At 75.3% G+C, this 50,581-nt stretch carries 42 protein-coding genes and 1 pseudogene (1 of these 43 running past the window's edge); 22 read left to right on the top strand and 21 right to left on the bottom strand.

The window, feature by feature from the left end; all coding sequences use genetic code 11:
- Positions 1-344: 344 nt before the first annotated feature.
- Together ACH4B3_RS07525 and ACH4B3_RS07520 are read left to right on the top strand one after the other, a co-directional pair.
- Positions 345-752, top strand: coding sequence for a YciI family protein (locus ACH4B3_RS07525; protein WP_398461812.1), 408 nt, complete (start codon positions 345-347; stop codon positions 750-752).
- An 8-nt stretch (positions 753-760) separates the two neighbouring features.
- Positions 761-2,044, top strand: coding sequence for an RNA polymerase sigma factor (locus ACH4B3_RS07520; RefSeq protein WP_398462311.1), 1,284 nt, complete (start codon positions 761-763; stop codon positions 2,042-2,044).
- Positions 2,045-2,068: 24 nt separating this feature from the next.
- Here the strand turns inward: ACH4B3_RS07520 and ACH4B3_RS07515 are convergent, their stop codons facing one another.
- The 5 genes from ACH4B3_RS07515 to ACH4B3_RS07495 form a co-directional block, all read right to left on the bottom strand.
- Complete coding sequence (locus ACH4B3_RS07515) at positions 2,069-2,710, bottom strand: TIGR03086 family metal-binding protein (RefSeq protein WP_398461811.1); 642 nt, start codon at positions 2,708-2,710, stop codon at positions 2,069-2,071.
- Between the two features lie 97 nt (positions 2,711-2,807).
- Positions 2,808-3,539, bottom strand: a complete 732-nt coding sequence (locus ACH4B3_RS07510) for a 3'-5' exonuclease (protein ID WP_398461810.1) — start codon at positions 3,537-3,539, stop codon at positions 2,808-2,810.
- Positions 3,540-3,620: 81 nt separating this feature from the next.
- Entirely contained in the window at positions 3,621-4,553 is a 933-nt protein-coding gene (locus tag ACH4B3_RS07505) for a hypothetical protein (protein WP_398461809.1), read from the bottom strand.
- 486 nt (positions 4,554-5,039) lie between these two features.
- Entirely contained in the window at positions 5,040-5,504 is a 465-nt protein-coding gene (locus tag ACH4B3_RS07500; protein ID WP_398461808.1) for a hypothetical protein, read from the bottom strand.
- The gene (locus tag ACH4B3_RS07495) at positions 5,498-6,091 is read right to left on the bottom strand and encodes a TIGR03086 family metal-binding protein (protein WP_398461807.1); all 594 of its coding nucleotides are present in this window, start codon (positions 6,089-6,091) and stop codon (positions 5,498-5,500) included. Before ACH4B3_RS07495 ends, ACH4B3_RS07500 begins: the two co-directional genes overlap by 7 nt.
- A 94-nt stretch (positions 6,092-6,185) precedes the next feature.
- Between ACH4B3_RS07495 and ACH4B3_RS07490 the strand changes: the two genes are divergently transcribed.
- Positions 6,186-7,646 (top strand): PLP-dependent aminotransferase family protein, encoded by a 1,461-nt coding sequence (locus ACH4B3_RS07490; RefSeq protein ID WP_398461806.1) that lies wholly within the window; start codon positions 6,186-6,188, stop codon positions 7,644-7,646.
- 99 nt (positions 7,647-7,745) lie between these two features.
- On the opposite strand, the gene ACH4B3_RS07485 is transcribed toward ACH4B3_RS07490, so the two are convergent.
- Positions 7,746-8,324, bottom strand: coding sequence for a helix-turn-helix domain-containing protein (locus ACH4B3_RS07485; protein WP_398462310.1), 579 nt, complete (start codon positions 8,322-8,324; stop codon positions 7,746-7,748).
- A gap of 103 nt (positions 8,325-8,427) precedes the next feature.
- Here ACH4B3_RS07485 and ACH4B3_RS07480 point away from each other — a divergent pair, with 103 nt between their 5' ends.
- Positions 8,428-9,849 carry an MFS transporter gene (locus ACH4B3_RS07480; RefSeq protein WP_398461805.1) on the top strand — a complete coding sequence of 474 codons (1,422 nt, stop codon included), beginning with the start codon at positions 8,428-8,430 and terminating at the stop codon, positions 9,847-9,849.
- A 127-nt stretch (positions 9,850-9,976) separates the two neighbouring features.
- Here ACH4B3_RS07480 and ACH4B3_RS07475 read toward each other — a convergent pair whose 3' ends face one another.
- The 3 genes from ACH4B3_RS07475 to ACH4B3_RS07465 all read right to left on the bottom strand — a co-directional run bounded on the left by ACH4B3_RS07475 (position 9,977) and on the right by ACH4B3_RS07465 (position 13,551).
- Entirely contained in the window at positions 9,977-11,218 is a 1,242-nt protein-coding gene (locus ACH4B3_RS07475; protein WP_398461804.1) for an SAV2148 family HEPN domain-containing protein, read from the bottom strand.
- Positions 11,219-11,306: 88 nt separating this feature from the next.
- On the bottom strand, positions 11,307-12,662 hold the full coding sequence (locus ACH4B3_RS07470) for a copper amine oxidase (protein ID WP_398461803.1): 1,356 nt from the start codon (positions 12,660-12,662) through the stop codon (positions 11,307-11,309).
- Between the two features lie 85 nt (positions 12,663-12,747).
- Positions 12,748-13,551, bottom strand: coding sequence for a Tat pathway signal sequence domain protein (locus tag ACH4B3_RS07465; RefSeq protein WP_398461802.1), 804 nt, complete (start codon positions 13,549-13,551; stop codon positions 12,748-12,750).
- Positions 13,552-13,791: 240 nt separating this feature from the next.
- Here ACH4B3_RS07465 and glgX point away from each other — a divergent pair, with 240 nt between their 5' ends.
- The 4 genes from glgX (at position 13,792) to ACH4B3_RS07445 (ending at position 20,436) form a co-directional block, all read left to right on the top strand.
- A complete protein-coding gene (gene glgX / locus ACH4B3_RS07460) occupies positions 13,792-15,921 on the top strand; it encodes a glycogen debranching protein GlgX (protein ID WP_398461801.1) in 2,130 nt (709 codons plus the stop codon).
- Between the two features lie 501 nt (positions 15,922-16,422).
- Positions 16,423-18,987: a malto-oligosyltrehalose synthase gene (gene treY, locus ACH4B3_RS07455; RefSeq protein WP_398461800.1), complete on the top strand. Its 2,565-nt coding sequence runs from the start codon at positions 16,423-16,425 to the stop codon at positions 18,985-18,987.
- Positions 18,988-19,124: 137 nt separating this feature from the next.
- Positions 19,125-20,036 (top strand): sigma-70 family RNA polymerase sigma factor, encoded by a 912-nt coding sequence (locus ACH4B3_RS07450; RefSeq protein ID WP_398461799.1) that lies wholly within the window; start codon positions 19,125-19,127, stop codon positions 20,034-20,036.
- 130 nt (positions 20,037-20,166) lie between these two features.
- Complete coding sequence (locus tag ACH4B3_RS07445) at positions 20,167-20,436, top strand: hypothetical protein (protein ID WP_398461798.1); 270 nt, start codon at positions 20,167-20,169, stop codon at positions 20,434-20,436.
- A gap of 54 nt (positions 20,437-20,490) precedes the next feature.
- Here the strand turns inward: ACH4B3_RS07445 and ACH4B3_RS07440 are convergent, their stop codons facing one another.
- Positions 20,491-21,390 (bottom strand): LysR family transcriptional regulator, encoded by a 900-nt coding sequence (locus ACH4B3_RS07440; protein WP_398461797.1) that lies wholly within the window; start codon positions 21,388-21,390, stop codon positions 20,491-20,493.
- Between the two features lie 110 nt (positions 21,391-21,500).
- Here ACH4B3_RS07440 and lpdA point away from each other — a divergent pair, with 110 nt between their 5' ends.
- The 4 genes from lpdA to ACH4B3_RS07420 all read left to right on the top strand — a co-directional run bounded on the left by lpdA (position 21,501) and on the right by ACH4B3_RS07420 (position 26,431).
- A complete protein-coding gene (gene lpdA / locus ACH4B3_RS07435; RefSeq protein ID WP_398461796.1) occupies positions 21,501-22,970 on the top strand; it encodes a dihydrolipoyl dehydrogenase in 1,470 nt (489 codons plus the stop codon).
- Between the two features lie 244 nt (positions 22,971-23,214).
- Positions 23,215-24,123: a GNAT family N-acetyltransferase gene (locus ACH4B3_RS07430; RefSeq protein ID WP_398461795.1), complete on the top strand. Its 909-nt coding sequence runs from the start codon at positions 23,215-23,217 to the stop codon at positions 24,121-24,123.
- A gap of 145 nt (positions 24,124-24,268) precedes the next feature.
- Positions 24,269-26,059: a malto-oligosyltrehalose trehalohydrolase gene (gene treZ, locus ACH4B3_RS07425; protein ID WP_398461794.1), complete on the top strand. Its 1,791-nt coding sequence runs from the start codon at positions 24,269-24,271 to the stop codon at positions 26,057-26,059.
- Between the two features lie 78 nt (positions 26,060-26,137).
- Positions 26,138-26,431: a hypothetical protein gene (locus ACH4B3_RS07420; RefSeq protein WP_398461793.1), complete on the top strand. Its 294-nt coding sequence runs from the start codon at positions 26,138-26,140 to the stop codon at positions 26,429-26,431.
- 78 nt (positions 26,432-26,509) lie between these two features.
- On the opposite strand, the gene msrB is transcribed toward ACH4B3_RS07420, so the two are convergent.
- The 4 genes from msrB to ACH4B3_RS07400 all read right to left on the bottom strand — a co-directional run bounded on the left by msrB (position 26,510) and on the right by ACH4B3_RS07400 (position 30,006).
- Positions 26,510-26,917 (bottom strand): peptide-methionine (R)-S-oxide reductase MsrB, encoded by a 408-nt coding sequence (gene msrB, locus ACH4B3_RS07415; RefSeq protein ID WP_398461792.1) that lies wholly within the window; start codon positions 26,915-26,917, stop codon positions 26,510-26,512.
- A 14-nt stretch (positions 26,918-26,931) separates the two neighbouring features.
- Positions 26,932-28,350 carry a UDP-N-acetylmuramate--L-alanine ligase gene (gene murC / locus ACH4B3_RS07410; protein WP_398461791.1) on the bottom strand — a complete coding sequence of 473 codons (1,419 nt, stop codon included), beginning with the start codon at positions 28,348-28,350 and terminating at the stop codon, positions 26,932-26,934.
- A 249-nt stretch (positions 28,351-28,599) separates the two neighbouring features.
- Entirely contained in the window at positions 28,600-29,076 is a 477-nt protein-coding gene (locus ACH4B3_RS07405; protein ID WP_398462309.1) for an indole-3-glycerol phosphate synthase, read from the bottom strand.
- 141 nt (positions 29,077-29,217) lie between these two features.
- Complete coding sequence (locus ACH4B3_RS07400; RefSeq protein WP_398461790.1) at positions 29,218-30,006, bottom strand: pyrimidine reductase family protein; 789 nt, start codon at positions 30,004-30,006, stop codon at positions 29,218-29,220.
- A gap of 68 nt (positions 30,007-30,074) precedes the next feature.
- On the opposite strand from ACH4B3_RS07400, the gene zapE reads away from it, so the two are divergent.
- Complete coding sequence (zapE, locus tag ACH4B3_RS07395; protein ID WP_398461789.1) at positions 30,075-31,175, top strand: cell division protein ZapE; 1,101 nt, start codon at positions 30,075-30,077, stop codon at positions 31,173-31,175.
- Positions 31,176-31,242: 67 nt separating this feature from the next.
- On the top strand, positions 31,243-32,622 hold the full coding sequence (locus ACH4B3_RS07390) for an alkaline phosphatase PhoX (protein WP_398461788.1): 1,380 nt from the start codon (positions 31,243-31,245) through the stop codon (positions 32,620-32,622).
- 47 nt (positions 32,623-32,669) lie between these two features.
- Here the strand turns inward: ACH4B3_RS07390 and ACH4B3_RS07385 are convergent, their stop codons facing one another.
- Together ACH4B3_RS07385 and ACH4B3_RS07380 are read right to left on the bottom strand one after the other, a co-directional pair.
- Complete coding sequence (locus ACH4B3_RS07385; RefSeq protein ID WP_398461787.1) at positions 32,670-33,338, bottom strand: ABC transporter; 669 nt, start codon at positions 33,336-33,338, stop codon at positions 32,670-32,672.
- 479 nt (positions 33,339-33,817) lie between these two features.
- Positions 33,818-34,456, bottom strand: a pseudogene (locus ACH4B3_RS07380) (ATP-binding cassette domain-containing protein); the annotation flags it as partial.
- A 174-nt stretch (positions 34,457-34,630) separates the two neighbouring features.
- On the opposite strand from ACH4B3_RS07380, the gene ACH4B3_RS07375 reads away from it, so the two are divergent.
- Positions 34,631-35,410, top strand: a complete 780-nt coding sequence (locus ACH4B3_RS07375; protein WP_398461786.1) for an aminoacyl-tRNA hydrolase — start codon at positions 34,631-34,633, stop codon at positions 35,408-35,410.
- Between the two features lie 208 nt (positions 35,411-35,618).
- Here ACH4B3_RS07375 and ACH4B3_RS07370 read toward each other — a convergent pair whose 3' ends face one another.
- The 3 genes from ACH4B3_RS07370 to ACH4B3_RS07360 form a co-directional block, all read right to left on the bottom strand.
- Positions 35,619-36,545, bottom strand: a complete 927-nt coding sequence (locus tag ACH4B3_RS07370) for a class I SAM-dependent methyltransferase (RefSeq protein ID WP_398461785.1) — start codon at positions 36,543-36,545, stop codon at positions 35,619-35,621.
- Between the two features lie 212 nt (positions 36,546-36,757).
- Positions 36,758-37,885 carry a chemotaxis protein gene (locus tag ACH4B3_RS07365; RefSeq protein ID WP_398461784.1) on the bottom strand — a complete coding sequence of 376 codons (1,128 nt, stop codon included), beginning with the start codon at positions 37,883-37,885 and terminating at the stop codon, positions 36,758-36,760.
- A 132-nt stretch (positions 37,886-38,017) separates the two neighbouring features.
- Positions 38,018-39,013 (bottom strand): LysR family transcriptional regulator, encoded by a 996-nt coding sequence (locus ACH4B3_RS07360; RefSeq protein WP_398461783.1) that lies wholly within the window; start codon positions 39,011-39,013, stop codon positions 38,018-38,020.
- A 138-nt stretch (positions 39,014-39,151) separates the two neighbouring features.
- Between ACH4B3_RS07360 and ACH4B3_RS07355 the strand changes: the two genes are divergently transcribed.
- Both ACH4B3_RS07355 and ACH4B3_RS07350 read left to right on the top strand, forming a co-directional pair.
- The gene (locus tag ACH4B3_RS07355) at positions 39,152-40,186 is read left to right on the top strand and encodes an L-tyrosine/L-tryptophan isonitrile synthase family protein (RefSeq protein ID WP_398461782.1); all 1,035 of its coding nucleotides are present in this window, start codon (positions 39,152-39,154) and stop codon (positions 40,184-40,186) included.
- Positions 40,187-40,400: 214 nt separating this feature from the next.
- The gene (locus tag ACH4B3_RS07350) at positions 40,401-41,687 is read left to right on the top strand and encodes a hypothetical protein (RefSeq protein WP_398461781.1); all 1,287 of its coding nucleotides are present in this window, start codon (positions 40,401-40,403) and stop codon (positions 41,685-41,687) included.
- A gap of 76 nt (positions 41,688-41,763) precedes the next feature.
- Here ACH4B3_RS07350 and ACH4B3_RS07345 read toward each other — a convergent pair whose 3' ends face one another.
- Together ACH4B3_RS07345 and ACH4B3_RS07340 are read right to left on the bottom strand one after the other, a co-directional pair.
- Positions 41,764-43,872 (bottom strand): transglycosylase domain-containing protein, encoded by a 2,109-nt coding sequence (locus ACH4B3_RS07345; RefSeq protein WP_398461780.1) that lies wholly within the window; start codon positions 43,870-43,872, stop codon positions 41,764-41,766.
- 251 nt (positions 43,873-44,123) lie between these two features.
- Entirely contained in the window at positions 44,124-45,068 is a 945-nt protein-coding gene (locus tag ACH4B3_RS07340; RefSeq protein WP_398461779.1) for an NADP-dependent oxidoreductase, read from the bottom strand.
- A 126-nt stretch (positions 45,069-45,194) separates the two neighbouring features.
- On the opposite strand from ACH4B3_RS07340, the gene ACH4B3_RS07335 reads away from it, so the two are divergent.
- The 5 genes from ACH4B3_RS07335 to ACH4B3_RS07315 all read left to right on the top strand — a co-directional run.
- Positions 45,195-45,623, top strand: a complete 429-nt coding sequence (locus ACH4B3_RS07335; RefSeq protein WP_398461778.1) for a winged helix-turn-helix transcriptional regulator — start codon at positions 45,195-45,197, stop codon at positions 45,621-45,623.
- Between the two features lie 68 nt (positions 45,624-45,691).
- The gene (locus tag ACH4B3_RS07330; RefSeq protein WP_398461777.1) at positions 45,692-47,227 is read left to right on the top strand and encodes a DUF692 domain-containing protein; all 1,536 of its coding nucleotides are present in this window, start codon (positions 45,692-45,694) and stop codon (positions 47,225-47,227) included.
- 5 nt (positions 47,228-47,232) lie between these two features.
- A complete protein-coding gene (locus tag ACH4B3_RS07325; RefSeq protein WP_398461776.1) occupies positions 47,233-48,273 on the top strand; it encodes a TIGR04222 domain-containing membrane protein in 1,041 nt (346 codons plus the stop codon).
- A 289-nt stretch (positions 48,274-48,562) separates the two neighbouring features.
- A complete protein-coding gene (locus ACH4B3_RS07320) occupies positions 48,563-49,348 on the top strand; it encodes a TIGR04222 domain-containing membrane protein (protein WP_398461775.1) in 786 nt (261 codons plus the stop codon).
- 176 nt (positions 49,349-49,524) lie between these two features.
- A protein-coding gene (locus ACH4B3_RS07315; RefSeq protein WP_398461774.1) for an alpha/beta hydrolase crosses the window boundary here: on the top strand, positions 49,525-50,581 show its 5' portion. It continues 569 nt past the right edge of the window; 1,057 of the gene's 1,626 nt are visible here — the first part of the coding sequence; it begins with the start codon at positions 49,525-49,527; the stop codon falls past the right edge of the window.

Below are 50,581 nucleotides of genomic sequence, written 5' to 3'. Positions count from 1 at the left end.
GGGCGGCGTGCCGGGGCAGGGGCTGTCACGGACCCGGGGCCCACTCCGGCCCAATCCCGGCGGGCCCGCGGCAGAGCGGACGACGGTGGGCTCCCCCACCGCCCTCCGGCCGTCCGCTCCGGCGATGGTCGTGCCGTCGTGCGTCGCTGTCGCCGTCGAGGGGGCGCGCCGGGGCTCCGGCGAGTCCGTTCTGGTCGCGCCCCACCCCTCCTGACCTGCGCGTCGGCGGACCGGGGGCGCTCCCGGAAAAAACTTCGGCCGATGATGTCGAGAACCCGTGCCTGGCTCCGTCCCCGCAGTGAACGCGACCACAATGGGTCGCACCACCATCGAGGAGACCCACCATGGCCAAGTACTTGCTGCTCAAGCACTACCGCGGCGCTCCGGCTCCGGTCAACGACGTGCCCATGGACCAGTGGACACCGGAGGAGATCTCGGCGCACGTGGGGTACATGAACGACTTCGCGGCGCGGCTGGAGAAGACCGGCGAGTTCGTCGACGGGCAGGCGCTCGCCCCCGAGGGGGCATGGGTCCGCTACGACGGTGAGGGGCGGCCGCCGGTCACCGACGGACCGTTCGCCGAGACCAAGGACCTCATCGCCGGCTGGATGATCATCGACGTCGACAGCTACGAGCGCGCCGTCGAACTCGCCGGTGAGCTGTCGGCCGCCCCCGGGGCGGGCGGCAGGCCGATCCACGAGTGGCTCGAGGTGCGCCCGTTCCTGACCGCGCCGCCCACCATCACGGAGTGACCTCATCGATGGACGAGACCCTGCTGAGGAGCCTGACGCCGAGCGTGCTGTCGATCCTCGTCCGCCGCGGAGCCGACTTCGCGGCGGCCGAGGACGCCGTTCAGGAGGCGCTGGTCGAGGCGCTCCGCGTCTGGCCCGCCGGCCCTTCCCCGGGCTCCCGGCCCGGCTCGGGCGGGGAGGGCCCGGGCGGGGAGGGCTCGGGCGGGGCGGAGGCCATTCGCGATCCCAAGGGCTGGCTGACCACCGTGGCCTGGCGCAAGTTCCTCGACGCGAGCCGGGCGGACGCCGCCCGCCGCCGGCGCGAGGACCTCACGGGTGAGGAGCCGGCGCCGGGGCCGGTGTCCGCGGTGGACGACACGCTCCGGCTGTACTTCCTGTGCGCCCACCCGTCCCTGACCCCGTCGTCCGCGGTCGCGCTCACCCTGCGCGCCGTCGGCGGGCTGACCACCCGCCAGATCGCCCAGGCCTACCTGGTACCCGAGGCGACCATGGCGCAGCGCATCAGCCGGGCCAAGCGCACCGTGGCCGGCGTTGGGGTATCCCCTGGTCGAGCGGAGCCGAGAGCTCGGGGAAGGTTCGACCGGCCCGGCGACGTCGCCACCGTGCTGCGCGTGCTCTACCTCGTCTTCAACGAGGGCTACTCCGGCGACGTCGACCTCGCCACCGAGGCGATCCGGCTCACCCGGCAACTCGCCGCCGTGATCGACCACCCCGAGGTGTCCGGGCTGCTCGCGCTCATGCTGCTCCACCACGCCCGGCGCGCGAGCCGGACCGCGCCCGACGGCAGCCTGGTCCCGCTCGCCGAACAGGACCGCGGCCGGTGGGACACCGGGGCGATCGCCGAGGGCGTCGAGATCCTGCAGGCGGCCCTCGCCCGCGACCGGCTGGGCGAGTTCCAGGCCCAGGCCGCCATCGCGGCACTCCACGCCGACGCGCCCACCGCCGAGGAGACCGACTGGGGGCAGATCGTCGAGTGGTACGACGAGCTCGCGCGCCTGACCGACAGCCCGGTCGTCCGGCTCAACCGCGCGGTGGCCGTCGGCGAAGCCGACGGACCGCGCGCCGGGCTGGCTGCGCTCGCGGCGCTGGACGACTCCTCCGCAAGCCCTTCCGGCAGGGGGCACCCCATGCCCCGCCACGCCGCGGTGGCGGCGTACCTCCACGAGCGTGCCGGCGACCTGGCGACGGCGGCACGGCTGTACGCCGAGGCGGCCCGCAGGGCGCCCAGTCTCGCCGAGCGCGACCACCTGACCCGCCAGGCCGCCCGGCTCAACGCCCTCCGGGGCCGCTGAGACCGGGCGGCCGCCGCCGCGCGGTCAGGGCGTCCAGGACGGGTCGCGGCCGCTGAGGCCCAGTGCCCGGTCGAAGAGCGGGGCGTCCGGTGGCACGTCCACCTTCGGGCCGAACAGTCCTTCGGTGCCCTCGTCGCTCGCGGACTCGGCGAGCACCCGGAAGATCGCCCGCACGCTCGCCGGGTCGGGCTGGTACGGCTGCCCGGTCGCCCGCGCCAGGTCCCAGCCGTGCAGGACCAGTTCGTCCAGTCCGAAGACGGCGATCACCGAAGCGGGCAGCGTCACCCCGCCCACCTCGGTGACGCCCTCGAAGGCGCCCGGCTCGCGCCAGGCGGCCACCAGGGCGTCCAGTCGCCGGGGCAGCTCCTCGCGCCATGCCGGGTCCAGCGCCTCGGCCGAGACCGGCCCGGGGCCGGTCGCCCCCGGCTCCCTCGGCCCGGGCGGCGCGGTCTTCCCGGCGGCGTGCCGAAAGGCCGTCGTCAGCCCCATGAAGTGGTCCAGCAGCGCCCCGACGGTGTACTTCTCGCACGGGGTACGGGCGGCCAGCTGGTCGTCGGTGATGCCGGCCAGTACGGCGGCCACCCGCTCGGCGGCGGGGGCCAGGTCCACCCGGTCGGTGCCGGCCGGGGTGGCGGCCGGCCGGTCGGTGCGGTCGTCGTCGCTCACAGTGCTCTCCTTCGACGGTGGTTCTCTCCCGTAAGACTCGCCGTCGGGGGAGAACTCATCGCCAGGCGCGCCGACCGGCACCGGCCCAGGGCGGGGTTCAGGCCCGCGCGCCCGCCACCGTCGGGCTTTCCCGCAGCGGCCAGCTGCCGTCCACCACCGCGTCCGGGGTGCCCTTGCCGCGCAGCCAGCGCTGGAAGTCGGCGGCCCACTCCGCGTACCAGCCGACCTGCTCGCGGTGCAGGTCCCACGGCTCCAGCCGGGCCACCCTGGCGTGGGTCTCGGCGACCGCGCAGGCCAGCCGGGCCGCCGCCAGCGCGTCCGCGCCCGCGTCGTGCGCCCCGGTCAGGACCACTCCGTACACCTCGCAGACCGCCTCCAGGGTCCGCTTGCCGCGGCGGTAGCGGTCCACGGCCCGGTCTATCGTCAGCGGGTCGACCACCGGGCCGGTCTCCGCCCCGCCGAGCCGCTCGCTCAGCGGACGCAGCCCGTACCGCTTCAGTTCGGCGGCGAGCAGGCTCAGGTCGAAGGCCGCGTTGTAGGCGACCACCGGGGTCCCGGCACGCCAGTACCCGGCCAGGGTGTCCGCCACCTCGTCGGCCACCTCACGGGCCGGCCGCCCCAGCGCCGAGGCCCGCTCGTTGCTGATCCCGTGCACGGCGACGGCGTCCTCCGGAATGGGGACTCCCGGGTCGGCCAGCCACTCCCGCCGCCCGACCGGCTCCCCCGCCTTCACCTCGACGACCGCCGCCGTCACGATCCGCGCCGTCCCCGGGTCGGTACCCGTGGTCTCCAGATCGAAGCCGACCAGCAACTCCCGGTGCCACCCCATAGCGGCCCTCCTTCACCTGATTTCCCCCGGTTGCGCTTCAGCCTCGCACGGGCCACTGACAACGGGCCCCGCCGACGGGGGTCACGCGGGGACCCTGACCTCGTCCCGGATGGTCGAGACGCGCTTGGCGAACGCCTCGAGGTCCACCGCCTCCGCGGTCTTGCCCGCCATCGCGGCATCGACCGACAGGACCGCGCCCAGCGTGGTCGAGTCGGCCCACACGCAGGTGGGCACCGGGAACTTCTGCCCGGCCTCGTTCTTCACCACCACCGAACAGGTCATCGGCTCGTCGGAGACGGCCGGGGTGATCTCCCGCTTCTCCACCCCGACGTCGGTCCCCTCCGCCTCCTGGGTCCCGTCCATGAAGTCGTCCTCGGCCTGGTCGGGGTCGTCGATGCCACCGGTGTACCCGGTGTAGACGAGCTGCTTGGTGCCGCCCGAGGCCGTGTACTGGGCGCCCACACCCTTGACGTCGTGCATGTTGTAGCCGTCGCTGGGCACCTGGGCGGCGAGGGTGTCCGTCAGGTCCTGCCCCATGGTGTACGTGCCGCCCTCCAGCGTCTTGGGCAGGATCAGCTTGTACGTGCCCGCGCCACCGGACGGCTCGGGCGAGGGGGACTCGCTCCGGCTCTGCTCGGTGCTCGGGGTGGCGGTGGAGGTGGCGGTGGGCGTGGGCTTGTCGTCCGCCTTGTCGTCCTTGTCGTCGCCGCCGTTCACGGCGACGAGCACCCCGGCCAGCACGGCACCGACGACCACCAGGCCGCCGATGGCTATGGCGAGGGTCTTGCGGTTGCCGTTGCCGTTGCCGGGTGGCGGCGGGGGCGGAGGGTAGCCCTGCGGCTGGCCGTAGGGGTTCGGCTGGGCGTACGGGCCGGGCTGTTGCGCGTACGGGCCGGGCTGCTGGGCGTACGGGTTCGGCTGGGGCTGGCCGGGCTGCGCGTACGGGTTCGGCTGCTGCGGGTGTCCGGGGTACCCGTCGGGCCCGGGCTGGGGCGGCTGCGGAGGGACAGTCATACCGCAGACCCTTTCACACGCCGTCGCCCGGCGTGCCGCCCGCCCCGGTCGACGCCGGCGCTCGCGGCCGGTCGCGGGCCGGCCGGTACGGGCCCGTCCTCCTCCGGGTACGGAGCACCGTCGGGGTGGTCCGGGCCGACGGCGTCGAGGCCCGCCGGGCCGGGCCTCACCTCCGGATACGGCACGCACGTCACCCGCCGTGGCCAACCCCGCTACACCCACCGCCACTTGGCGCTGCCGGCCGGGTCCGCCGTCGCGACCGCCGTCCGTCGTACCGTCGGCGCCCCGCGGGGACGGTACGGGCCGCGCGGCGGAGGCCCGGGGCACCGTGCCGGCCGGGTCGGTGCACCCACCCCGAACGTCCTGGAGTACACCGGCGGGACGGGCCGCGCGCCGACGGTGACCGGCACGCCCGTCACGGTGCGCGCCTCGCCGCGCGCCCCCGGTCCCCGGTCGCCGCCGGGCGCCGCGCCCGCCAACGACCTCTCACGGGTGCCGGCCGGACTCCCCGCCGGGCACCGACCGGCGGCGACCGCCCGGCATCAGCCACGCCTCCGCGTCTCGTCGGGTCCGTGCCATGTCGAACCGCCCGTACTCCCACGTCACCGACCGCATGGTGCCAAGCCCCCGGTAGGCGTCCATGATCTCGACGTGCTCCGGCAGGCGTACGAACCGCGCCAGGGCCCGCTGCCCGGTCCACACCGAGACCGATCCGCAGCGCCGGGCCGGCGGCGCGGCCCACAGCCACATCCCGAGCGCGCCGTCGAGGTGCGGCCAGTGGCGCCGGAGCGCGAGGCCGCGCCGGGCGATGCCGGGCAGCCGCCGGTAGCCGTCGCTGGTGAACTCGGTGACGCTGACGACCACCGGCCCGTCCCAACCGCCGTGCCCGCCGGCGCCGTCGGTCCCGTTCGCGCCTCCGGCCGGGCCGGGGAACCAGCGGGTTCTCAGCACGGGCCCGGCGTCCAGGCGGGGTCGCGGCCGAGCAGGGCCAGCAGCCGGTGTTCCGCGGACGCGTCCGCCGGATGCGCCAGGCGCCCGCGGAAGGCCGCACCGGGCCCGCGGCCCTCGTCGGGGACCCGGCCGGCCACCCGCAGCGCGGCGGTGACCAGTTCCGGCGCGGGCTCCCAGGGGACACCGATCGCCACCGCGATGTCCCAGGCGTGCACCACGTAGTCGACCAGGTGGAAGCCGATGGCGATCCGGCCGGGGACCTCGAAGCCCTCGCGCACCTCCGGCAGCGCGAACGACCGCTCCGGTGCGTCGTCCGCCGCGAAGGCCCGGGTCACCTCGTCCGCCGACGCCCGGTAGGCGCGGGCCGGATCGTCACCGAGGTCACCCGCGCGCCACACGGCCGCGTCCGCGCCCTCGCCGCGGGCCGAGGCGGCGAACCCCTCGTTCTGGCAGACCAGGTGGCGGAGCAGGCCGTACACGGTCCAGTCCGGGCACGGCGTGGCCGACCGCAGATGGCCGGGCCGCACCCGGGCGACCACCTCCCCGGTGAGCGTCAGCGCTCGGCGATCGAGCAGTCGTATGTCCATGACCGGAGCGTAGGATCTTGGAAAGGCCCGGTTCCAGAACCAATGTCCGGTCAGTTGATTGAGCCAATGGTCGCCCTGAAAGCCGAAGGTCACGATGGATCTGCACCTCACCCTCGACGGGCGCCGTGACCTGTCCGGCCAGATCTACCGCCGGTTGCGTACCGCGATCCACGACGGGCTGCTGCGCCCCGGCGAACGGCTGCCGCCGGCCCGGGAGCTGGCGGTCCGCCTCCAGGTGGCCCGCAACACCGTGGGAGTGGCCTACGAACGGCTCGCCGCCGAGGGCTACGTGGAGAGCCGGGTCGGGTCCGGCACGTTCGTGCGGTCGACCGGGGTGCCCGCCGGTGAGGCCGCGCCCCCGGCCCACCCCGAGGAATCCGGGCTGCGGCCGCGCGCCCTGTGGGCCCGGCTGTCGCCGTGGGCGGGGCCGGACGCCTTCGGGCCGACCGCGACGGCCCACGACTTCCGGGCCGGGCTGCCGGATGCCCGGCTCTTCCCGTACGACGCCTGGCGCCCGCTGGTCGCCCGGGAACTGCGGCCTTCGGCGGCCGGCACCGGCGGATACGGCGATCCGGCCGGCCACGCCGGGCTGCGCGCCGCGCTCGCCCGGCACCTCGGGGTCTCCCGTGCCGTCCGGGCCCGCCCGCAGGACGTCCTGGTGACCACCGGTACCCAGCAGGCCCTGGACCTCGTCGGGCGGGTGCTGCTCGAACCGGGCGACCGGGTGGCCGTCGAGGAGCCCGGCTACCCGCCGGCCCGGCTGGCGTTCCGGTCCCAGGGCGCCGAGGTCACCGGCGTGCCGGTGGACGAGGAGGGGCTGGTGGTCGACGCCCTGCCGCCGGACGCCCGCGCGGTCTACGTCACCCCCGCCCATCAGTTCCCGCTCGGCATGCCGATGTCCCTGCGGCGCAAGACGGCGCTGCTGCGGTGGGCGCGCCGGCACGGGGCGGCGGTGATCGAGGACGACTACGACAGCGAGTTCCGGTTCGGCGGGCGGCCGGTGGAGACGCTGCACAGCCTGGACCGGGCCGGACACGTCGTCTACGTCGGGTCGTTCTCCAAGGTGATGCTGCCCTCGCTGCGCGTCGGCTTCCTGGTCGCGCCCGCCGCGCTGCGGTCCGCGCTCCGGACCGCGAAGTACACCACCGACTGGCACACGCCGGTCCCGACCCAGGCGGCCCTCGCCCGCTTCGTCGACGACGGCCTGCTCGCCCGGCACATCCGCCGGATGCGGCACGTCTACGCGGCCCGCCACGAGACCCTCACCCGCGCGCTCGGCGGCCGCTTCGCCGGCCTGGTGCGGATGGTGCCCTCCTCCGCGGGGCTGCACCTGACCGGGTACACCCGGGACGGCCTCGCCGACCCCGGGGCGCTGGCGGAGCTGACCGGCCGGGCCCGGGCGTCGGGGGTGGCGGTGTACAGCCTGGCGGAGGTGGCGAGGAGCCGGGCCGCCCGCCCGGGTCTGGTCTTCGGCTACGGCTCGATCGGCGAGCGGGACATCGAGCCGGGCCTGCACCGCCTGCTGGGGCCCGCCGCTGCCCGGCGCGGGGCGTGATCACCGGCCGGGCGGAGCGCGGGCACCCGGCGGCCGGTGCCCGCCGCGGCCTCCCGCCGGGGACGCCCCCGGTGCCCGCCGCGGCCGGACCGGAGCAGGTCAGGACGGCGCCGACGGGCCGGTGCGGACCACGGCCTGATCGCCGCGGGGGCCGAACAGGTGCAGGATCTCCACGGCTTCGGTGCCCGCGGGGCCGAACCAGTGCGGTTCGGTGGTGTCGAACTCGGCGACCTCGCCCGGCCGGATGGTGAACTCGCGTTCCCCGAGGATGAGCCGGAGCCGGCCGGCGAGCACATAGAGCCACTCGTAGCCGGCGTGGGTCACGAGTCGGGGTTCGCGGTGCGCGAGCACCTGCTTGAAGACCTGGACCCGCCCCGGGTACTGCGTCAGCGGCACCAGCACGCTGCCCCGCTCCCTGCGGTGGGGTTTCAGGTGGACGCGCGGGTCGCCGGTGGCAGGGGCCGCCACCAGCTGGTCCAGCGCGACGCGGTGCGCACGCGCCAGCGGGATGAGCAGGTCGAGCGTCGGGCGCCGCTTGCCCGACTCCAGCCGCGACAGGGTGCTCACCGAGATCCCGGTGTCCTCCGCGAGCGACTCCAGGGTGAGTCCCCGGTCGCGCCGCAGCGTTCGCAGCCGTGGCCCGATGCCGTCGAGCAGTTCCGCGAGTCCGGTGTCCATGGGCTCCATGCGGACCATTTTGCGGTTTCCGCAAAACACCTGGGCCGGCGCCCTCGGCTGTTCCGAGCATGGGCGGCAGACGATCCCCGACGGAGGTGGGCCCATGACCACGACCGAGACGACCGCCCCGCCCGCGCTGAGCGCGCGCCGCCGCTGGACGGTCCTGGCCGTCTGCGCGCTGAGCATGTTCCTCATCGGCCTGGACACCACCATCGTCAACGTGGGCCTGCCGGTGATCGGCAGCGGCCTGGGCGTGGGCACCCGCGGCCTGGAGTGGGTGGTGGACGCCTACACGGTGGTGCTGGCCAGCCTGCTCATCGCCTCCGGCGCCCTCGCCGACCGCTTCGGCAGACGCCGGGTCTTCCGGTGCGGACTGGTCGTCTTCGGCGTGGCGTCGCTCGCCTGCGCGCTCGCCCCGTCGGTCGGGGTCCTCGTCGCGGCGCGCGCGGCGCAGGGCGTCGGGGCCTCGATGCTGAGTCCGGTGGCCCTGGCCATCGTGGTGAACGCGATGCCCGACCCACGGGAGCGGGCCCGGGCCATCGGCGTGTGGGCTGCGGTGTTCGGCCTCAGCATGGCGGCGGGCCCGGTCACCGGCGGGGCGCTCATCGCGGCCTTCGGCTGGCGTTCGGTGTTCTGGATCAACGTACCGGTCATCGCCGCCGCCCTGGTGCTGGTCGCGGTGTTCGTGCCGGAGTCCCGCGGGCCGCGCGCCCGGCGGCTCGATCTGCCCGGCCAGGCACTCCTCACGGTGGTCCTGTGCGTCTCGGTCGGTGTCCTCATCGAAGGCCCCCGCGTCGGTTGGGCCTCCCCCTGGGCCATCGCCGGCTACCTGGTGATCGCGGCCGCGACGGCCGGGTTCGTCCGGGCCGAACTGCGCCGCGAGGAGCCCCTGACGGACCTCGCGCTCTTCCGGCGCCCGGTCTTCGGCACGGCGGTGCTGGGCGCCGTCGCGGTGTTCGCCGCGCTGAACGTGAGTCTGCTGCTCACCACGTTCCACCTCCAGCACGCGCGCGACTGGACGCCGCTCCAGGCGGGGGCGGCCACCCTGCCGATGGCGCTCGGGGCCACCCTGTGCGCGCCGTGGTCCGGCAGCCTGGTGGGGCGCCTGGGGCCCCGCCCTCCGCTCCTCCTCGCGGGCGGGTTCACCACCGCGGGCGGTCTGTTGATGGTGGGCCTGGGCGGGGACCCCGGCGTCCCGCCGCTGTCGGCCGCCCATCTGCTCCTCGGTATCGGATTCGGCTTCGCCAACGCACCGATCACCGACACCGCGGTCAGCGGTCTGCCGCCGTCCCGGGCCGGGGTGGCCGGGGCGATCACCTCCACCGCGCGCCAGGTCGGTTCGGCGATCGGCATCGCCGTCGCGGGGGGCCTGGTCGCGGGCGTCGGCCCGGCCGGCCTGGCCGCCGCGTCCCGCCCCGGGTGGCTGGTGGTGACCGGCTGCGGGCTGTTCCTCCTCCTGGTGGCCCGGGCCTCCCGGACGGCGGCCCCGGAGCCGCGGAAGGCGGGCTCGGCGGCCGGCGGTTGATCAGCCGCGTCCGGCCCGGTCGCGAACGGCCGGCGCGGCCGGGCCGGGCGGTACCGGCTCGCCGAACCGGCCGGCCCGCGCGCCGTACGCGCCGCGGCCGGGCCGGCTCGACGGAGCGAGGAGGGGCTCACGACACCGGCCGGGAGTCCGCCCAGACGCTCTCGAACTCCTCGCGGTAGATGCCGAACAGGCCGCCGTCGTCGTCGTGGTCGGCGCGGACCACGTCCCTCCCCCGGCCGCCGCCGCGCAGCACCAGCACCGGGGCCTCGATGCCGCGGGCCTTCCTCAGGTACGTCTGGACGACCGCGAGGCCGTCGTTGCCGTCGCCGTTGACCAGGTAGGCCGTGAAGCGCGGGGTCTCGTCGAAGACGTGGATCTCGAAGGCGCCGGGGTCCCGGAGCCGGGACCGCACCCGGCGCATGTGGAGGATGTTCATCTCCACGGAACGGCTCATCTCGCCTTTCTTCAGCCCCAGTTCGCGCTCCCGGCGGCGTACCGCGCTGCTGGCCGGGTTGAGGAAGAGCAGCCGGGCCCGGCAGCCGGACTCGGCGAGCCGGACCAGCCGGCGGCCGGAGTAGTTCTGGACGAGGAGGTTGAGTCCGATGCCCACCGCGTCCAGCCGGCGGGCGTTGCCGAACAGGTCTTCGACGGGCAGCTGGCGCTGGAGCCGCACCCGGTCGGAGTGGACCCCCACCACATCGGCGTACCGGTCGCCGACCAGGTCCTCGACGGCGTCTATCGGGAGCCGGTCGGTGGACGGTCCGGCCGAGCCGCCGCCGAGGATGGCCAGCAGCCGGGCGGAGGCCCGCTCGGCCTGGGCGAGGACGGCCTGGGACAGCGCGCGGTTGCGGGAGACGACGTTGCGGGTCACCTCCAGCTCGTCCAGGGCCAGTTCCAGGTCGCGGCGGTCGTCCAGGTACGGCTCGAAGCAGGGCCAGTGCTGCACCACGAGTTCGCGCAGCTGGGGCAGGGTGAGGAAGCTGAGGACGTTGTCGTCGGCGGGGTCGAGCAGATATCCCTTGCGCCGGCTCACCTCCCGTACCGCGACGGCCCGTTGCACCCACTCCTGGCCGGCCGGGCCGGCGGCCGCGACCACCCAGTCGTCGCCGTGCACCGGCTCGTAGACGGGCCGGAGCACGGCGGCGACGACGGCGCGCAGCCGCTGCTCCACGAGGTTCAGCCAGATGTAGGCGCGTCCGGCCCGGCGGGCCCGGGTGTGCACCTCGGTCCAGGCCTCCGCGTCCCAGTCCAGCTCCGCGCCGATTTCCACCGGCCGCGCCAGGGACACGGCGCCGGGTGGCGTGTCGGTGGCGCCGTCACCCCCGGGACCCGGGTCACCAGGGGGCAGCTCCAACCCGCCCGAACTCACCTTGCACCGCCTTCCGCCCCCGTCCAACGATCACCGCAGACTACTGCGCGGGCGGAGGCGGTGCATCACGATCGATCGAGCTGTCGGGTCAACGCTCCTCTTCGGTATGGCCGTTGTGTGAGGACAGTTCGGCGGGCGTGAGCGGATTCATAGCGGTGACGTCCCGCGGCGCGAGCTGGAATCCCTGCCAGTGCACCGGCATCGGTTCCTGGTCCTCGTCCCGGGCGATGTGGTGGAACCCGATGTTGACCCAGACCACGGGGTGCTTGAGGGTCTGTCCGTTGACCCACTTGTCGACGCTCTTGCCGCCGTTCGGGCCGCAGTTGCGGATGTTGTGGCTGGCGAACTGCTCGCACTTCTTGTACTCGGTGAAGTACACGTCGTGCTTGGTGTAGGCGCGGCCCTGGAACTTGGTGGTGTGGCCGGGCACGATCTCGTACGAGCGGGGGTGGCCGTCCTTGTTCTTGCCCTTGTTGGACACCACCCGCCACCAGCGGGCGCCCACCGCGTCCCCGGCGAGCTCCTTGGTGACCTTGGTGCGGGTGGTCTTGGTCTTGGGCAGCTGGCCGGACGCCTGGGTGGTCTTGGAGTCGTACTGCTCGATGCGGCTCTCGGGGGAGCCGTCGAGGCCGAAGTTGAGCCGCCAGAAGACGTTGTGGCTGTGGCTGGTGGCGTAGTCCTTGGCGCCCTTGCCGATGGGCCAGCCGCGGCCGTCGCCCGCGTCGTAGTCCATCGGGGAGAGGGTGCCGGTGGCGCCGACCTGCATGGTCATGGTGCCGTCGCCGGAGAATCGCCACTCGGTGATGTACTCGTACCAGCCGACCTGGTTGACCGTGTAGATCAGCAGGTCCTTGCCCTGGGACTGGAAGACCTTGCCGGGGCGTTCGCCGGCCATCCGGTAGGCGTGGCCGCGGGCCCGGGTGGTGGTGCACAGGCCCTTGACGTTGGGGTGGTCGGGGTCCCAGGCGCCGGGGACCTTGACGGTCTTGATGGTGCCGCCGGGGCACTCGGCCGGGTCCAGCTGCTGGAGTCCCTGGGCGAAGCCCTGCCCGGTCAGGTCGTCGTACTCCACGTTCCCGTCGTCGTAGGGGACGTGGATCTGGGCGAGCTTGGCGGTGGTCAGCACCTTGATCGGGTTGCGCTCGCCCTTGGGCTGGTAGGAGATGTCGTCCAGCACCAGTCCGGCGTTGGACTCGTAGTGCCAGCACATCCGCCAGACGGTGCCGCCTTCCAGCTTCTGTTCGATCCGGTAGGCGCTGCCGCAGGCCGGGGCGGGCGCCGGGGCCTTGCGGGCGAGGGTCTGGGCGGGGGTCTGGGTCCGGGAGGTGGCCTGGGCGGGGCCGGCGGCGACGGCCGCCGTGCCCAGCAGCACCGCGGCACCGACGGCGGCCGCGGCGCGCCGCCGGGCGGGTCGGGGCGGCTGGTGGTCTCGCATGACACGCATCGTGGGGCTCCTGTACGGAACGTGGCGCACCCCGGACGCATCCGGATGCGTACGGGTGTGCGAAGTGAAGGGTGACGGGGAGGCGTCAGCCGAGCCGGGCGACCGACCGGTCACTGAGATCGATCACCAGTTGCCGGGTGTCGATCCAGGGGCCGTTGACGACCCGGGTGAAGAGCCGCACGCAGCGGTGCTCACCGCACTCGGCGAGCCGCTCGGGGCCGGGGTTCTCCTCGTCCACGCGGTAGACGAAACCGGTGACGGTCAGCTGTTCGGGCCCGGTCAGCTTCCTTCCGGTGGCGTCCAGGAAGTCCTTCCGCAGGCCCTCGCCCAGCGGGTCGGCGATCACCAGCCGGGCGGCCTCGCGCACCTCGTCCCCGCTGGGCGGCGGCTGCACGCCGCGCTGGGTGTCGGTCCGCTCGACCTTCCCGGAGTCCAGGTCGACGGTCCTGGTGATGTAGGTGTCGTCCTCGTAGTCGTAGTACCGCACCTCGGCGCGCCGGGGCGGGTCGGCCGCGGTGGCCTCCTCGGGAGACAGCTCCGCGAGGTCGGCGGCGAGCTCCTGCGGCCCGGGCTTGCCGTGGACGTCCTCCCCGCTGTCGCGGAAGGTGCGGGTGAGGGCGATCCGCTCGGCCCGCTCCAGCTCGTCCTCGGTCAGCGGGTCCCGCCCGGCGCCCTCGGCGCCCTCCCGCGGCGCGGACTCCACCACGGCGGGGCGTCCGGTCCGGTCGTCCTGCTCGGCTGCGCTCCCCCGGGCCGCGGTCCGTTCGGTCCCGGTGTCCCCCGACGCGCCCCCCGGCAGCGTCACGGCGACCATCACCGCGGTGGCCGTCGCCGCCACGGCGGCACCGGCCACGGCTTTCCCCAGGTGACGGCGGTTCACTATGCGCACACTTACCCCCAATCCCCCCGTGCACGAAATCAGACCGCACACCGGGAGGTTCGTGACATCCGGCGTACGGGGTCACCCGGTAGGACGAACCCATGTGGTCGTAGGTTGCCTCCCTTCTGAGGAAGATCCGGTGAAAGCGGCCCTACCGGGCACCAGTTGGGTGACGATGCCCGTTCGCCCGGGCCCGAGGGCCCCTACGCGTCCTCGCGGCGCACGGAGAAGAAGTGGAAGAGTCGACGCATGCAGGTCTGGCCGGGACAGGCTTATCCCCTCGGCGCCACGTACGACGGCGCCGGAACCAACTTCGCGGTGTTCTCCGAGGCCGCCGAGCGGATCGAGTTGTGCCTGCTGCACGACGACGGGTCCGAGACGGCGGTGGAGCTGCGCGAGAACGACGCCTTCGTACGCCACGCCTACCTGCCGGGCATCATGCCCGGTCAGCGGTACGGCTTCCGGGTGCACGGCCCGTACGAGCCGGAGAACGGGCACCGGTGCAACTCCGCGAAGCTCCTCCTGGACCCCTACGCCAAAGCCGTCAGCGGGCGGATCGCCTGGGGTGAGGAGGTGTACGGCTACCACTTCGAGCGGCCGGACCGGCGGAACGACCTCGACTCCGCCCCGCACACGATGGCGTCCGTCGTGGTGAACCCGTATTTCGACTGGGGCGACGACCGCCCGCCGCGGACCGACTACCACCGCACGGTCATCTACGAGGCCCACGTCAAGGGCCTGACGATGCTGCACCCCCGGCTGCCGGAGGAGCTGCGCGGCACCTATGCCGCGCTCGCCCACCCCGCGATCATCGAACACCTGACGGAGCTGGGCGTCACCACCCTGGAGCTGATGCCGGTCCACCAGTTCGTGCACGACCACCGGCTGGTCGACGCGGGCCTGGCCAACTACTGGGGTTACAACACCATCGGCTTCTTCGCCCCGCACAACGCCTACGCCTCCTGGGGCGACCGGGGCCAGCAGGTGCTGGAGTTCAAGTCCGCGGTCCGGGCGCTGCACCAGGCGGGCATCGAGGTCATCCTGGACGTGGTCTACAACCACACCGCGGAGGGGAACCACCTGGGGCCGACGCTCTCCTTCCGGGGCCTGGACAACTCCTCGTACTACCGGCTCACCGAGGATCCCCGGTACTACATGGACACCACCGGCACCGGGAACTCGCTGCTGATGCGGAGCCCGCACGTACTCCAGCTGATCATGGACTCGCTGCGGTACTGGGCCACGGAGATGCGGGTGGACGGCTTCCGCTTCGATCTGGCGGCCACCCTGGCGCGCCAGTTCCACGAGGTGGACCGGCTGTCGTCGTTCTTCGACCTGGTGCAGCAGGACCCGGTGGTCAGCCAGGTGAAGCTGATCGCGGAGCCCTGGGACGTCGGCGAGGGCGGCTACCAGGTGGGCAACTTCCCGCCGCTGTGGACCGAGTGGAACGGCAAGTTCCGGGACACCGTGCGGGATCTGTGGCGCGGTGAGCCCCGGACGCTGGCGGAGTTCGCCTCCCGGCTGACCGGCTCCTCCGACCTGTACCAGGGCGACGGGCGGCGCCCGCTGGCCTCGGTCAACTTCGTCACCTGCCACGACGGCTTCACCCTGCGCGACCTGGTCAGCTACGACAAGAAGCACAACGAGGCGAACGGCGAGGACAACCACGACGGGGAGAGCTACAACCGGTCCTGGAACTGCGGGGCGGAGGGCGAGACGGACGACCCCGCCGTGCTGGCGCTGCGCGAGCGGCAGATGCGGAACTTCATCGCCACCCTGATGCTGTCGCAGGGCGTGCCCATGCTCAGCCACGGCGACGAGTTCGCCCGCACCCAGGGCGGCAACAACAACGCCTACTGCCAGGACAGCGAACTGTCCTGGGTGCACTGGCCGGACCCCACCGACGAGGCGGACGCCCCGGCGATGGAGCTGCTGCGCTTCACCCGCTCGCTGATCTGGCTCCGCCGCGACCACCCGGTCTTCCGGCGCCGCCGCTTCTTCCACGGCCGCCCGGTGGAGGGCACCCACGACGAGCTGTCCGACATCGCGTGGTTCACCCCGGAGGGTGAGGAGATGCGGCAGCGGGACTGGCAGGCGGCGCACGCCAAGTCGCTGACCGTCTTCCTCAACGGCAGCGCCATCTCCGAGCCCGGACCGCGCGGGGAGCGGATCACCGACGACTCCTTCCTGCTGCTGTTCAACGCGCACCACGAGCCGCTGGACTTCACGGTGCCGGTCGACCACGGCCGGCAGTGGCAGGTCATCGTCGACACGGCGCTGCCCACCGGGGTGGAGCCGGGCAGCGGGAAGAAGGTCGGCGCCGGCGACCGGCTGACCCTGCCGGACCGCAGCCTGACGGTGCTGCAGCGGCCCGCCTGACCCGGCCGCCGGCCCCACCGCGGGGTGGCACCGGGGGCGCGCCGGTCGCACCCGGGTGGCCGGCGCGGCGCCCGGGCCGCCGCCGGGCTGCGGGCCGGCGGCGCGGGCACGCAGGCAGCCGGCGCGGTGGCGAAGGCCGCGGCCGGCGCGCCGCCGCCCGGCCTGGCCCGGCCCGGCCAGCCCTGGCCCGGCCTGACCCCGCCGACCCGGCCCGGCCCGGCCCGCACCGGGCATCGGGCCCAGCCGGTACACGGCGGTGTGCCGCCGGCCGGGGAAGGACACCAGGGAAGCGGCCGTCCGGTGGGCCGTGGGCACCTGGCGGCGGTGCCGAGGACGGTGGCCCGTCCGGTGAGGGCGGGCAACCGGCGTCCGGACCCGCCGACAGCGGCCGACGGATGAGGGTGCGCGGCCGGCGGGCGGAGCCGGCCCGGTGCCCGCATCCGGGTGCATGCGGTCACGGGACGAACCTGACGGCCACCGGTTGTGGGTACGTACATCGGTATGACGCCCGATCGCACCGACCCCACCGCCATGGACCGGCACCGGGCTCCGCACGCCGCCGCCCCGGACGTCCCGGACGCTCCCCCCGCCGGGCGTCCGGACCCGCCGACGGCCACCTACCGGCTGCAGCTCCAGCCCGACTTCCCGTTCGCCGCCGCGCGGGCGGCCGTCCCCCGGCTCGCCGCACTCGGCGTCTCCCACCTGCATCTCTCCCCCGTGCTGGAGGCCGTGCCCGGCTCCACCCACGGCTACGACGTGGTCGACCACGCGGTGGTCCGCGGCGAGCTGGGCGGCGAGGAGGGGCTGCGGGAGCTGGCCGCCACCGCCCACGCGCACGGCCTCGGCCTGGTCGTCGACGTGGTGCCCAACCACATGGCGGTGCCCGCCCCCGAACGGCTCAACCGGCCGCTGTGGGAGGTGCTGCGGGACGGCCCCGGCTCCCGGTACGCCCGCTGGTTCGACATCGACTGGAGCCGGCACGGCGGCAAGGTGCTGCTGCCGGTGCTCGGCGGCCCGGTCGGTGACGAACTCAAGCACCTGACCGTGGCGCGCGGCACCCTCCGCTACCACGACCACGTCTTCCCGCTGCGCCCCGGCAGCGAGGACCGGCCGCTGCCGGAGCTGCTGGACGCCCAGTGGTACCGGCTGGGGTGGTGGCGGCTGGCCCGGACCGAGCTCAACTACCGGCGGTTCTTCACCATCTCCGGGCTCATCGCGGTGCGGGTGGAGGATCCGGAGGTCTTCGCCGCCTCGCACGCCAAACTGCTGGAACTGGTCCGCGACGGGGTGATCGACGGACTGCGGGTGGACCATCCGGACGGGCTGGCCGACCCCCGCGGCTACCTGCGCCACCTGCACCGCGCCACCGGCGGCCGGTGGACCGTGGTGGAGAAGATCCTCGCCCGCGACGAACCGCTGCCCGGCGACTGGCCGGTGGCCGGCACCACCGGCTACGACGCGCTGCACCGCGTCGACGGCCTGTTCCTCGACCCGGACGGGCTGGCCGGGCTCACCCGCGCCTACCGCGACTTCGCCGCCCCGGCCGCGGACCTCGGCGGCGAGTGGCCCGCCACGGTGCGCCGGTCCGCCCGGCAGGTCGTCACGGAGGACCTGGCCGCCGAGGTGGACCGGCTGGTGCGGTGCGCGGCCCGGATCTGCGGCGCCGAGCCGCGGCTGCGGGACCACGCCCCGTGGGCGCTGCGCACCGCGATCCGGGAACTGCTGGTGCGGCTGCCGGTCTACCGCCCGTACACGGCGGCGGGCCGCCCCGCCACGGCGGGCGACACCGCGATGCTCGCCGCGGCGGCCCGCGGCGCGCGGACCGCGTTCGCGGTGCGGGAGGAGGGCCGGGCGGTCGACACGGTGCGGGACGCGGTGCTCGGCCGGCTCGGCGACGGCCCGGACCACCGCGAGTTCTGCGCCCGGTTCGCGCAGACCGCCGCCGCGCTGCGGGCCAAGTCCGTGGAGGACTCCGCCTTCTACCGCTACGCCCCGCTGCTGTCGGCCGCCGAGGTGGGCGGCGACCCCGGACGACCGGCGGTGACGCCCGCGGAGTTCCACGCCTACTGCGCCGCGCTGCGGCGTGACCGGCCGCTCACCGGCACCGTGCTGACCACCCACGACACCAAGCGCAGCGCGGACGTCCGGGCCCGGCTGGCGGTGCTGACGGAGCTTCCGCAGCGGTGGCACCGGCTGCTCACCGCCGCCACCGAGGCCGTCCGGGCGGCCGGGGCGGAGGCGCCGGACGCCCAGCTGGCCTGGACGGCGTGGCAGACCGCGCTGGGGCTCGGGCCGGCGGAGACGGTCCCGGAGCGGCTGGTCCCGGCCGTCCTGAAGGCGGTGCGGGAGGCGGGCCTGCGCACCACCTGGACCGAGCCGGACACGGAGTACGAGGACGCGGTGGCGGCGTTCCTCGCCGCGGGCCCGTGCGGGGCGCACGGGGTGGCCGGTCCGGCCTTCGCCGGCTTCGAGCGGGTCCTGGCCGCCCCGGCGCGGGCCAATGTGCTGGGCGCGGCCCTGCTGCACCTCACCATGCCGGGTGTGCCGGACGTGTACATGGGCACCGAAGCGCCGTACCTGGCGCTGGTCGACCCGGACAACCGGCGCCCGCCGCGGTTCCGGCCGGTGCCGGAGCCGCCGGGGGGCGATGGGTCCGGGGACCCGGGCCCGGGCGGCGGGCCGGCGGACGGCCCCCCGGGCGCCCCGCGGCCGGGATCCGTGACCGCCGAGAAGCTGCTGGTCACCACCGCGGCGCTGCGGCTGCGGCGGCGGCACCCGGAGTGGTTCGGGGCGGCCGGGTCGTACACCCCGGTCGAGGCCGAGGGCCCGGCCGCGGCGCACTGCGTGTCCTTCGTCCGTGCCGGCTCGGTGGTCACCGCGGTCACCCGGCTGTCGCTGCGGCTGGCGGAGGCGGGCGGCTGGGCCGGGACGGCGCTGCCGCTGCCGCCGGGCCGCTGGCGGGACCTGCTCACCGGCCGGCCCGCCGCGGGGCGCGCCCGGTTGCCGGTGCTGTTCGCGGACCTGCCGGTGGCGCTGCTGGTCCGGGACGACGACGCGGAGGGGTGACGGGGCTCCGGGCGGCGCCGCAGCGGACGCCGCCCGCGGCCCGGCCCGGAGAATTTCCGCCCGGAGGGACCCTCGGTCACATCGGCCCGGTGCCCGGGGTCAACTGTGGTGACCCCGGACGGAAGGAATGTGACGCGGTGGACGAGCAGGCATGGCTGGCGGAGGGCTTCGAGGAGCACCGGGCGCATCTGCGGGCGGTGGCCTACCGGATGCTCGGCTCGGTGAGCGAGGCCGACGACGCGCTCCAGGAGGCGTGGCTGCGGGTCAGCCGGGCCGGCGCCGGCGGGGTGGAGAACCTCGGCGGCTGGCTGACGACGGTGGTCTCCCGCGTCTGCCTGAACCTGCTGCGCTCCCGCCGGACGCGTCGTGAGGAGCCCCTCGACGCGCGGCTGCCCGACGCGCCCACCGGTGCGGAGGACGGATGCGACCCGGAGCAGGAGGCGCTGCTGGCCGACTCGGTCGGGGTGGCCCTGCTGGTGGTGCTGGACACGCTGGCGCCGGCCGAGCGGCTCGCCTTCGTGCTGCACGACCTGTTCGCCATGCCGTTCGACGAGATCGGCCCGATGATCGAGCGGTCCCCGGCCGCGGCCCGGCAGCTGGCGAGCCGCGCCCGCCGCCGGGTCCGGGGCAACGCCCCGGCGCCGGACGCCGGTCCGGCCCCCGCCCGGACCTCGGCCGGCGGGACTCCGGTGCGCCGGGTGGTGGAAGCCTTCCTGGCGGCCACCCGCGGCGGGGACTTCGACGCGCTGGTCGCCCTGCTCCACCCGGACGTGGTCCTGCGAGCCGACCCGGCGGTCGTGCCGACCCCCGAGCCCGTCGTCGTACGGGGCGCGGAACCGGTGGCGCGGGGCGCGATGGCCGCCATGGGCCGGGCCCGGTTCACCGGCCCGGCCCTGATCGACGGCGCGGTGGGCCTGGCCATGGCGGCTCGCGGACGGCTCGCGCTGGTGCTCACCTTCACCGTCGTGGCGGACCGGATCACCGGGATCGAGGTGATCGCGGAACCGGATCGCCTGCGCGCCCTGGACATCTGCGTGGCCGGCGGCTGACCGGACCGCGCCGCGCGCCGCCCCGGACCCCGGCGCGGCGCGCGGCCGGGGTGCCCCGGCTCCCGGTCGGCGGCGAGCAACGGATGCGCCGGCCGGCGGCGGGGACCCGGAGGGCCTGCGCCGGCTCGCCGTGCTCATGGCCGAGGTGGTCGCGGCACCCGCCCGGCTCCGCGCCGAGTACGAGCTGTACCTGCCGGCCGCCCGCCGCCCCGAACTGTGCGCCGCGACCCGGGACCGGCCGGCCGCGCTCGCGGAAATCGCCCGTCGGTACACCGGTTCGCCGGCGCGGGTCCGCCTCCTGGCAGGCGTCGTCGACGGGATGCTGCTCCAGGCGCTGCTGACGGACGAGCCGCCCACGGCGGAGCGGTACGAGGCCGCGCTGCGCGGGGTACCGGGCTGACCGGCGGCGCCCCGGCGGTGCGGGACGCCGCGCACCGCCGCGCCGGACGCGGCGTCAGCCCGCGCCCGGCCCCCTACCGGAAGCCGGGGCCGGGGCCGGGGCCGGCTGGGCCGCCCTCAGCAGGTCCACGAACGCGGCGGCGGCGCCGGTCAGCTCGACCCGGGAGAACGCCGTCAGCTCGCGCCGCCAGGGCGGGTCGATCGGGACCCTGGCGCAGTCCACCCCGGCCGCCACGTTCACCGGGGTGGCGACGATGCCCGCGCCCGCGGCGGCCAGCCGTACGGCGGTGGAACTGTGCTCGGTCCACACCGCGGTGCGCGGCGCGAACCCCGCCTTGCCGCACACCCAGTCCAGCCACAGCCGCCCCTCCACCACCGGCTCCATCGCGCAACGCACCCACTCGCGGTCCGCCAGTTCGGGCAGGCGGACCACGTCCCGGCCCGCCAGCGGGTCGTCGGCCGGCATGACCAGCACGATCTCCTCCATACCGAGCGGCACCACCGGCCCCCGCCAGTCGGCCGGCCGGGGGCCGATCGCCAGGTCGGCCACCCCGCGCTCCATCCGCTCGCACAGCTCGTCGGTGGTGGCGTACTCGTGCACGACCAGGGAGACGCCGGGGTGCCGGCGCCGCCAGCGGGCGCCCACCTCCGGCAGCACGCCGATCGCTATGGCGTGCACCGACGCCAGGTGCAGTTCGCCGCCCTCGGCGCCGGCCGCCGCACGGGCCGCGCGCCGGGCCTGCCCGGCGCTGCGCACGGCGAGTTCGGCGTGCGGCAGGAAGGCCCGGCCCATCGGGGTGAGTCCCACCCCGCGCGGCAGCCGCTCCAGCAGCGCCCCGCCCACCTGCCGCTCCAGCGCCTTGATCTGGTGCGAGAGCGCGGACTGGGACACGTTCAGCACATCGGCCGCGCGGGTGAAGGACGCCTGCTCCACCACCGTCACGAGGTACTCCATCTGCCGCAGGCTCACCGTGGCTTCACCGCCCCCTCCTCATGCACAGAACTCATGGGAACCATAGAAACATTGCCTTGGACTCATCGGCCGGGACGGCGGACGCTGGATCCATGCATGAGACAGACGTCATCGTCATCGGCGGCGGCACCGGGGGATACAGCACCGCCCTGCGCGCCGCCGCCCTGGGGCTGGAAGTCGTCCTCGCCGAGCGGGACCTGGTCGGCGGCACCTGCCTGCACCGGGGGTGCATCCCGAGCAAGGCGATGCTGCACGCGGCCGAACTGGTCGACGGGATCACCGAGGCCCGCGAGCGGTGGGGCGTCAAGGCGACCGTGGACTCGGTCGACTGGCCGGCCCTGACCGCCACCCGGGACGACATCGTGGCCCGCAACCACCGCGGGGTGGAGGGCCATCTGGCGCACGCCGGGGTGCGGGTGCTGCGCGGTACGGCCACCCTGACCGGCCCCCGCTCGGTCCGGGTGACGGCCACCGCGCCGGCGGGCGGCCCGGCCCCGGAAAGCCGGGAAGACCGGGTAGACCGGGTAGACCGGGTAGACCGGCAGGAGTGGACCGCGCGGCGCGGCATCGTGCTCGCCACCGGTTCCCGCCCGCGCGTCCTGCCGGGCCTGGAGCCGGACGGGCGGCAGGTGGTGACCAGTGACGACGCGCTGTTCGCGCCCGGCCTGCCGGACTCCGTGCTGGTGCTCGGCGGCGGCGCGATCGGCGTGGAGTACGCCTCGCTGCACCGCTCGCTGGGCGCCCGGGTCACCCTGGTGGAGGCCGCGGACCGGCTGCTGCCGCTGGAGGACGCGGACGTCAGCCGGCACCTGACGCGCGGCCTGAAGAAGCGCGGCGTCGAGGTGCTGACCGGGGCCCGGCTGGAGAGCGCCGGGCGCGCCGCGGACGGCGTACGGGCCATCGTGCGCACCGCACGCGGGGAGACGCCGGAACTGCGGGCCGAGCGGCTGCTGGTCGCGGTCGGCCGCGCCCCGGTCACCGACGGCCTGGGCCTGGCGGCGGCCGGTCTGGCCACCGACCCGCGCGGCTTCGTGGCACCGGCGGACTGGACCCGTCTGGAGACCGCCGTACCGGGCATCCACGTGGTGGGCGACCTGCTGCCGCCGCCGTCCCCCGGGCTGGCGCACGCCTCGTTCGCCGAGGGGATGCTGGTGGCCGAGGTGCTGGCGGGCCACTCCCCGCGGCCGGTGGACTACGCCGCCGTGCCGCGCGTGACCTACTCCAGCCCGCAGACCGCCGCGGTGGGGCTGTCCGAGGCCGCGGCCCGGGACAGCGGCCGGAAGGTCGTGGTGAACACCATGCCGCTGACCGCGGTGGCCAAGGGCATGGTGCACGGACAGGGCGGCATGGTGAAGGTGGTGGCCGAACAGGATGGGCCGGTGCTCGGCGTCCACCTGGTCGGGCCGCACGTGTCGGAGATGATCGCCGAGAGCCAGTTGGTCGTCGGCTGGGACGCCGAACCCAGCGACGTGGCGCAGCACATCCACCCGCACCCGACCCTCTCCGAGGCGGTCGGCGAGGCGTTTCTGACCCTGGCCGGCCGGGGGCTGCACCAGCGGTAGCCGGCGGTGGTAGCGACGTCCCCCGGTGATTCCCGTGACCCCCGGTGCCCCCGGGCACGCCGGAAACCGCTGGACACGGGGGCGTTGGCGCCTCTACCGTGCCGGAGACGCCCTGGAGAACCGGAAGGAGGGGAGAGCGATGAGCACCCTGTGTGTCACCCCATTGCCGCGCTCCCGCCCTGTCCACCGGGCGTTCCCCCGCTGATCCGGGAGCGCATCCGCTTCCGGAAGGAATCTCCTCACCATGACCGAACCGGTCATCCGCGCGCTCACCGAGAACGACGCGCACCTGTTCACCACCCTGCCCGACCCCGGCCTGGTCGGCCGTGCCCGCTTCGGCCATGTCTACGCCACCGTCGCCGAGGGCGGTGAGTACCGCCCCGAATGGACCTGGGTGGCACTGCGCGGCGGCCGGGTGGTGGCCCGGGCCGCCTGGTGGGGCGGCCCGGACGACACCGAGCCCAAGGCACTGGACTGGTTCGACTTCGCCGACGGCGAGGCGGACGCGGCCGTGCGGCTGCTGCGGTCCGCCCCGCTGTCCGCCGAGTACAGCCTGCTGGTGCCGCCCGGCTGGCGGGCGGACCCGGTGGTCCGGGCGGCCGTGCGAGCCCGGACCGACGCCGTGCTGGCGGCCGGGATGCGGCCGCTGGTGGAGCGCTACCGCTACGAGTGGACCCCCGAGGACGGGCTGCCGACGCGCCCCGGGCGGCTGGAGTTCCGGGCCGAGCCGGACGACACCGTGTTCGAGGACGTGCTGCGCCGCGTCCTGGTCGGCACACTCGACGCACACGACCGCAAAACCCTCGCGGCCGAGGGGGTGGCGGCCACGGTGGCGGAGAACATGGAGTTCTTCCGCTGGCTGCCGTCGCCCCGCGAGTGGTGGCGGCTGGCCCACACCCCGGCGGGTGAACTGGTCGGTCTCCACATACCGGCCCGCAACCCGACCGGTCCGTGCGTCGGCTTCATCGGCGTGGTGCCCGAGCAGCGCGGCCACGGCTACGCCTACGACCTGCTGGCGGAGTGCACCCACGACCTGGTCGGGTACGGGGCCACCCGGATCATCGCCGCCACCGACCGCGGCAACGCGCCGATGGCGGCGAACTTCGCCAAGGCCGGCTATCCGGTCGCCCAGGAGAAGCTCGACTTCGTCTGAGGGGGCGCGCCGGGGAGCACGGCGCACACCGGTGCGCCGCCGCCAGCCCGCTGACGGCCCGCCACGCCCTGGTGCGCGCCCGGCCCGTGTCCCTCAGCATGGTGGGGGACACGGGCCGTCGGGCGAGGTGGTGAAGGAGTCGCCGGTGCTGTTCGAGGTGTGGGCGCCGAACGCCGCGCAGGTCACGCTCCTGGTGGACGGCCACGACCGGCCGATGGCCCGCGCCCCCGGGCGGGCCGGCTGGTGGCACGCCGAGGAACCCGCCGGCCCGGGCACCCGCTACGGATTCTCCCTGGACGGCGGCCCACCGCTGCCCGACCCGCGCTCCCGCCGCCAGCCGGACGGCCCGGACGGGCTGAGCGCGGTGCCGGACCCGGCCGTCTTCCGGGGGGAGGGGCAGTGGACCGGCCGCCCGCTGCCGGGCGCGGTCCTCTACGAGCTGCACACCGGCACCTTCACCCCGGAGGGCACCTTCGACGCCGCCGCCGGGCGGCTGGCGCACCTGGCCCGGCTGGGCGTGACCCACGTTCAGCTGATGCCGGTCTGCCCCTTCCCGGGCCGGCACGGCTGGGGCTACGACGGGGTCGCGCCGTGGGCCGTCCACGAACCGTACGGCGGGCCGGCGGGGCTGGCGCGGTTCGTGGACGCCGCGCACCGGCACGGGCTGGGCGTGGTGCTGGACGTGGTCCACAACCACCTGGGCCCGTCCGGGAACCACCTCCCGGCCTTCGGCCCGTACTTCACCGACACCCACCACACGCCCTGGGGGGCGGCGGTCAACCTGGACGCGCCCGGCTCGGACGAGGTACGGGCCTACTTCATCGGCAGCGCCCTGGCCTGGCTCCGCGACTACCGGATCGACGGACTGCGGCTGGACGCGGTGCACGCGCTGTGCGACACCCGCGCCGAGCACTTCCTCGCCGAACTCTCCGCGGCGGTGGACCGGCTGGCCGCGCACACCGGCCGCCCGCTGTTCCTCATCGCCGAGTCCGACCGGAACGACCCGGCCACCGTCACCCCGCGGGAGGCGGGGGGCCTGGGCCTGCACGCCCAGTGGAACGACGACTTCCACCACGCCCTGCACACCGCGCTGACCGGGGAGTCGGCGGGCTACTACGCGGACTTCGCCGCCGACCCGACCGCTGCCCTGGCCACCACGCTGACCCGCGGTTTCTTCCACGACGGCGGGTACTCCTCGTTCCGCGGCCGGTCGCACGGCAGGCCGCTGGACCCCCGCACCACCCCCGCGGACCGGCTGCTGGGCTACGCCCAGACGCACGACCAGGTGGGCAACCGGGCGCTCGGCGACCGGCTGTCCGTGAACTGCTCCCAGGGGCTGCTGGCCTGCGCGGCGGCGCTGGTGCTGTGCGCGCCGTTCACCCCGATGCTGTTCATGGGCGAGGAGTGGGGGGCGGGCACCCCCTGGCAGTACTTCACCGACCACACCGACCCGCAGCTGGCGGAGGCGGTGCGCCGCGGGCGGCGCCGCGAGTTCGCCGCCCACGGCTGGGCGGCGGCGGAGGTGCCGGACCCGCAGGACCCGGCCACCCGCGACCGGTCCTGCCTGGACTGGACGGAGCCGGAACGGCCGCCGCACGCGGAGCTGCTGGACTGGTACCGGCGGCTGATCGCGCTGCGCCGCGCGGAGCCCGCGCTGTCCGATCCGCGCTGGGAGTACGGCGCGCTCACCGCCCGGCCGGACGGGGTGCTGCACTTCCGGCGCGGCCCGTGCCACGTCGCGGTCAACCTGGGCGGCCGGCCCGCCGAGGTGCGGCTGGGTCCCGGCGCCGGACGCGCCGGGGTGGTCGCCGCCTGGCGGCCGGTCGGGCCGCCGGACCCCACCGGGGTGCTGGTGCTCCCCGCGGAGACCGCGGCGGTGCTGCGCGACCCGGGAGCCGGTGGTGTTGCGGCGCAGGGGGACCCGGAGGGACGCTGAGAGGGGTGGCGCGATCGCGTGAGCGCGTGCGCGGACCGGGCACCGGCGCGGTGGCTCCCCCTTCGAGGAGTGAGGGCGATGCGGATGCTGCTCACCGCACGTATGGACACCCGCACGGCGAACGAGGCCATCAAGACCGGTGCGCTGCCCCAGGCCATCCAGGGAGCCGTCGACCAGTTGCAGCCGGAAGCGGTCTACTTCACCAGCGTCGGCGGCCGGCGGGCCGGGCTGTTCTTCTTCGACATGCAGGACCCCTCGCAGATCCCCGCGATCTGCGAGCCGTTCTTCATGGAGCTGGACGCCGACGTGGAGATCAAGCCGGTGATGGACCTCGACGACCTGCGCAAGGGACTGGCGGCCCTGGAGGGCTGACGGACCCGGTGCACCCGGACGGGGGCGTACCGGGCCCGTCCCGTCCGGCCGGCCCCCGGCCGGACGGGGGTCGGCCGGTCAGCCCGCGTCCGGGGTGAGCCGCAGCGAGACGGAGTTGATGCAGTACCGCTGGTCGGTGGGGGTCGGATAGCCCTCGCCGGCGAACACGTGGCCCAGGTGGGAGCCGCAGCGGGCGCAGCGCACCTCGGTGCGCACCATGCCCATCGAGCGGTCCTCGATCAGCTCGACCGCGGCGGAGTCCTTGGGGTCGTAGAAGGACGGCCAGCCGCAGTGGCTCTCGAACTTGGTGTCGGAGCGGAACAGCTCGGCGCCGCAGGCCCGGCAGGAGTAGACCCCGGCGGTCCTGGTGTCGGTGTACTCACCGGTGAAGGGCCGCTCGGTGCCGGCCTCCCGGAGCACGTGGTACTCCTGCGGGGACAGTTCCGCGCGCCACTGCTCCTCCGGCTTGTCGATCTCGTACGCCATGCCCGAAGCCCTCCTCAGCTCTCGGTGGTCCGGAGGCGGGCGAGGATACGCGGACCGAGGTCGGTCACGTCGCCCGCTCCCATGGTGAGAACGAGATCACCGGGCCGGGCCATTCCTGCGATCCGGTCGGCGACGGCGTCCATGTCGTGCTCGGCGGTCACCTCGGCGCCCGCCCGGGCCGCGGCGTCGATGATCAGGGCGCTGGTGACGCCCGGGATCGGGTCCTCGCGGGCCGGGTAGATGTCCAGGACCACGGAGGCGTCCGCGAGGGTGAGCGCTTCGCCCATCTCGATGCCGAGTTCCTGGGTGCGGCTGTACAGGTGCGGCTGGAAGACGACCAGCACCCGGCCCTGCCCGGCGCCGCCGCGGATGGCCTCCAGGTCAGCGGAGATCTCCGTGGGGTGGTGCGCGTAGGAGTCGATGACCTGCACCCCGGCCGCCACGCCCTTGAGCTGCAGGCGCCGCTTGACGCCGGTGTACGAGCCGAGGGCGGCGGCCAGCTCCCGGGCGGGGACGCCGAGGGCGGTGCCCGCGGCGAGGGCGGCCACGGCGTTGTGCGCGTAGTGGTTGCCGGGGACGGAGACGGTGAAGCCGAGCCGCCCCGCACCGTCCGGCAGCTCGACGGTGACCTCGCTGGTCAGGCCGTGCGGGACGACCTCCAGCACCCGCAGGTCGGCGTCCTCGGCGGTGCCGTAGGTGATCACCCGCAGCCGGTCGCGGCCCTTGAGGCGGGAGGTCAGCTCCCGGGCGCCGGGGTGGTCGGCGGAGATCACCAGGGTGCCGCCGGGCCGGACCCGTCCCACGAAGGTCTCGAAGGACTCGTGGATCTCCTCGATGGAGGCGTAGTTCGCGTGGTGGTCGAGTTCCACGTTGAGGATGATCGCGACCTCGGGCGCGTACTTGTGGAAGCTCCGGTCGCTCTCGTCGGCCTCGGCCACGAAGATCTCGCCGGCGCCGTGGTGGGCGTTGGAGCCCGGCGCGTCGAGGTCGCCGCCGATGGCGTAGGACGGCTCCAGGCCGAGGGTGGTCAGGGAGACCGCCAGCATCGAGGTGGTGGTGGTCTTGCCGTGGGTGCCGGCGACCGCGATCGGGCGGGCGTCGTCCATCAGCGCGGCGAGCGCGTCGGAGCGGTGGACGACCGGGACGCCGCGCTCCGCGGCGGCGGCGAGCTCCGGGTTGTCGGCGCGGATGGCGCTGGAGACGACCACGCAGCTGGCGTCCGCCGCGAGGTGCTCGGCGGCGTGCCCGAGGTGCACGGTCACGCCGAGGGCCCGCAGCGCCTCGGCGGTCGGGGAGTCCTTGGCGTCACTGCCGGCGACCCGGGCGCCACGCATGGCCAGGATCTTCGCGATGCCCGACATTCCGGCGCCGCCGATGCCGATGAAGTGCGGTCGGTCCATGGTGGACGGAACGGCGGTCGGAACGGCTGCCATATGCGGGGCTCCCCTGCTTCAACGTCTGCGTCGCGGGCTGGCCCGCGGCGCGGTTCTCGGCTGTCGGCGCCGATTCTCGCACTTCGCCGGGTGCGGCCCGGCACCGCGACGTCGGCGCGGTGGTGCCGGGGCCGGGCCCGGCCGCCGCCGGACCGGGCCGCGGGGAGGGGTCCGGTGCGGCAGGCGGGTCGGCGTCCGGGCCGGGCCGTCCCGGGACGGGCAGCGCCTTCCCGGGGCGGCGGGGTCCGGTCAGCCGCCGACCGTGGGCTGCCCCTCGTCGGCCGCGTGGGCGAAGAGTTTGAGCACCGGGACACCGACCTTGTGGCGGGCTCTGGAGGCCCAGTCGCGATGGAAGAACTCCTCCACGAAGTGCGGCGCGGTGAGCACGATGACCTCGTCCGCCCCGGTCTGGTCGACCACCGAGCGCAGCAGGTCCAGCGGGTGCCGCTCGACGACTTCGCCGATGGCCTCGCTGCCGGCCGCGCGCAGCGCGTTGAGCGAGTGGGTCAGCGCGCGCTGGGCGGGCAGCAGGGCCTCGTCGCCCTCCGGGACGTCGCCCTCCCGGACGGCGTCCTGCAGCTCGCCGAGTGCCACGTCGTCGATGGCGCGCAGGAGCCGGTCCTGGTCGCCGCGTGGCTGCATGAGGACGACGAACGAGATGGGGTCGTCGCCGTGCAGGCTGGTGACGAACTCCACGTCGACGGGCGTGAGGGGCTGCTCGATCATCAAAACGCTGGTGAACACGACGGACGCCCTTCTTCTCAGGGCCTGGGGCCCGGACAGAAACATCCTGCGCTTGCCCGCGTGGGCTCGCCATGATTCATGTCTGTTGATACAAGTCTGCCCGCCCGGAGCGAAGCGGAACGGTCAATTCCGCCGATCGTCGGATCGGCGGTACCGGGTGAAGAGGAACCCGGCCTCCTCCACGACGGAGGCCAGGCGGAACCGCTCGGGCTCGACGAGCACCGGACCGCTGGTGATCCGCGCCGCGTCCCCGGAGACCATCAGCGGCGCCAGGGACAGGCACAGCTCGTCCAGCGCCCCGGCGGCGGCGAACTGGCCCAGCAGCCTCGGGCCGCCCTCGGTCAGCAGCCGGGTGAAGCCGCGGGCCGCCAGCGCGGCCACCACCGCGGCCGGCTCCACCATGGCGCCGGACCCCGCCACCAGCACCTCGGCGCCCGCCGCCCGGGCCTCGGCGACCCGGTCCGCGGGGGCCTGCTCGCCGGTGAGCACCAGCGTGGGCACCAGCGGCTCGGTGAACAGCGGGGCCGTGAAGTCCAGGTCCAGGCTCGCGCTGACCACCGCGATCGCCGGCGCGGGCGGCTGGCCGGCCGCCGCCCGGCGGGCCGCGAACGCCTCCCGGGCGCGGGCCGGCCGGTAGCCCTCCTGGCGCACCGTCTGCGCACCCACCACGACCGCGTCGGCCAGCCCGCGCAGCACACCGAAGATCCGCATGTCCGCCGCGCTGGAGAGCGGCTGCGACCTACCCTGGTGGTGAGCGGCGCCGTCCAGCGCGGAGACCATGTTGGCGCGCAGCCAGCCGCCCGGGCACCCGGTCGGGTAGGCGTACGCGTCGGCCAGCTCCTCCAGGCTCCACTCGCGGTCCTCGGTCTCGGCGGGGGCGCTGCCGGCGGGCAGCGGGAAGAGTCGGCGCATAGGCCGCAGTGTGACATGCCTCGCTCACCGGACGGAGACCCTCCGAACACCGTCTAGGCTGGATAGCTGTGTCGACCACCAACACCGAGCCCCAGGGTCCGATAGCCGGCGCGACGGATGCCGGTGAGGGCCCCCTCGCGCTCACCGCCCGTGCCCCGCACGTACCCGCCGACCGGCTGGTCGCGGAGATGGTGCCGCCGCCGCGCTTCGGCACGGCGCGCTTCGACACCTACATCCCCGACCCCGACCAGCCCAGCCAGACCGACGCGGTCAAGGCGCTGGCCGACTTCGCCACCCGGCTGGGCGACGCCTCCCCGGGCACCGGGCGGAAGCGCTGGTTCCGGCGGGAGTCCCGGCCCGCGGCCGGCCCGCGCGGCGTCTACCTCGACGGCGGCTACGGCGTCGGCAAGACCCACCTGCTGGCCTCGCTCTGGCACGCCACCCCGGCGGCCCCGGAGCAGAAGGCCTTCGGCACCTTCGTGGAGCTGACGAACCTGGTCGGCGCGCTGGGCTTCCAGCAGACCGTGCGGACCCTCGGCGACCACCGGCTGCTGTGCATCGACGAGTTCGAGCTGGACGACCCGGGCGACACCGTCCTCGTCTCCAGCCTGCTGTCCAAGCTGGTCGAGTCCGGGGTGGCGCTCGCGGCGACCTCCAACACGCTGCCCGGCAAGCTCGGCGAGGGCCGGTTCGCCGCCGCCGACTTCCTCCGGGAGATCCAGGGCCTGTCCGCGCACTTCCGCACCCTGCGGATCGACGGCGAGGACTACCGCCACCGCGGGCTCCCCGAGGCCCCGCCGCCGCGCACCGACGAGCAGGTCACCGCCGTCGCGCACGGTGTCCCCGGCGCCTCGCTGGACCACTTCCCGGACCTGCTGGCCCACCTCTCCACGGTGCACCCCAGCCGCTACGGCGCGATGTGCGACGGCATCGAGGCGGTGTGCCTGACCGGGGTGGAGCCGGTGCCGGACCAGTCGACCGCGCTGCGGCTGGTGGTGCTGGCCGACCGGCTCTACGACCGCGAGGTGCCGGTGCTCGCCTCCGGGGTGCCGTTCGGTGACCTGTTCAGCGCGGAGATGCTCCAGGGCGGCTACCGGAAGAAGTACTTCCGCGCCATCTCCCGGCTCACCGCGCTGGCCCGGGACGCGAAACGGTTGATCGAACCGTAGCCTCCCGCGGTGCCGCGTGATACACCGTTGCGGGTCATATTCCTGTCCGCCAGCAGGGAGTTACCGCATGTCAGGCACGTCAGCAACCCGCCGCCAGCTCCTGGCGCGCACCGGCGCGCTCGGCGCCTCCATCGCCTTCGCCGGCAGCGTCTCCGAACTCTTCGCCGGAACGGCCGCCGCCGCCCCGCACACCGGGCACGCCGGCTACGGACCGCTGGTCCCCGACCCGGACGGACTCCTGGACCTCCCCCGGGGCTTCCGCTACCGGGTGCTGTCCCGGGAGGGCGATGCCCTGCGCTCGGGCGAGGGCACGGTCCCCAGCAGCTTCGACGGCATGTCCGCCTTCCCCGGCCGGGGCGACCGCACCCACCTGGTGCGCAACCACGAGAACCGGCAGAGCGCCGCCCACCGGGTGCCCACCGTCGAGGGGCTCACCTACGACCCCGGGGCACCGGGCGGCTGTACCGCGCTCACCCTCGACGGCCGCAACCGGGTGCTCGGCGAACGCGTCGCCATCGCCGGCACCTCCACCAACTGCGCCGGCGGCCCGACCCCCTGGCACACCTGGCTCACCTGCGAGGAGACCGAGTTCAAGGCGGGCGAGCAGGGCTACACCAAGGATCACGGGTTCATCTTCGAGGTCGACCCGTACGACCCGCACCGGACCGGCGCGCACCCGCTCACCGCCATGGGCCGCTTCCAGCACGAGGCGATCGCGGTCGACCCGCGCAACGGCGTGGTGTACGAGACCGAGGACGCGTTCGACAAGCCGTTCGGCCTGTTCTACCGGTTCCTGCCGGACAAGCCGCTCGGCGGCCGGGGCTCGCTGCGCGCGGGCGGGCGGCTGGAGGCCATGCGGGCCCCCGGGGTACCCGACCTGTCGGTCGTCCAGGAGCCCGGCACGCACATCGACGGCATCGAGTGGGTACCGGTCCCGGACCCGCTGGCCACGACGACCCCGATCCGCTTCCAGGACTTCGGCCGCGACGGCATCACGCACGCCCAGAAGCTGGAGGGCTGCTACTGGGGCGGCTCCAGCGTCTACTTCGTCTCCAGCTTCGCCAGACGGCGGGACGGGTCGACCGCCGACCACTTCGGCCAGGTGTGGAAGTACGACCCCGCCCGGCGCCGGCTGACGCTGGTGGTGGTCTTCGGCCCCAGCACCGACGTCCAGCTGCCGGGCGAGTCCCCCGACAACATCTGCCTGGCACCCAGCGGCGGCCTGATGGTCTCCGAGGACGGCGACGGCGCCCAGCACGTCTTCGGGGTGACCCGGCGCGGCGAGGTGTACCCGATGGCCCGCGGCCGGCAGAACATCGGCACCCCGGAGGCGCCCGAGTGGGGCGAGTTCGCGGGCGTCACGTTCTCCCCCGACCGCGACACCATGTACGTGAACTGCTACACGCCGGGCACCACCTTCGCGATCACCGGGCCCTGGCACCGCTGACCGCCCGGGCCGCGGCACCGCCCCGGCGGGGGCGGTGCCGCGGCCGGTCAGGGGCGCCGCGAGCTGAGCCGGCAGGCCAGCGCCATCGCCCCGGCGGCGAGCCCCACCGCGGCGCCGAGCGGCCCCCAGGGGATGCTCACCGTCCCGCTGTGCGAGCCGGTGACCAGCCCGGTCACCGCCGCGTTCGCGGGGGAGCCGCTCACCAGCAGCACCAGCAGCGCGGCGAGCAGGGTGGCCGGGACCGCCCGGCCCGGGCCGTGCAGCAGCGGACGGTTGCACAGCGCGCCCACCGCCGTGCCGAGCAGCGCGCAGGCCAGCGTGGCCAGCAGCCCGGCGGCCGTGGCCTGGGCCACCGGCACCCCGACCGTGCGGTCCGTGTTGTGCGGGTCGCTGGTCGCGGCGATCAGCACGGTGGCCGCCGAACCCGGCGCGAGGGAGCACAGCAGCGCGCTGAGCAGGGCCGCCAGATGGAGCCGCGCGGGGCTGCTCGCCGCTGCCGCGCAGGCGCGGGCGGCCGCGGGCTCGGTGGTGGTCACCACCCGTACCAGCCAGGCGGCGACCGGCAGCAGCACGGCGGCGGTGTAGCCGAGCGAGTCCAGGATCGGTCCGCCGGTCTGCACTCCGACGGCGAGGAACGCGCCGTACAGCACGAGCGGCGGCAGCCAGCGGTGGGATCGCAGCAGCAGGGCCGTCTGGTAGCGGATCAGGGCGGTCACGCTTCTCCTGGCCGGGTGATCGGGGCGGGGGCCGCGGCGCCGGGGGCGGCGGGGCCGGGACGGTCCCCGGACCCTTCGGGCAGCGGTGTGACGCCGAGGATGTGCCACGGGGGGCGGGCTCCGAGCAGGGCGCGCAGCACGGCGTCGGAGGAGGCCGCGGCCACCGTCAGCCGGACGGCCGGGCCGGCACCCGGCGGCCCGCCCCGCGGGCCCCCGGGGCCGGCCGGGGCGGCGGACAGACCGGGCGGCAGTTCGGCGCCGGGCGGCCCCTCGGCCTCGATCAGCACCGTCCGCGCGGCGGCCGCGGAGCCGGGGCCGGGGCCGGCGTCCGGGTCCGCGGCGCCTGGGCCGGCGGGCCCATCGCCCGGTTCCGGCCCGGCGGGCCCATCGCCCGGTTCCGGCCCGGCGGGCCCATCGCCCGGTTCCGGCCCGGCGAGCCCGGAGCGCGAGTCCGGCCCGGCCGGCCCGGAGCGCGGGTCGGGGCCCGGTCCGGGCGGCCCCGCCGGGCCCGGGACCAGCGCGACCCCGCCGCCGGACACCCGGTGCAGGGTGTGCCGGGCGCCGGCCAGCCGCCGCGGGTCGTGGTCCACGAACACCACCGTCCCGCCGCCCGCGACCCGTTCCAGGACGGCCTCGTCGAGCACCCGGCGGGCGTCCCGGTCCAGGCCGGTCCACGCCTCGTCGAGGACCAGCAGCTCCGGCTCGGCGAGCAGCGCCTGGGCGACGGCCACCTTCTGGCTGGTGCCCTTGGACAGCTCGGCCAGCGGGCTGCGGGCGTGGCCCCCGGCCCCGAACCGGTCGAGCCAGTGGACCGCCCGGCGGGCCGCGACGGGCCGTCGCAGCCCGTGGACGCGCCCGAGGTGGGTGAGGTAGCCGAGAGCGGTGAACGGCAGCTCGGCGGGGAAGCGTTCGGGCACGTACGCGGTGCGTGGCCGGCCGGTGATCCGGCCCGCGCTCGGCGCGTCGATCCGGGCGACCAGCCTCAGCAGCGTCGACTTGCCGCTGCCGTTGCCGCCCTCGACCCGCAGCAGCGCGCCGCGCGGCACGTCGAGGTCGACACCCCGCAGCACCCACGGCCCGCGCAGGCCGTACCGGCGCCCGACTCCCCGCAGTCTCATGGAGGTTGAGCCTACGCGTCGGTGCCCGGCCGACGGCGCCGGAACGCCCGGGCGGCCGCGCGAGGCGGTCTTCGCGAACGCACGCGCCCGGTCGTCGGACCGGAGGCCGCGGCCCGGGGCCGAGCACGCTCGGCACCGGCGGCCCGGCGCCGGGGTGCTGGCACACTGGACCGGGTGACCAGCTCTGACACCCGGGACCCCGGCACCCCCTCGGCCCCCGCCGCGACCACCGGCGGCACCGCTCCCGCGGGGGCCGCCGCGCCCGGGGCCGCACCGGACCGCGACGCCGCCCCGCAGTTCGTACTGCCCCTGGTGGTACGCATCGAGAAGACCGCTCCCCCGGCCCGCACCGACGCCCTGGAGACCGCCGCCCGTGCGGTGCTGGTCCTGCTGTCCGACGAGCGGGCGACGGCCGAGGACGGCCCGTGGACCCAGGCGGTGCGGGACTGGCAGGACGCCCGGATCCGCAAGGTGGTGCGCCGGGCGCGCGGGGCGGAGTGGCGCCGCGCGGCGGCCCTGCCGGGCGTCACGGTCACCGGGCGCACCGCCGAGGTCCGGGTCTTCCCGCCGGTCCCGCTGGACGGCTGGCCCAAGGAACTGATCAAACTCCAGGTCAGCGGCACCGACCTGGACGACCCGGAGCCCTGCGGACCGCCGGACGCCGGCCACCCGGTGCTCTGGCTCAGCCCCGACGTGCGGATGTCGGCGGGCAAGGCGATGGCCCAGGCCGGGCACGGCGCGCAGCTCGCCTGGTGGGCGCTGGACGGCGCGGGGCGCGCGGCGTGGCGGGACGCCGGGTTCGCGCTGTCGGTGCGCACGGCGGACCGGGAGCGGTGGACGCGGCTGCTCGGCGCCGGCCTGCCGGTGGTCCGGGACGCGGGCTTCACCGAGATCGCGCCGGGGTCCTGCACCGTGATCGCCGATCACCCGGCGCTCGGCACCGCCCGCGTCTGACCCGGCGCTCGGCCCGCGCCCACGCCCGGCAGCCAGCCCCGCGCCCACGCCCGGTGCCCGGCACCGACGGCCCGCCTCCGACCGCCCTCGTGCTCGGCGATCACGTGCGGCCTGCACCCGTGCCCGGCACCGCCCGCCTCCGGCCCCGGCGCCCGCGCCGGGCCCCGGCCGGCCGGCGCGAGGGCGCCGGGCCGGCGGCCGGGCCCGCTCAGCGGGTGCGGGCGCGCTCGGCGCGGCGCTTGCGCAGCGCCCGGGTGACGATCGGCGGGAGCAGTTCCCGGGCCACCCGGCGGCCCGCCCGGACCGGGGCCGGGCGCGGGGCCGGACGCGGCGCGGCGGCCGGCGCGGCCGCGGGCTCCGCCGGCGCCTCGCCCGCGAACCGGGAGACCGGCGCGGTGGCGGGGTGCTCCGGCCGTCCGGAGAAGCGCAGGATCCGCTGACCGCCGACCTCCTGCACGCTCATCCGCAGCCCGGCGCGCCACTCGGTGGTGGCCAGCAGCTCCTCCTGGAACGGCTCCGGGTCGCCCCAGGTGCCGTAGAGCTTCTGCGTGCTCAGGCAGATCGGCCGCAGCCCGCCGTTGAAGACGGCCTCCCAGGTGGCCGCGGCCACGCCCGGGGTGTGCTCGGAGCGGAAGTCGTCCAGGGCGACCACGCCGTGCGGCAGCAGCACCGCGCGGGCGGCCACGATGTCCCCGGCCACGTGCTCGTACAGGTGCGAGGCGTCGACGTGGACGAACCGGCAGCTGTCCGGCCGGACGTGCGCGGGCACCTCGGAGGTCGGCCCCTGCACGATGTACGGCAGCTCGTCGTGGAAGGCCCGGTAGTTCTGCTCGAAGGCCACCCGGGTCAAGGTCGCGTACGACTTGCGGGCCTCGGCCGCGTTGTGCTCGTCCGGGGCGTCCGCGTCGAACAGGTCGCAGACCGTGAAGCGCTCCTCCGGCCGCCGGAAGGAGGCCGTGAAGATGGCGCTCTTGCCCAGGTAGGCGCCCATCTCCAGCAGGTCGCCGCGCTCGTCGAGCCGTTCCTGGCGGGCCAGGAAGCGCTCGAAGAGCACTTGGTCGAGCGGCGGGAACCAGCCCTTGACGTCATCGAGGCTGCGGGGGCGCTGCGCGGCGGGGGTGGTGGGTGCCGTCATGGTGCTCTCAGTCTCCTGCCGGACTTCGGAGGGCTCGAACGGCCGCCCACGCTAGGGTGCCGCCGGCAACGCCGAGGCGTCCCCGGTGTGACCGTTCCGCACCGGAGTGTGGCCGTTCGGTGAACCCGGGCCGTCCGGCCCGCCCGGCGAGGGGCGGACCGGACCCCGGGGTCTCCCGCGCGCCCCGGCCCGGCGGGCCGGGGCGCGGCCGGTCAGAACCGCAGCACCGCCACGATCCGGTCGTGTGCCCGGAGCGCGTCGTCCGGGAGGAAGGCGACCTCGCTGCTGGTGTCCAGCGCGGTCTCGATGATCTCGTCGACGATGTCCTCCTGGACCTCGCTGCCCAGTTCCTCCGGACTGGTCCCGGCCGGGTCGACGGGGACCAGGTGCTCACCGGTCACCCGGACCGTCCGCTGGTAGCCCTCCTCGACGGCGAGCAGTTCGATCCGGCCCTCCCGGGCCACCTGCCACACCTCCTCCAGTCCCGCGGCGAACGTCTTGCGCCCCTGGGCCTGGTCGATCCGGGCCATGACGCGTTCCGCGTCCTGTGCCGCGTGCTCGTCGCGGGCCTGGGTGACGGCCTCGGTGAGCGCGGAGGCCGGGCCGCCGGCCAGACCGCCCTTGACCACCTTGGACACCGCCGACCTGGCCGCGCCGCCGACGTCCTCCAGCAGGCTGAGCGCCTCCACGGCGCCGACCAGGTACAGCGGACGCGGTTCCGCGGCGAGCAGCTTCTCGATCCCGGCGTCGACCTGCCGCAGGTACATACGGGCGTTCTCGCCACCGAACGGGCCCGGTACGTCGCCGGTGCGCTCCTCGCGCTCCGGGTCCGGCGCCAGCGACGGGGGCGTCGCCGGGAACCCGTGCGCCTGCTCCTCGCGGAGCGTGCCGTTGCTGCCGCTCCACAGCGTGGTGAGGTCGGCGGCGACGGTGAGCACCCAGTACGGGCGGGTCCGCTCCCGGGCGGCCACCAGGTTCCGGGTGAGGTAGGTGTCGCTGAACACGACGCGTTCGGGGGCGTGGCGGGGCAGGTACCACAGTTCGTGCTCGCCCCGGGCGGCGAAGATCGCCAGCGACTCGCCGAAGTAGCGGGACTCGACCTCCGCGGCGGCCTTGTCCAGTTGCTCGGAGATGTCGAAGCGGGCTTCCCGCGGGACGTCCGGGTCCGCTTCCAGCCGGCGCTTCGCCTCCGCGATCATGTTCCGCAGCTGCACCGCGTTCTTCGCCATGGCCGGCGTCGCGCGCGGGTCGGTGGGAAGGGTGACGGTGACCGCCGGGTACGGGCGCCGCCTGCGCAGCGCGGCCAGCGTGCTGGATGTCAGGTCAGTGGTGCGCATCATTGCCTCTCGACGATGGCCTCCTCACAGCAGGATCACCCAGGAGCGGCGGGGGCGCATCACGGGGGGGCGGGATCCGGCCCCGCCCGGGGCCGGGCCGCGGGCGGGCGGTGTCCGAGCGCCGCCAGCCGAGGGTCAGGGCGGCGCGTCGCCGGCGCCCGCCCAGCCCTGCTCCGCGCCCGGCGGCGGGCGTTCGGCGAGCCAGGCCAGGTAGTGCGGGCTGCGCCGCACCGCCGCGGCGTAGGCCCGCTCGGCGCCCTCGGTGATCTCCCGCGCGTGTGCGGCGAGCGGGCCGTCGCGGTGCCACAGCAGCACCTGGCGGATGAGCAGCGGGCAGCCGGCGAGCGGCAGCGGGACGATCCCGGGGGTGCTGCGGAAGGTCGCCTGGCCCAGGCCCACGGCGGTGCCGCGGGCGACGAGTTCGCGGGCCGCCGACGACTCCGCCTCGTGCCGGATGGTGGCGGTGAAGCCGGCGTCGACGCAGGCGGCGGTGAACGCCTCGAAGAGTCCGCAGGCCTGGTTCGGCGGCAGCACCCACTCGGCGTCGGCGAACTCGGCGAGGCCGACGGCCGGCCGGGTGGCGAACGGGTGCCCGGCGGGCAGCAGGACGAAGGCCGGCTCGGTGGCGACGGTGCGGGCCACGACGTCCGGGGGCGGCGGCACGGGTACCGGCCGCAGGTACTCCACCACCGCGGCCAGGTCCTGCTGGCCGCTGGCGATCAGGTCGACCGCGGTGGGCACATGGGTCTCGGTGCGCAGCGCCGGAGACGCCCCGGGGAACAGCTCGCGCAGTTCCTCCAGCAGGCCGACCATGAGCGGGCCGGGGGTGGCCACGTAGCGCAGCGGGCGGCGGTCCGGGGCGGCCCCGGCCCGGAGCGCCGACTCCACCTGGATGGCGTCGATGGACGGCAGCACCGTACGGGCCTTGGCCAGCACGAACTCGCCCAGCGCGGTGGGCGAGGCGCCCTGCCGGGACCGTACGAACAACGGGCCGCCCAGGTAGCGTTCGATGCGGCGCAGCTGGGCGGTGAGGCTGGGCTGGGACAGGCCGAGCCCGGCGGCGGCCTTGGTGATGCTGCCGGCGTCGGCGATCGCACAGACCACCCGGAGGTGACGCACTTCCAGGTCCATAGGCCCATGCTATGAAGCGCTGCGATTACTTGAAAGTTCCAGTGCTGGCCAGGATGGCAACCCGGCGGAAGGTCCCCCACGCTGACGGTGTGTCAGCGACTTCCCAGTCAGCCTTCCGCCTCTCACTCGGGAGGGCGGATGGCCGGCAGCGACGTCGAGAGCGTCACGCGGCGAGTACTGGAACTGGTGCTGCGTCACCAGCGCAAGGCGGCGGACGCGGACCCCGGCCCGGCCGCGGTCCCGGCCGCCACCCGGAGCGCGCCGTGCGAGCGGTGCCTGGCCGCGCACGCCGGTCAGGTCGCCCGGGCGGTGGCGGCCGGGGAGCCGGTCCGGTTCGTCCTGCCGGCCTTCCCCGGCAAGTCGCCGAACACCGCGAAGGTGCTGGGGGTGCTGCCGGACACCGCGGAGCGGGTGGCGCTGGAGTTCCTGGACGGCCTGTGTGCCCGGATCGGGGCGGTACACGCGCCCGGCGCGCGGATCCTCATCTGCTCCGACGGGCGGGTGTTCAGCGACGCGGTCGGCATCCGGGACGAGCACATCACCGCCTACCAGCACACGCTCCAGGGCTGGATCGACGCCCTGCCGCACGGCGGGGTGGGCCTGTTCACCCTGGACGACCTGCCGGAGCTGGCCGGAGCCGGGCACGACCGGATGCGGTCGGTGCTGACCCAGCGGTACGCCGAGCCGCTGGACGCCCTCCGGGAGCGGATCCGGGCCGGGGAGGAGGTGGCCCTGTACCGGGCCATCACCCGCTTCCTCTTCGAGGACGCCAACACCCCGGAGTACACCGGCAGCCGGGCCGCCCTGCAGCGTGACGCCCGGGCGCGGGCGTACACGGTGATCCAGCGCAGCCGGGCGTGGGGCGAGCTGCTCGCCGAGCGCTTCCCGGCGGCGGTACGGCTGTCGATCCATCCGCAGCCGTGCGGCGCGGAGAAGCTCGGCATCCATCTCGTCGAGACGGCCGACAACTGGCTCACCCCGTGGCACAGCGTGGCCCTGGACGTCGGCGGCCGGTTCGAGCTGGTGCGGCGGAGCGAGGCGGAACGGCGCGGGGCCCGGCTGGTGTACCGGGACGGCCGGGCCGGCCACTACGCGCTGCCGACCGCCGTCCCGGCGCCCCTCCCGGCCCCCACCCCGGCGCCCGAACCGGCGGCCGCGCCCCCGGTCGCCTGATCCGGCGCGGCGCCGCCGGCCTCCCCGGCCGCGCCGCCGGTCGGCGGGGCGCCGGCCGACGGTCCGCGGCCGCCGCGGCCGGCCCGGTCCGGCGTCCCTCCCGCGCCGCCGTCCGGCCCGGCACCGGTACCCGTGTGAAGACAACGTGATACTTCGGTGATACTGGGCGTCGTACTGTCGTACCGGGCGCGTGGGGGCGGACACCTTGAAAGCGTTGCAGGCAAAGCGCGCGTACGGCATGGCCGCGCTGATAGCCGTGGCCGTGATCGTCGCATTGCTGGTCTCTTTGACGGGCGGCGGTTCCGGATCGTCGTCGGAGGAACCGGACCCGAGCGGGGCGCGCGGCCCGGCCGGCTCCGAAGCGGGGGAACGGGATTCCGGCGGGACGAAAGCGGCGCCGAAGCGGAAGGACAAGTACGCCGACTGGGACGGCAAGGTGAAGGTGCTGGGCGACGGGTCCACCTCCTACACCGGACCGCAGCCCAAGCAGCCGAAGCCGAAGAAGCTGAAGCCCGGCGAGAAGCCGCCGCAGTTCGTCGTGTTCTCCTGGGACGGGGCGCTGGAGGGCGACGACCACCTCTTCTCGCATTTCCGCCGGGTGGCCGAGGAGAGCAACGCGGACATGACGTTCTTCCTGAGCGGCATGTACCTGGTGCCCACCTACAAGCGGGACCTGTACCAGCCGCCGCAGCACCGGCGCGGCGCCGCCGCCATCTCCTTCCCCACCGACCCGCACATCCGCGACACCCTGGAGCAGGTCCGCGGGGCGTGGCTGGAGGGCAACGAGATCGGCTCCCATTTCAACGGCCACTTCTGCGGCACGAAGGGCGGTGGCGACTGGACCCAGGACGAGTGGCGGAGCGAGATCGAGCAGTCGTACTCCTTCGTGAAGAACTGGAAGACCAACACCGGGTTCACCGACATCAAGCCACTGCCGTTCGACTACGACGTGGAACTGGTGGGCGGTCGCGCGCCGTGCCTGGAAGGGCAGCGGAACCTCATCGCCGCGAGCAAGGAATTCGGCTGGCGCTACGACGCCAGCTCCCCCGGCGACTTCCAGATCTGGCCGTCCAAGATCAAGGATGTCTGGAACTTCCCGCTGCAGCTGGTGCCGTACCCGGAGAGCGAGAAGCAGGTCCTGTCCATGGACTTCAACTTCCTCTACAACCAGTCCGGTGACACCACCGAGGGCGACCCCGCGAAATACGCCGAGTGGGAGCGGCTGACCCGCCAGGCCTATCTCAACGGATTCGAGCGGGTCTACCACGGCAGCCGGGCGCCGCTGTTCATCGGGAACCACTTCGAGACCTGGAACGGCGGCATATACATGCAGGCCATCGAGGACGTGATGCGGGACGTGTGCCGGCGCGACGGGGTGCGGTGCGTGTCGTTCCGGCAGCTGGCCGACTGGCTGGACGCCCAGGACCCGAAGGTCCTGGAGAAGCTGCGGCTGCTGGATCCGGCCGAGTCCCCGGACTGGGGCACCTACCTCAAGAAGTGACCGCCGCCGGACCCACCGGGTCCGGCGGCGCGGGCCGGCTCCCGGCGGCGGAGTCCCGGCCCGCGGCGGTCCGGGGTCAGCGCAGCGGGGCGGACCGCTCGGCCTCCCGGGCCGACGTCATGTAGTCCGTCCAGATGTCGATCGGCATATCGCCGCCGGGCCGCTCGCCGTCCAGTCCGCCGAGGCCGGTGAGCGGCAGCAGCTCCTGCGTCTTGGGGTCGAGCCGGGACAGCGACACCGCGGTGGCCAGCTCGTCGGTGTAGCCCACGAACCACGCCGAGGTGCCGTCCTGCGCGGTACCGGGCTTCCCGGCCACCCCGGAACCGGCCGCCGCCGCCTCCTGCGCGGTGCCCTCCCGGACCGCCCCTTCGAGCGCCTCGTCGACCTGGCCGGCGATCCGCGCGCTGAACGCCCGCGCGGTGGGCGGCTTGTCCAGCTCCACCGCGTCCCCGTTCCGGGAGAGCGAGACCACCGAGTAGGGCGGGGTGTGCATCCCGTCGGCGGCGAACGTCCCGTAGGCGCTGGCCATCCGGATGGCGCTGGGCTTGGCGGTGCCGAGCGAGAACCCGGGCGCCCGGGTGGCCCCGAAGCTGCCGGGCAGCAGGCCAGCGTCGACCGAGGCCTGGCGGACCCGGTCCAGCCCCACGTCCATGCCCAGCTGGATCATCGGGGTGTTGACCGACTGCTCGACCGCCTTGCGCAGGGTGATGCGCCCCCAGGACCGCTCGCCGTCGTTGGAACCGCGCACGATCTTGCCGCTGCGGTCCCAGTAGGGGCCCTCCGGGGTGCGGACGGCGATCTCGTGGTCACCGTCGTACACGGTCTCCGGGGACACCGGGGAGCGGGCCCCGTTCCGTTCGCGCTGCACCCCGTCCCGCAGGGCGGCGGCGTACACGAACGGGGTGAAGGAGGTCCCGGCGGGCACATTGGAGGCGTTGGCGTCGTTGAAGCCCTGCTCCAGATAGCCGGGGCCGCCGTAGAGCGCCGCTATCTTCCCGTCCGGGGTCACCGAGGCCGCGCCGATCCGCACGTTGCGGTCCGCGGCGCGCCCCTTCGGGTCGAGCCCGCCGCGTGCCTCCTCCACGGCCGCGGCGAGCGCGTCCACCTTCGTCTTCTCGAAGGTGGTGTGGATCTGGTAGCCGCCCAGGTCGAACTCGGCGTCGGTGATGTCGGTGTGGGAGGCGACGTACGCCCGGGCGAGCTCCACCAGGTAGCCGTTCTGGCCGGTCAGCCCCTTCTGCGGGGGCGGGGCGATCGGTTCGGGGAAGGTGGTGATGCGGGCGCGCTCCTCGCGCGAGAGCCGGCCGATCTCCACCATCCGGTCCAGCACCCAGGACCAGCGCTCCTTCGCCCGCTCGCGGTTCTTGTCGCTGATCGCCGGGTCGAAGGAACCGGCGCCCTTGAGCAGCGAGGCGAGGAAGGCGCCCTCGCTGACGGACAGCTGGGAGACGTTCTTGCCGTAGTACGCGTTCGCGGCCCGGGCGATCCCGTAGGTGCCGCGGCCGAACCAGCTCGTGTTGAGGTATCCCTCGAGGATCTCCTCCTTGCTCATCCGGTCGTCCAGTTTGATCGCGATGAACATCTCGGTGAGCTTGCGGGAGAAGGTCTGCCGCTGGTTCAGGTAGGCGTTCTTGACGTACTGCTGGGTGATCGTGGACCCGCCCTCCGTCTCGCCCCCGGTCACCATGCGGGTGAAGGCCCGGGTCAGCCCGCTCGGCGAGATGCCGCTGTCGGAGTAGAAGCTGGCGTTCTCCGCCGCGAGCACCGCCCACTGCACGTCCTCCGGCACCTTGGACAGGGCGATGTCCTGGCGGTTCACGGGGCCGGTGCGCGCCATCTCCGAGCCGTCCGCCCAGTAGTAGACGTTGTCCTGCTGGGTGGCGAACTCGTTCAGGTCGTCGGGTATGTCGGTCCGCAGGTAGAGGACGCTCAGTCCGCTGATGAGGGTGGTCAGGCAGAAGAGGAGGAACAGGCCGGTCTGGCGCCACGAGGGGAGCCAGCGCCACACCCCGCGCTTGCGCGCGCGGGGGTAGTCCAGCCGGAGCCGGCGGAAGGCCCAGCGGCGGACCGCCCACGCCCTGGCCGCCCGGGTCGGCTTCCGGCGGTGCCGGTTCCGCTGCGGCCCGCCCGAGTGAATGTTGCTGCCCTGCACGTTCCCCCCACGCTCCGCTCGTTCGCGCGGCACCAAGGTGTGTTCTTGCGTCCCCCCGGACGAGCAGACTCTATGCCCCCATACGGGCGCCTGTCGCCGGTGGGTCCCGGCCTGGGCCACCGGGCTCACCTGCGGGGCTGCGCACGCGCCGGGGGTTCGGGGCGGCCGGCGCGGACCGGGAACACGAGCAGAGAGTTCTTCGTTCAACTAAGTGAGGCCCCGCGACGTCCCCCCGATCGCGGGGCCTCACCCGTGCCGGTCCCGGCCGGGACGGGAGGGCGCCGTCAGGGCACCAGCACCAGGCGGCCGCGGAGCCCGCCGGCCGCCAGCCGGGTGTGGGCGTCGGCCGCCCGCTCCAGCGGGAAGGTCCCGGCGACCCGCAGGGTCAGCCGCCCCCGCCCGGCCAGCGCGGCCAGCCGCCCCAGCGCCGCCCCGTCGGCCCCCACCCACACGTTCTCCACCCGGGTGCGCCGCCGGGCCACCGGCGCCGCCCCGGGGACGCACGACACGAAGGCCCCGCCGCCGCGCAGCGCCTCCAGCGCGGTGACGCCCAGCGGCGCGGTGTCCAGCACCCCGTCCACCCCGCCGGGCAGCACGGCCCGGACCGCGGCGGCCACATCGGTGTCCCGGGGCACCACGAACGCGGCACCGAACCGGCGCGCCAGCGCCGCGTCCGCGTCGTCCCCGCGGCCGGCCACCGCGACCACCCGCAGCCCGCGCTCGACGGCCAGCTGCACCGCGAAACCGCCGACGCCGCCGACCGCTCCGCCGACCAGCAGCGTGCTCCCGGCCGGCAGATCCAGCAGGTCCAGCCCCTGCCAGGCGGTCAGCCCGTTGAGCGGCAGGGTCGCCGCCTCGACGGCGGACACCCCGGGCGGCGCGGCCGCGGTCTCCGCCGCCTCCAGCACCGCGTACTCGGCGTACCCGCCCAGCGGCAGATCCAGCCGGTCGATGAGTCCGATCACCCGGTCGCCGGCGGCGAAGCCGGCCACCCCCGGGCCCAGCGCGTCCACCGTCCCGGCGACGTCCCAGCCCAACCCGTACACCGCGCGCGGCAGCGCCATCCCGGCCGCGACCGTGCCGCCGGTGCGCACCAGCGCGTCCACCGGGTTGACGGTCGCGGCCTCCACCCGCACCCGCAGCTGTCCCGGCCCCGGCTCGGGAACCGGCACCTCGACCGTCTCCAGCACCTCGGGGCCACCGAACCCGTGCACCACCACTGCTCGCATCCCGTACGCCTCCTCGTCGTCCCCGGGTCCGTGCCGCACGGCCCGCGGGGACGAACCTACGAGGGCGTACTCTCCCTCGGGGAGTAGGCACCTGAAAGTGCGTAACCCACCGGGAGGAGACCACCGATGCCGACCAGAACCGCCGCCGAGCGCCGCGCCGAGGCCCGTCAGGCCTATGACGCCTACCTGGCCGCCTGCCCGTCCCGGCAGCTGCTCGACCGGATCAGCGACAAGTGGACGACGCTGATCGTCAGCGCCCTGGCCGACGGCCCGCTGCGCCACGGCGAACTCGCCCGCACCGTGGCCGGGGTCAGCCAGAAGATGCTCACCCAGACCCTGCGCACGCTGGAACGGGACGGACTGGTGAGCCGGGCCGTCACCGCGTCCGTCCCGGTCCGGGTGGACTACGCGCTCACCCCGATGGGCCGCGACCTGCTGCCGGTGCTGCGTGCCGTCAAGCTCTGGTCCGACACCCATGTCGCCGCGGTGCTCGCGGCCCGGGAGGCGTACGACCACGCCCGGGCGACGGAAGGCGAAGCTCAAAAGAAGCTCTGAACCAACCGGCCCCGGGATTCGTCGTCTCTTCGGGGGGTCATCACTCCCGCACGACGAGAGGGGGAACCATGGTGCGACTGGGAACCGGCATCGGATGGCGACCGGAGATATCCGGCGACATCGCGCGGCTGCCCGGGATCGACTGGGTCGAGGTCGTCGCGGAGAACATCTGCCCCAACCATCTGCCGACGGCCCTGGTGGAGCTGCGGGAGCGCGGGACGACCGTGGTTCCGCACGGGGTGTCGCTGGGCCTCGGCGGCGCCGAGCGCCCGGACCGGGGGCGGCTGGCGGCGCTGGCCGAGCGCGCCGAGGCGCTCGGGGCGCCGCTGGTGACCGAGCACATCGCCTTCGTCCGGGCCGGCGGGGCGCTGACCGCCTCGCCGGGCATCGAGGCCGGTCATCTCATGCCGGTGCCGCGCACCCGGGAGGCGCTGGACGTGCTCTGCGCCAATGTGCGGATCGCGCAGGACGCCCTCCCGGTGCCGCTGGCGCTGGAGAACATCGCGGCGCTCATCGGCTGGCCCGGTGAGGAACTGACCGAGGGCCAGTTCCTCACCGAGCTGGTGGAACGGACCGGGGTCCGGCTGCTCATCGACGTGGCCAACCTGCACACCAACCACGTCAACCGCGGTGAGGACCCGGTCCAGGCGCTGGACACCCTGCCGACCTCGGCGATCGCCTACGTCCATGTGGCCGGGGGCATCGAGCGGGACGGGGTGTGGCACGACAGCCACGCCCATCCGGTGACCGACCCGGTGCTGGAGGTGCTGGCCGAGCTCTGCGCGCGGACCACCCCGCCGGGCGTGCTGCTGGAGCGGGACGAGAACTTCCCGCCGTACGAGGAACTGGCGGCGGAGCTCGCCGCCATCCGCGCGGTCACCGAACGGGCGGCGCTCGGCGCGGCGGTGGCGGCGGCGGGCGCCGGGGGGACGACGGCCCGCCCGGCGCGGATCGCGGTGCCGGCCGGGGCGGCCGCCGGCCCGGCGCCCGGCGGCGGTCCCGGGCCCGCCGCGCCGACCGCACCGGGCCCGGCCGGGGTCACGGCCGTCGCGGAGCGGCCCGCCGCGCCCGCCGGCCCGTCCGGCACGCACACCGACACCGACACCGGTGCTCATGCGCGTGCCCAGGCCGACGCCGACACCGACATCGACGCTGGCACCGACGCCGACGCCGACGCCGACGCCGACATCGACGACACGGTGCGGGAGCGGCTCGCCCTCGCCCAGACCTCCCTGCTCTCCGCGCTGGTCGCGGGCACCCCCGCCCCGGAGGGCTTCGACCGGGGCCGGCTGAAGGTGCAGAACCGGGCTCTGGTCGTGAAGCGGGCCGGCGTGGTGGCCAAGATCGCGCCGGAGCTGCCGGACATCCTCGGCGCCGGCTTCCGTCCGGCGTATCTCCGGTACGCCCGGTCGCGCCCGATGACCGGCGGCTACCGGCGGGACGCGCTCGCCTTCGCCGAGCACCTGCTGGCCGCCGGGGAGCTGCCGGAGGACACCCGGCGGCGGCTGCGTGACTGGTGGCTGGAGCGTGCCGAGCCGGCACCGGCCTCCGCCCGGCTGGCCCGGCTGCTCCGGGCCGCCCGCCGCGCACTGCGCCGGAGGTGACCGGCGTGTCCGCGGTCATGGCGCTGTACGGGGTGATCGCGGCCGCCACCCTGACGGTCGCGGTGGGCACCGCCCGGTCCCGGTCCCGGTCCGGGGCGGCGGGCGGCCGGGTGCACGACCTGCTGGAGGCCGCCTTCCTGGCCGGCGGGCCCGGCCGGGTGGCGGACACGGTGATCTGCGGGATGCACGCCGACGGCCGGGTGCGGGTCGGCCCGCCGGGTGTGCTGGCGGTGCTCCGGCCGGTCGCCCGGCACCCCGCCGAGCAGGCCCTGCTGGACCTCCACGCCTGCTCCCCGCACGGCGCGCTGCCGGCGCTGCGCGCGGCGCTGATGCGCGGCCCGGCGGTGCAGCGGATCGGGGACCGGCTCGCGGCGCGCGGCATGATGGTGCCGCCCGCGGTGGCGCGGCGCCGGCGGCGGGCCGCCGTGGCGCTGGCAGTCTTCCTCTGGCTGTGCCTGGCGGGTGCGTTCCTCGCCGGCCTGACCGGCGACGGCGGGCCGGGGCCGGGCCCCGGCCGGCCGCCGGTCCTCATGCTGCTGCCGGCGCTGACGGCCGGCCTCGTGGTGGCCGGGTGGTGCGCCCGGGTGTCCCGCCGCCGGCTCACCAGGGCCGGGCGGCGGGCGCTGGCCGCCTACACCCGCACCGCCTCCCTGGCCACGCCGCGACCGGGCGACCCGCCGTGGCGGCGGCGCCCCGAGCCGGTGGACCCGCTCGGGGCGGGCGCGGCGGTGGCGGTCGCGCTGGGCGGCGTGGCGGCCCTGGACGACCCGGTCCTGAGGGACCAGCTGCTGCAGACCCAGTTCGTCTCACCGGGCCGCGGCCTGATCTCCGGGACCTCGCCGGTCACCGATCCGGACGCGGTGCCGGACTCCTGCGGCGCGCTGCCGGATCCCGGCTGGTGCGCCGGCTGCGACCCCGGCTCCGGCTCCGGTGAGGGCGGCTCCTGTGGTGCCTCGTCCTGCGGGGGCGGCGGTTCCGGGGGCGGCGGGTCGGGGTGCGGCGGTGGCGGCGGTTGCGGGGGCGGGGGTGGGGGCGGAGGCGACTGAACCGGTGGGCCGGGCTGCCCGCACCGGGCGCCGCCGCCCGCCGGGCGCGGGGAGCGTGACCCCCGGCAGGCTGATGGCCGGACTCCGGAGGACGATGCCGAAGCCCGGCCATCCGTCGTTTCCGGTCCCGGGGGACACCGGAGCCCGCCGGGCCGTCAGGCCGCCCGGGCCGCGCGCGGGGGCAGCCGGGGGCGCACCGGGACCGCCCGCCGCGAGGAGGCGACGGCGGGGCATCCGTATCGTGAACAGACCGTGGCGCGAACCGGGCGCGGTCCAGTAGAACTCGGCCATGCTCTGGGTGCTGTTCCTCCTCGTCGCATGGGGTGCGGCGGTGCTGAGCTGCGCCCGGCTGTGTTCGGCGGCGCTGGCCGCCGCGGACACCCCGGGGCCGCCGCCCGTCGCCGGCGGCCTCACCCTGTACGAGGCGGCTTTCCTGTCCGGCGGGCCGCGGCGGGTCACCGATCTCACCCTGGTCTCGATGTACCGGCAGCGCCGGGTGCTGCTGGCGCACACCGGCTGGGTGACGGTGGTGGACCCGGAGGGCCGGGACGACCTGGAGCGTTCGGTGATCACCGCGATCGGGCCGGGCGGCCAGTCCCCGGTGCCGCCGGTACGGGTCGCGCTGGGCGGCGCGGACGCGGTGCTGGCGCTGGCCGACCGGCTGGTGGCGGCCGGTCTGGCGGTGCCCGCCGAGGCCCGTACCGGCGTGGCCGCGGCGGTCCGCCAGGTCCAGGCGGCCGGTGTGCTGGTGGTGCTGACCGCGGCGGTGTCGCTGCTGATGGTGCCGCCGGCCGCGGGGCCGGGCGCGGTACTGGCGTGGTTCGCGCTGCCGCTGCTGCTGACCGCCGGGTCGCTGGCCATAGCCCGCGCCGAGGTGCACCCGTACACCCGCTGGGCCTCCCCCGCCGGGCAGCAGCTGCTGGCCCGGATCACGGTGCCCCGGCGGCGGCCGCGCGCTGACGACGGGACCGGTGGCCCCGACGACGACCTGACCGCCCTGGCGGTGCACGGTACCGGCGCCCTGACCGACCCGGCGCTCCGCGCGGCGCTGCGGCCGGGCCGCCGGCCCCGCTGAGCCGCCGAGCGCCGGGTGCCGGCCCCGGGCGCCGGTCGCCGCGCCCGCCCGCCGTGGGGCCGGGTGTCCTGAGGCGCATCAGGGGCATTGGCCACGACACCTCCCGCCGGTGCTTTACTTCATCAAATCCCGAGCGAAATATCCCTTTTACTGCGAATCATATGAAGGGATGTCCTGTGAGAGCAGCAGCTCTGTACGGCGTTCTCGGGTCCCTGGCCGTGACCGCGACGCTCGCCGTCGCCCCGGCCGGTGGCAGCCCCTCCGCCGGCTCGCCGGGCGGCGACGCCGAGAAGCGCGGGGTGGCCCTCGCGGCGCGCCGGGCCGCCGCCAAGGGCATCGCGTTCGGCCGCTGCCCCGCGGCGGAGAAGCTCCCGGCCCCGGTGCAGTGCGGCACCGTGTCGGTACCGGTGGACTACGCGCGCCCGTACGGCAGGCAGATCTCCCTCACCGTCAGCCGGGCCCGGGCCGGCGGCTCCCGGCTCCGCCACCAGGGGGCGCTGGTCTACAACCCCGGCGGGCCGGGCGGCTCGGGCATGTCGTTCCCGCTCTACGCGGGCGAACCGGAATACCGGAGGCTGGCCGCCGCCTACGACTTCGTCGGCTACGCGCCGCGCGGGGTGGGCCGTTCGGGGGCGCTGTCCTGCCAGGACCCGGCGGAGTACGCCAAGGCCCCCAGCACCTCCGTCACACATCCCTCCGCCGAGTACAAGCGGAACCGCATCCAGCGCGCCCGGGCCTATGCGGCGGGCTGTGCCCGCGCGGCGGGCCGGGACCTGCGGCACTACACCAGCCTGAACAACGCCCGCGACCTGGACGTGCTGCGCGCCGCGCTCGGCGAGCGGCGGCTGAACTTCCTGGGCGCCTCCTACGGCACCTACTTCGGCGCCGTCTACGCCGCGCTCTTCCCCGGGCACGTGCGGCGCATGGTGCTCGACAGCGTCGTCAACCCCGAGCCCTCGCAGATCTGGTACCAGAGCAACCTCGACCAGTCGCTCGCCTTCGAGAGCCGGTGGGCCGACTGGCGGGCCTGGGTCGCCGAGCACGACGCCGTCTTCCACCTGGGCCGGACCCCGCAGCGGGTGCTCGCCTCGTACCACCGGGCCCGGCAACGGCTGGACCGGGCCCCGGCCGGGGGCAGGGTGGGCACCGGTGAGCTGCACGCCGCGCTGCTGCGGGTCGCCTACCACGACGCCTACTGGGACCCCAGCGCCCGCGCCCTCGCGGCGTACCTGC

The sequence above is a fragment of the Streptomyces sp. NPDC018031 genome (genome assembly GCF_044327625.1).
In the GTDB taxonomy this organism is placed as follows: Bacteria; Actinomycetota; Actinomycetes; order Streptomycetales; family Streptomycetaceae; genus Streptomyces.
The sequence above is the reverse complement of the archived record's forward strand: the minus strand, read 5'-3'. Positions and strand labels throughout refer to the sequence as shown.

Excerpts from the sequence above, each read along its gene's own strand:
- ACH4B3_RS07470 (WP_398461803.1), bottom strand. The coding sequence starts at position 12,662 with ATGCGTGTCATGCGAGACCACCAGCCGCCCCGACCCGCCCGGCGGCGC.
- murC (WP_398461791.1), bottom strand. The coding sequence starts at position 28,350 with ATGGCAGCCGTTCCGACCGCCGTTCCGTCCACCATGGACCGACCGCAC.
- ACH4B3_RS07440 (WP_398461797.1), bottom strand. The coding sequence starts at position 21,390 with ATGGAGTACCTCGTGACGGTGGTGGAGCAGGCGTCCTTCACCCGCGCG.
- ACH4B3_RS07360 (WP_398461783.1), bottom strand. The coding sequence starts at position 39,013 with ATGGACCTGGAAGTGCGTCACCTCCGGGTGGTCTGTGCGATCGCCGAC.
- ACH4B3_RS07525 (WP_398461812.1), top strand. The coding sequence starts at position 345 with ATGGCCAAGTACTTGCTGCTCAAGCACTACCGCGGCGCTCCGGCTCCG.
- ACH4B3_RS07355 (WP_398461782.1), top strand. The coding sequence starts at position 39,152 with ATGGCCGGCAGCGACGTCGAGAGCGTCACGCGGCGAGTACTGGAACTG.
- ACH4B3_RS07335 (WP_398461778.1), top strand. The coding sequence starts at position 45,195 with ATGCCGACCAGAACCGCCGCCGAGCGCCGCGCCGAGGCCCGTCAGGCC.
- ACH4B3_RS07330 (WP_398461777.1), top strand. The coding sequence starts at position 45,692 with ATGGTGCGACTGGGAACCGGCATCGGATGGCGACCGGAGATATCCGGC.
- ACH4B3_RS07495 (WP_398461807.1), bottom strand. The coding sequence starts at position 6,091 with ATGGACATACGACTGCTCGATCGCCGAGCGCTGACGCTCACCGGGGAG.
- msrB (WP_398461792.1), bottom strand. The coding sequence starts at position 26,917 with ATGGCGTACGAGATCGACAAGCCGGAGGAGCAGTGGCGCGCGGAACTG.
- ACH4B3_RS07370 (WP_398461785.1), bottom strand. The coding sequence starts at position 36,545 with ATGACGGCACCCACCACCCCCGCCGCGCAGCGCCCCCGCAGCCTCGAT.
- ACH4B3_RS07420 (WP_398461793.1), top strand. The coding sequence starts at position 26,138 with ATGCGGATGCTGCTCACCGCACGTATGGACACCCGCACGGCGAACGAG.
- treY (WP_398461800.1), top strand. The coding sequence starts at position 16,423 with ATGACGCCCGATCGCACCGACCCCACCGCCATGGACCGGCACCGGGCT.
- ACH4B3_RS07320 (WP_398461775.1), top strand. The coding sequence starts at position 48,563 with ATGCTCTGGGTGCTGTTCCTCCTCGTCGCATGGGGTGCGGCGGTGCTG.
- lpdA (WP_398461796.1), top strand. The coding sequence starts at position 21,501 with ATGCATGAGACAGACGTCATCGTCATCGGCGGCGGCACCGGGGGATAC.
- ACH4B3_RS07520 (WP_398462311.1), top strand. The coding sequence starts at position 761 with ATGGACGAGACCCTGCTGAGGAGCCTGACGCCGAGCGTGCTGTCGATC.
- ACH4B3_RS07365 (WP_398461784.1), bottom strand. The coding sequence starts at position 37,885 with ATGATGCGCACCACTGACCTGACATCCAGCACGCTGGCCGCGCTGCGC.
- ACH4B3_RS07485 (WP_398462310.1), bottom strand. The coding sequence starts at position 8,324 with ATGGACACCGGACTCGCGGAACTGCTCGACGGCATCGGGCCACGGCTG.
- ACH4B3_RS07505 (WP_398461809.1), bottom strand. The coding sequence starts at position 4,553 with ATGACTGTCCCTCCGCAGCCGCCCCAGCCCGGGCCCGACGGGTACCCC.
- ACH4B3_RS07340 (WP_398461779.1), bottom strand. The coding sequence starts at position 45,068 with ATGCGAGCAGTGGTGGTGCACGGGTTCGGTGGCCCCGAGGTGCTGGAG.
- glgX (WP_398461801.1), top strand. The coding sequence starts at position 13,792 with ATGCAGGTCTGGCCGGGACAGGCTTATCCCCTCGGCGCCACGTACGAC.
- ACH4B3_RS07490 (WP_398461806.1), top strand. The coding sequence starts at position 6,186 with ATGGATCTGCACCTCACCCTCGACGGGCGCCGTGACCTGTCCGGCCAG.
- ACH4B3_RS07390 (WP_398461788.1), top strand. The coding sequence starts at position 31,243 with ATGTCAGGCACGTCAGCAACCCGCCGCCAGCTCCTGGCGCGCACCGGC.
- ACH4B3_RS07510 (WP_398461810.1), bottom strand. The coding sequence starts at position 3,539 with ATGGGGTGGCACCGGGAGTTGCTGGTCGGCTTCGATCTGGAGACCACG.
- ACH4B3_RS07430 (WP_398461795.1), top strand. The coding sequence starts at position 23,215 with ATGACCGAACCGGTCATCCGCGCGCTCACCGAGAACGACGCGCACCTG.
- ACH4B3_RS07480 (WP_398461805.1), top strand. The coding sequence starts at position 8,428 with ATGACCACGACCGAGACGACCGCCCCGCCCGCGCTGAGCGCGCGCCGC.
- ACH4B3_RS07405 (WP_398462309.1), bottom strand. The coding sequence starts at position 29,076 with ATGATCGAGCAGCCCCTCACGCCCGTCGACGTGGAGTTCGTCACCAGC.
- ACH4B3_RS07400 (WP_398461790.1), bottom strand. The coding sequence starts at position 30,006 with ATGCGCCGACTCTTCCCGCTGCCCGCCGGCAGCGCCCCCGCCGAGACC.